The following is a 57528-nucleotide window of genomic DNA, read 5'->3' on the forward strand; positions in this document are numbered from 1 at the left end:
CCAGGACGACGACCCCGACGGCCGCGTGGGCGTAGCGCTTCCCGCCGCGGCGGGGGGTGCGGGGGGTCCGGGCTTCGGAGAATGCGTCGTCCGGATACGCGTCGGCGCGCCCCGGGGCCCCGGGGCGCGCGTCGCCGGGATCCAGGGCACCGGGCCGGACCTGCCGCAGCACCGTCGTACGGTCCAGGTCGCCGGGCCGGACCTGCCGCAGGGCCGTCGTGCGGTCGTGCGCCGGGTCCGGCTCCATCATGCGCAGCCCCCTCGTCACGTCGTCCTCGGGCCGCCGCGCCGAGGGGGACGTCTCCCGGGTGTGCACCGTGACCTGCCGGCCCGCGGGATGCTTCACCTGGACGGTGACTTCGCGGATCTGCTCCCCCGTGCGACGGAAGAAGTGCTGGAAGACGGAGCCCCCGCAGGTCGCCACGACGCTCATCACACCCGCACCGGCGATGGTCCCGTACACACCGAGCTGCGAGGCCATCACCGCCGCCGCGACCGCTGCCACCGCACTGCCCGCGACCTGTGGAAGGCTCAGCTCTATGCGCCTTTCCTTACCTTCCGCATTGCTATGCGGCTTCTGCACCATGATCAGCCCCTGCTCGACAACTGCCCCACCTTGCACCCTGAAGGGACATGTGAGCGAATCAGATAGTTCCGATTCTGGAGATTTTGTGAAGCAGCACACCCAAGGAGGGCATACCGCAGACAACTGGGTAACCCAACTCCCGTGCCCGGCGTGAATTCCGGCGGCGCGCCGGTCCACCCCGGTGGCCCGAATGGAGTACTGTGGCGAGCCCTGGGGCCGGACTCCCGCACGGGTTTCCGGGACCTACGGGAGGGGGCCTGAGACGGCACTCGAACCGGCGGCGCTGCGGCATCGCACGGGCGCTTGCTGCATGGAGCGATCATCCGGTCGCGCCGCGTCGCACACAGGTGACCGTGTCATCGCGGCGTGCAGGGCCAAGGCCCGACACGCCGGGTGATTTGGCAAGGTTGTGGCAGGCTGAACCCGGGCAGGTCACACTCGACTAGCGGAAGCAGCGACGCACGTGACGTCGGCAGGCACCACCCGGGAGGTTCCCATGCCCGAACTGCGTGTCGTGGCCGTCTCAAACGACGGCACACGACTGGTGCTCAAGGCTGCGGACAGCACGGAGTACACGCTTCCGATCGATGAGCGGCTGCGTGCCGCCGTGCGCAACGACCGCGCCCGGCTCGGCCAGATCGAGATCGAGGTGGAGAGCCATCTCCGCCCGCGCGACATCCAGGCACGCATACGTGCCGGCGCCTCCGCCGAGGAGGTCGCCCAGTTCGCCGGCATCCCGGTGGACCGGGTGCGCCGCTTCGAGGGCCCTGTACTCGCGGAGCGTGCGTTCATGGCCGAACGCGCCCGGAAGACGGCTGTGCGCCGTCCCGGCGAGAACACCGGCCCCCAGCTGGGCGAGGCGGTGCAGGAGCGGCTGCTGCTGCGCGGCGCCGACAGGGAAACGGTCCAGTGGGACTCCTGGCGCCGGGACGACGGCACCTGGGAGGTTCTCCTGGTCTACCGCGTCGCCGGTGAACCGCACTCCGCGAGCTGGACGTACGACCCACCACGACGGCAGGTCCAAGCCGTGGACGAAGAAGCGCGCTCGCTGATCGGCGAGAGCGACGACCTCGCCGCTTCGGAGCCGAGCTTCCCGTTCGTGCCGCGGATCGCACGGCTGCCGCGCGACCGGCCGCTGGACCGCGCGCTGGACCGCCAGATCGAGCGTCCGGCGCCCCCCGCGCCGGATCCGGAGGAGCGCATCAGCGGTGTGTCCGCCGGCGAGCGCGACTCCTTGACCAGCCTCCTGGAGGCGGTGCCGAGCTTCCGCGGCGACATGATCGTCCCGGAGCGGCCCTCGCAGCCCGAACCGCCCGCACTCGAGCCCGCGCCGCACCAGGAGCCCGAAGCGGACGAGCCCCCGGCTGCGGCAGCGTCCGCCGGAGCGGGGGCCGCCTACGCCGATGTGCTGATGCCCCGCGCGGTGGCAGGCCACCGTGACCGGCTGACCGGGACGACGGACCGCCAGGCGGAGGCCGACGGCGTACGTCCAGGACGCCGGGCGGCGGTCCCGAGCTGGGACGAGATCGTCTTCGGCACACGCCGGAAGAAGCAGGACTGAGGAACGGGCCGGGTGCCCGTGGCACGAGGAGGGCCCGTACGCAGCCGCGTACGGGCCCTCGCTCGGTCCGGGACGCCGCCCTTTCGCGTCAGCGGGGGTCCGGCCCCGTGGCGACGGGGCGGGACTCGTCCGAGGACCACTCCGACCAGGACCCCGCGTACAAGGCGGCCCGGTGTCCTGCGAGCTCCAGCGCCAGCACCTCATGGGCAGCCGAGACGCCGGAGCCGCAGTAGACGCCGATCTCGGTGTCGCCGTCGGCGCCCAGGGCGGAGAACCGGGAAGCGAGCGTGCCGGCGGGCAGGAAGCGGCCGTCCTCGCCGGCGTTCTGCGTGGTAGGAGCGGATACCGCGCCAGGAATGTGGCCGCCGACGCGGTCGATCGGTTCCACGTCCCCCCGGTAGCGTTCCGCGGCCCGCGCGTCGAGCAGCAGACCGGACCGGGCCAGTTCCGCGGCCGCGTCCGCGTCCAGGAGGCCGAGAGCGCCCGGCTCGGGCCGGAAGTCGCCCTCGGCGGGCTCCGGAACGGCGGTGGTGAGCTCCCCCGTCCACGCGGCGAGACCTCCGTCCAGTACGCGGACATCGGAGTGCCCGGTCCAGCGCAGCAGCCACCATGCGCGGGCCGCCGCCCAGCCCTGGCCGCCGTCGTAGACCACCACAGGCGTCTCGCGACCGACACCGGACCGCCGCATGACGGCCGCGAAGGCTTCCGGGTCCGGCAGGGGATGACGGCCGGCGCTGCCTGCCGGACCCGCGAGCTCGGAGTCGAGATCGACGAACACCGCGCCCGGGAGGTGCCCGGCCTCGTAGTCGGCGCGGCCGTTCGGCCCGCCGAGCTGCCAGCGGATGTCGAGGAGCACCGGTGGGCGCGGCCCTGCCGATTCGCTCAGGTATTCGGATGCGGTGATGATGGGCTTCATGGGTGCCATCTTCGCGCAGGGGTCGCACCCGGTGCCGTCGCACCTAATTGGACGTACTGCAGCAAATCGGGCTCCGGAGTAAGCGGAAGCCGGAAAACGCGGCGGGCCGGGGTGCCTTGGAGCCCCAGTGGTGCGAGCATCTGCACGGAGCGTACGCGCCCGTATCCGTACCGCTGGACGCCGTGCCGGCTCCATCCCCCGTCCGGCCACCCCGATGGTACGAGGAGAGAGAAGAAGATGACCGAGGCTGCCGCCCGGCGCATGCCCGGAGCACCGTGCTGGGTGAGTCTGATCGTGCACGGCCTGACCGCGACCAAGGAGTTCTACAGCCGGCTGTTCGGCTGGGAGTTCCGCCTCGGTCCCGAACAGCTGGGGCCGTACGTCCGGGCGTCGCTGTGCGGCAAGGAGGTGGCGGGCATCGGACAACTGCCCCCCGGCCGACACCTCCCGATCGCCTGGACGACCTATTTCGCTACGGAGGACGCGGACGTGACGGCGGAGTCGATCCGCTCCTGCGGCGGGACGGTCGCCGTCGGCCCCCTCGACGCGGGACACGCGGGCCGCCTCCTGATCGCGTCCGACCCGAGCGGCGCGGTCTTCGGCGTCTGGCAGGCAGCCGAGCACCTCGGCACCGCCTTGGTGGGCACACCGGGCACCCCGGTGTGGAACGAGCTGGTGACCCGGGAGACCGCATCGGTCGCCAAGTTCTACCAGGCCGTGTTCGGGTTCGGGACCGAGGCGGTCGTCTCGGCCGACTTCGACTACCAGACACTGCATGTCCAGGACCGTCCGGTGGCCGCGCTGCACGGTGTGGGTCACGCCCTGCCACGCGACCGGGGCCCCCACTGGATGACCTACTTCCAGGTCGCCGACACCGATGAGGCGGCGGCACGCGTGGTGGAGCTCGGCGGACAGGTCCTGCGGGCGCCACGAGAGGCCTCCAGCGGCAGGCTGGCCACGGTGGCGGACCCGGAGGGCGCGGTGTTCACAATCGTCCGGCCGCCGGGCAGCTGACCCTCTCCGGGGGCCCCGCCCGCCCCGAGCACCTCGTAACCGACACCCTCCGTACGGTGCTTGACGTCGCCGCGCGCCGGCGGCGCCCGTGGCTACTCGTACCAAGACCACAGGCACGAGCCCAACCGCCTGCCGACGCACTTTCAGCCGCCTCTGAGCCATGCCGCAGGCCGAATCGATCCCGCCTGTCGAGTCGTCGCCGCGTGGGAGCAACCGGATCGGTCCGGCCAACCCTGGCAACACCGCATAGACCTGGGTGGCTTCTCCTCAGCCATGCCCGGCGGCGGCCGGCAGCGCGGCCCGGCACCGTTCCCCGCCGACCTGCGTCCGTACAGGCGGGAGCGGAGACGACGGCGACGGCCTGTACGAATGCGCCGTCCACGGCTACGGTCCCCACGACCACCTGACCGCAAAGAAGATGACCACGAACCGGAGTGCCGCACCGTGCTGCTGGTGGCCGATGGACGCCCTGCCCGATCCCATCGCCGAGTACACGCGCGTCGCCTTTGGAGGCCATGTCCAACGGCGCCTGCTACGTCTCCGTCGGCGGGTCCTGACGAGGTCCGCACCCGAACGACCGGCTTGGGCTGCACACTCAGCACCTCCACTGCCGGCCCTCGCCGGAACCACTACCGAGAAGGGCGTGTCTGCACACATGTTCACCACGCGGGACGAAGAGGAGCACGGCTGCCCCGAAGGGCGCCGCACGCCGCCGGACAGGCACGACGAGGAGAAAGCCGCGCCCCGGCGCCAGCATCACTTCCACCTCGTGGGCCGCTGCTACGGGCAGGTGGAGTCGGGACGCAAGACGATCGAAGTTGGCGTCGCCACCCCCGAGAAGGCGGCCGTCGAGGTGGAGGACACCATCGTCTTCCACGACCGGGACAGCGACCGGGAACTCGACTTCATCGTGAAGCGGATCACCCCGTACGCCTCGTTCGAGGACCTGCTCGGCGCGGAGGATCCTGCCCGCATCGACCCGGACGGACCGCGCGAGGAACTTCTGGTCGACCTTCGCACCATCTACCCGCCGGCCAAGGAGGCGCTCGGCCTCCTCGCCTTCGAATTCGACCACCGCCCCGCAAGGCCCGGCAGCCCCATGCCAATGACACCCGCGCAGTACGCGCAGACCGTTCCCCACCACACGGTTTACGGCTGCCTGTACGTCCGCGACGAGCACGACCGGCCCGTGCAGCTGCGCTCGGTCTACGGGTCGCGGCTCTGGCAGCTCCCGGGCGGCAATCTCGACGCGCAAGGAGAGGACCCGCTCCAGACCGCCCGGCGTGAAGCGGTCGAGGAAACCGGTCTTGAACTCGGCCTGGACACACCGAGGCTGCTCCTGACGCACTTCCTGCACGCCGGGCCCCGCATGCCGCTGAACAAGGTAGGTCTCATCTTCGACGGAGGCCGGCTGACCGCGGACCAGCTTCGCCGGATCCGCCTCGATCCCGCCGAGCACGACATGTGGGCTGTCTACGGCCTCACCGACTGGCGGGAGTTGATGGGGCCACGGGCCTACGCACGTCTCGATGCCATCGAACGAGCCCGGTGCGGCAAGGGGCCCGCCTACCTCCACACGCACACCTGAGCCTGGTGGGGGACGGCACAGCGTTTCCGGACCGTGAGCGCGAAGAACCCGCCGCACCTGGAGGAGCTGGTCCAGTTCCTGAAGGCCCGGCGTAGCGAACCCAGCCCGACCGCACTCGGTCTGCCCCCAGGGGACTATGGAACGCGGCGGGTGAGCGGCCTGCGCCGGGAAGAAGTCGCCGCGCACACCGCGATCAGCCATGACTACTACAGCCGCATCGAGCAGGGACGTCTCGCACCCTCCCCTCCGGACTCGACGCCCTCGCACACACGCTGCGCCTCACACCGGTTCAGCGCACCTACGTCGAAGGGCTCGCCCGACAAGCCGACCGGCGCACGTCACCCAGGATCCGGCCGGCGCCGGCGCGACCGCAGATCCAGCGCCTCCTGGACCAGCTGACGCTCACTCCTGCGTTCCTGGTGGGCAAGTACCTCGACTTCATCGCCTGGAACCCCCTCGCCGCCGCGCTCCTCATCGACATCGACAAGATGGCCCCGCACGAGCGCAACTACGTCCGCATGTCGTTCGCCGACCCGCGCATGAAGGACTTCTACGACGACTGGGAGAGCATGGCCCGTACCGGCGTCGCACTTCTGCGCGTGCAGGCCGTCGACAACACCAAGGACCCACGGCTCGCGAACCTGGTCGGCGAACTTTCGGTCGGGTATCCCCTCTTCCGGCAATGGTGGGCCGGCCGCCATGTTGCGAGTCAGAACTTCGGCAGCAAGACCATCCACCACCCGGAGCTCGGCGAGCTCACCCTCGACTGGGACAGCTTCTACTGGAGCGGAGACCTCGACCAGCACCTCACTGTCTGGTCGCCAGCCCCCGGCTCCCCGGGCGAAGAGAAACTCCGGATCCTCAGCTCGTGGATCCAACAATCCGGCACCGCAGAAAGTGTTGACCGCAGATCGTGACAAACCCCAGGGGCACCCCGCGCTACGGGCGGGGTCTTTGTCAGCGGCTTCCGGTGATCCGGTCAGGGGCGGACAGGCTCACCGACGCGGACCGCCGGGCACTGTCGCCGCTGTTTGGGCGCAGGGACGCGAGCGCCTCACGGTCAGCCGGGGCGATGTGAGCGCGACGCAGCGCTCTGGGGAACATGCTCGCGGCGGCCGTGGCCGGTCCTATGGCCAGTACCGCCGCCAGGACACGCAGGGAGAGGAGAAGTTCCGTCATGCTCAGTGGCCCACGGCCGCCGGGACGGTACGGCGTCGTCCGGTGACCTTCGAGGCCGGAAGACGTCCGGCCTTGGACGTGCCGGTCAGGGTGTCGCCGTCGACCGTGACCGCGAAGGCCAGGTTCAGGCGCAGGGGCTTGGTGACGGCCTGCTTCCAGGTGAGTCGGTCACCATCGAGGATGACGTCGCTGAGCGGGACGTTCTCTCCTGCCCCATGGGCTGCCCCGGTCAGGACACCTGCCTGCCGCGCAAGTTCGACCACGGCTTCGATCCTGCCGATCGGGGTGGAGACGGACAGGTCCCAGACGCCTTCTGCGGCCATGGTGCTGTTCTTCCTTACGCGTGCGGTGCGGTTGACGTGCGCGGAGGTTGACGTGCAAGGCGGCATATGCCGTCAGAGACAGACGGGCACGGGGCCTTCGTGGCGCCAGACGGTGCCCCGGCGCTCATAGGCGAATAGTTCTTCGACAGCGTGGGCGACCCGGGGGCCTGCCATGCGCTCCAGCAGGTACAGGCCCAGGTCGAGGCCGGAGGTGACGCCGGCCCCGGTGACGAGGTCACCGTCGTCGACGACGCGGGCGCTCACCGCGTGGACGCCGGTGGCGTCGAGCATGTCCAGGCCCATGTGGTGGGTGGTGGCGTAGCGGCCCTCCAGCAGGCCGGCCATGGCCAGGACGAGCGAGCCGCCGCACACCGCGCTGAGCGTCACCTCGGGGTTGTCCCTCGCTGCCTTCAGCAGTGAGGGCAGCCCAGTCGTCAGGGCGCGGCCCAGCAGCACGGGGATGAATTCGTCCTGCTGCCATTCCCCGGCCCCCGCGTCATGGTCGGGGACCTCGCCGGGCTCGCCCACGCGGCCCGAGGCGCCGGGGACCAGGACCAGGCCCGCGCGTGCGGGGTCCAAGGCGGCTGTGGCACGCAGTACCAGGCCCCCGGTGCCGCTGACCACCTCACGCGGTCCTTCCGCGGAGACCAGTTCCACACTCACCGCGCCGCCGGAGGCGGTGCCGCCGGCGTACAGCACTTCGTAGGGGGCGATGACATCGAGCGGATCGAAGCCGTCGAACAGGATGATCTGGGCATGCATGGGGAAGTTCCTTCGTGGGCGGTCGGCATCCGGCCCATGCCGGAGTCGCTCCCGACGCTAACCGGCCGCCGGCCCCTCTCCCCAGTGGCATGAGTGACACCTTCCAACGGAATACCGCCAAGGCCGTAAGCAAGGCTCTGAGCTGACCACATCGCAAAGTTCACGAAGCTGAGACCGGGGTATGACCACTGACGGTCAGGTACCTTCTGGCCATGCACACCCTTGTCGTCCTCGCCTTGGACCAGGTGATCCCGTTCGATCTGTCCACCCCGATCGAGGTCTTCTCCCGCACCCGCCTCCCGGACGGACGCCCCGGCTACCAGATCCGCGTCTGCGCCGGACAGCCGGAGATCGATGCCGGCACCTTCACCGTGCGCGTGCCCTGGGGACTGGAGGCTCTCAGGGCCGCGGACACGATCATCGTTCCCGGTACCGCCGACCCCGCGGCCCCGCTCACTCCCGCCGTCCGCGACGCGCTGCGCGCAGCCGCCGCGAACGGCACGCGCATAGCCTCCATTTGCTCGGGCACCTTCCCCTTGGCCGCAACCGGGCTGCTCGACGGCCTGCGTGCCACCACCCACTGGTCCGCGGCCGATCTCCTGGCCGCCACCTACCCGGACATCGAGGTGGATCCCGACGTCCTGTACGTCGACAACGGCCAGATCCTCACCTCCGCCGGCGCCGCCGCGGGCCTGGACCTGTGCCTGCACATGATCCGCCGGGACTACGGCTCAGCCGTCGCAGCCGACGCCGCCCGCTTGTCCGTCATGCCCCTGGAACGCGAAGGCGGACAAGCACAGTTCATCGTCCACCATCACGCGCCCGCGCCTCGAGGATCAACACTGGAGCCGCTGCTGGCCTGGCTGCAGGACAACCTGGGTTCCGATCTCACCCTCGCCGACATCGCCGCCCACGCCGGAACAAGCACCCGGACGCTGATACGGCGCTTCCGCGAACAGACCGGCACCACCCCGCTCCAGTGGCTCCACCGCGCACGCATCCGTCAGGCCCAGCATCTCCTGGAGACCACCCGCCATCCCGTCGAACGCATCGGCGCCCAGGTCGGGTTCGGCTCGCCCACCGCCTTCCGTGACCGCTTCAGGAAGACTACCGGCACCAGCCCGCACGCCTACCGCCGCGCCTTCAGCTGACACGGCCCATCGCGACGCTCTCACACACGGACCCTCCCCGGACCGGCACGGGAAAAGCCAGGGGCCCGACTCGGAAGAGTCAGAGCCCCTCTGATCTTCATGTCTGCCAGATCGGCGACGTGACGGTATGCCATCCGCTGGACGTGGGACCGGAACTCCACTACGTCGCGCAACTCCACACCCGCCATGGCGTCAAGCAGACGACACCGGCAGAACATCCGGGGACAGCGCGCCCACGCGAGCGGACGCAGCAGTCATACGACGCCGGTGGTGACGGCGGCAGAGAACCTCGTAGCCGATCTCGCCCATCGGCCGGTTCACGTCACCGACCACGACCTGAGCCCCCTCGACGACCATCTCACCGTCTATGGTCCGCGCGTTGTGCGTGGCGCGGGCTCCACACCAGCAGAGAGCCTCGACCTGAAGCTGCTCGATCCGGTCCGCCAACTCGATCAGTCGCTGCGAACCAGGAAACAGCCTCGTGCGAAAGTCCGTCGTGATGCCGAAAGCGAAGACGTCCATCTCCAAGTCGTCCACGACGCGAGCCAGCTGATCAATCTGGGCCGGAGCCAGGAACTGCGCCTCGTCCACGATCACGTAGTCGACCCTGCCGCCCTTGGTCAGCTGAGCAACCAGGTACGCGTACAGGTCCATCCCCTCGTTCGCCTCGACAGCCTCTGTCACCAGACCCAGCCGTGAGGACAACTTGCCCTCACCCGCCCGGTCGTCCCGGGTGAAGATCACACCCTGAAGCCCCCGTGCCGACCGATTGTGCCCGATCTGAAGCGCCAAAGTACTCTTCCCGCAATCCATGGTGCCGGAGAAGAACACGAGCTCGGGCATGAGAAGTCGAGCGCCTTTCGGGGTGCGGTGCAGTCGGGAGACGGAGGGCTACGAGCGTACTTCGAGGAGCGGAACCAGCTGTTCCACCGGGGTCAGCGATCCATGCATCCCCACCATCGCGGACTCGTGGGGCTCCTTGACCGATGCGGTGATCACCACGTCGTCGTGAGCGGCCGCCACCACGTCGCCGATTCTGCCGTACACCCGCTCGTCGATCCGCGGGCCGAACCAGCCCGCCGCGATGGCCTCGTCCCGGCTCGCCACCCAGAACTGCTCGCCGAGCACCTCGCGCCAGACGGTCAGCACGTCCGCCTGGGCCCCGGGGACCGCGTACACGTGGCGGGCACGGCCCTCGCCGCCCAGCAGGGCGACTCCGGCGCTCAGCTCCCAGTCCTCGTCGAAGTCGATCCGGGACCGCTCGTCGAACGGGATGTCGATCATGCCGTGGTCGGCAGTGATGTACAGCGCCGAACGGGGCGGCAGCTGCTCGGCGAGGCGCCGGGCGAGCCCGTCGACGTACATCAGCTGGCCACGCCAGGCGTCGGAGTCGACACCGTAGCGGTGCCCCTGACCGTCGACCTCGCTGTAGTACGTGTAGACGAGCGACCTGTCACCGGTGGCGAGCCGCTCGGCGGCGAGGTCCATCCGGTCCTCGCCGGTGAGCCGGCCGAGGAAGGAGCCGCCGCTGAGCGCCACCTTGGTCAGAGGTGTCTGCTCGAAGGCGGGGGCGGAGACCTGGGCCGTGCGTATGCCGGCGGCGTCGGCGAGCGTGAAGACGGTGGGGTACGGCTGCCAGGCCTTGAGAGCGGTCCACGGCTTCCAGCGGAGCTGATTCATCAGTGCGCCCGTCTCCGGGTTGCGCACCGTGTAGCCGGGGAGGCCGTGCTCGCCCGGGGCGAGGCCCGTGCCGACCGAGGCGAGCGAGGTCGCGGTGGTGGACGGGAAACCCGACGTGATCGGCCTGCCGGTGCCGCCGCGGGAGGTGGGCAGCAGCGAGTGCAGGAAGGGTGCCTCGTCCGGGTGTGCCTTGATCTGCTCCCAGCCGAGACCGTCGATCAGAAAGACGCAGTTCCGGTCTGCGGGGGTGAGCTCCGCAATGGTCGCCTCGAAGCCGGGTACCCCCTGACCCGCGACGAGCGTCGGCAGCAGATCGGCGAGCGAGCCGGTGCCGTATTCGGGTACGGGCGCTGAATCGGGAGCGAGCAGAACGGGGTCCTGCCAGGCGGGCTGGACCATCAGCGGGCGGTCGCCGCGGTCGCGGCCGTGGCCTCGGAGAGCGACTGTGCGAAGGCAAGGGTCTGGCGCACCGCGTCGGGGCCGTCCCCGGCCTCGCTGACGCGCAGGCTCAGGTCGTCGGCGGTGGAGCTGCCGGTATAGCCGTGGTCGGCCTCGCAGTTGGGGTCGCCACAGGCCGCGGGCTCGAGGTCGATGCGGGAGACGGCACCCCAGCCGATGGTCAGGACGACCTCGCGGGGCAGCGTGCCGGGCACGTACTTCTCGGGGTTCGCGACCACGCGGCTGACCACGACGGACGAGATCCGGTCGAGCTTGACCGACTCCGTGGACGTCGTGGCGTACGGCGTCGGGGAGCTCGTGTCGGCGGCCTGCTCGTCGGTGTGGCTGACGATGAAGCGCGTGTCCGTCAGGACGAGGACCGTGACATGGCGGCGGACCTCGTTGGAGTCGAAGGTGGTCTCCTGGTGCACCAGGTACGAAGCGACCGGCTCCCCGCCGACGGCGGCCTCCACCGCCTCGGCCACGAGGGCCGGGTAGTAGCCGCTGCGCTCGATCGCCGCGCGCAGCCCCTGGGTCGTCGTACCGGTCTTTGCCATACGCACCATCCTACGGGGGGCCGGTGGCTGCCGGGGACGTCGTGCGCGGGTCCGTGGGGTGTTCAGTAGCTGGGGAGCCGGCGGGGACCGAGATCACTGCGGGCCGGCGGCGGGGCCAGCCGGACGCTCGCCCCGAGCACCGTCAGTCCCCGCGTGGCCACGACCACGGGTTCCAGGGCGACCGAGACCACTTCGGGATGGTCGTCGACCAGCCGGGACACCCTCAGGAGGAGCTCCTCGAGCGCAGCGGTGTCCGCCGGCGCGGAGCCGCGCCAGCCGAACAACACCGGAGCCGCCCTGATGGAGCGGATCAGCTCGGCGGCGTCGCGGTCGGTGGCGGGCACGAGACGGTGGCCCGTGTCGCCCAGCAGCTCGGAGGGTGCGCCGGCCAGTCCGAAGGAGAGAACGGCACCGGCGGCCGCGTCGATGGACGCCCTGACGACGGTGTCGACGCCCCTGGGGGCCATGGCCTGGACGACGGGCCGGAGTTCGGCGGGCGTGCCGAGCAGATCGGTCAGCTCGTCGTACGAACGGCGCAGGGCGTTCTCGTTGGCGAGATCGAGCCGGACGCCGCCGAGGTCGGCGCGATGCCGGAGGTGGGGGGCGGTGGTCTTGAGGGCCACCGGGTAGCCGAGCTTCGCGGCGGCGGCGACGGCGGCATCCGGATCGGGGGCGGAGAGCGACGGCCGTACGGAGACGCCGTAGCGGGCGAGCAGTTCGCGGGCCTCGTCGTGGGTGAGCGGGCGGCCGCGTGGGTCGGGGCTCGGGCCGAGCAGCGTCCTGATCAGCCCGGCGGTCCCGTGCTCGTCGATGGTGTCGTCCAGGAATTCGGGCACTTTGCCGGGGACGGCCACCTGGCGCCGCCACTGGGCGTACTTCACCGCTTCGGCGAGCGCGCGGACGGCTCGCTCCGCTGCGGGATAGGCGGGGATCCGCCCGGCGGAGGGCGCGGTGCGACCGGTTGCGGCCGTCACCTCACCGGGCGTGACCGCGCCGGACGGGGACGCGACGGGCGGGGACGCGACGGGCGGGGACGCGACGGGCGGGGACGCGACGGGCGGCCGGGACGCCGGCTCCGCGGCAGCCGCATGGGCGGCAGGCCGGGAGGCAGGCGGGGCGGCCGTACTCGTGGCGGCGGCGAGGGCCTGCGCCAGGCCGCCCATCTCCACGTGCACCACCGCCACCGGCTTGGCGGGGCCGGTGGCCGCCGCCTCGCGCAGCGCGGCCGCCAGGACCTCGCCGTCGCCGGTCTCCGCCTCGCCGTTCTCCCCCACCCAGGGGATCGCGGTCACGATCACCGCGTCGCACGTCCGGTCGGCGAGCGCCTCGGCCAGTGCGTACCGGAAGTCCTGCGGGCTCGCCTCCGTGGTGAGGTCGCGGGGCGGGCGGGGGCGCAGTCCTTCCGCCAGGCAGGCGTCGTAGGTGAGGAGGCCGAGCGACTCCGAGTTGCCCAGGATCGCCACCCGGGGGCCGTCCGGCAGGGGCTGACCGGCGAGGAGCAGACCGACGTCGACCATCTCCGTCACGGTGTCGACGCGGATCACGCCCGCCTGGCGCATCAGCGCGGAGACCGTCGCGTCGGGGATCCGGCTGACCGGTACGGCGTGGCCCGGTGGATTGCTTCCGCTGTGCCGTGCGCCCTTCACCACGACCACCGGCTTCACGGCGGCCGTCCGGCGGGCGAGCCGGGTGAACTTGCGCGGGTTGCCCAGTGATTCGAGGTACAGCAGGGCGACATCGGTGTCCTGGTCCTCGAACCAGTACTGCAGGAAGTCGTTGCCGGAGACATCGGCCCGGTTGCCTGCGGAGATGAAGGCCGAGAGGCCGGCGCCCCTGCGGTGGAGACCGGACAGGAGGGCGATCCCGATGGCGCCGGACTGGGTGAAGAGTCCGATGCGCCCGGCCTGGGGCGACTCCGGGGCGAGAGAGGCGTTGAGGCGGACGGTGTCGGAGGTGTTGATGATGCCGAAGGCGTTCGGGCCGATGATCCGCATGCCGTACGAGCGTGCCTGCCGGACCAGTTCCCGCTGCCGCTCCCGCCCTTCGGCGCCGCGCTCGGCGTATCCGGCGGAGAGGACGACGAGGCCCTGGACCCCGTGTTCGCCGCAGTCGGCGACAGCCCCGGGCACCCGGTCCGCGGGGACGGCGACGACCGCGAGATCGACCTGTTCGCCGATCTCACCCACGGAGCGGTGCGCGGGCACCCCGTCGACCGTGCCCGGTCCGGCCGCGAACGACGTGTTCACCGCGTACGTGCGTCCGGTGAAGCCCGAGCCGACGAGATTGCGCAACACCGTCCGGCCCACGCCGCCGGGCTCACGGCCGACGCCGATGACCGCGACGGACCCGGGGGCGAGCAGGCGCTGGACGGAACGCGCTTCGGCCCGCTGCTCACGGGCGCGCTGGACGGCGAGGGACTCGGCCGTGGGTTCCAGGTCGAGGGTGAGGTGGACCGAGCCGTCCTCGAAGCTCCGCTGCTGGGTGAACCCGGCGTCCCGGAACACCTTGATCATCTTGTTGTTGGCCGGCAGCACCTCGGCCGCGAAACGGCGGATGCCCCGTTCCCTGGCCACCGCCGCGATGTGTTCGAGAAGGGCCGACGCCACACCTCGGCCCTGGTGGGCGTCCTGGACGAGGAAGGCGACCTCGGCCTCGTCCGCTGGGGCCGACGCGGGCCTGCCCTGCTCGTTGATCCGGTCGAAGCGGACGGTGGCGATGAACTCGCCGCCGATCGTGACGGCCAGTCCCACCCGGTCGACGTAGTCATGATGGGTGAAGCGGTGCACGTCCCGGGCGGAGAGACGCGGATACGGGGCGAAGAAGCGGTAGTACTTCGATTCGTCGGACACCTGCTCGTAGAAGCTGACCAGCCGCTCGGCATCATCCGTGGTGATGGGCCGGATGCGCGCGGTGCCACCGTCGCGGAGCACCACGTCCGCCTCCCAGTGGCCTGGGTACGCGTGAGGCGGACTCTGCTCCGGAGTGAGCTCCATGGGCAAAGCGTACGGCCCGTCGCACCGGTCGCGTCGGGATGGTGGCGACGGCACGCCGAGGAGGCCGGCTGGGCTTGGGCGGCCCGGTTACTGTGCCTGGCACAGCAATGCGCACTGCATGAGAGACTGGTCTAGACAACCCATTGTTACGTGAAGGGCAGAACCATGGCTGAGCGCCGCGTCAACGTCGGTTGGGCCGAGGGCCTGCACGCCCGCCCCGCTTCCATCTTCGTCCGTGCCGCCACGGCCTCCGGCGTCCCCGTGACGATCGCCAAGGCGGACGGCAACCCGGTGAACGCCGCTTCCATGCTCGCGGTGCTCAGCCTGGGCGCCCAGGGTGGCGAGGAGATCGTGCTCACGTCCGAGGCGGACAACGCGGAAGCCGCCCTGGACCGCCTGGCGAAGCTGGTCACCGAAGGGCTCGAGGAGCTTCCGGAGACCGTCTGACTCCAGCCGTTTCCAACCGGCGCATTCCTGCGGGAAAGCCGCGGCCCCCACCGGGAGCCGCGGCTTTTCGCATTTCCTTGACCGGGTTCGTGGAGAGCTCCGAAAACCCGAGTCAGGACAGCAAAAAGAAAGCCCTCCGATAATTACCCTCTTTGTATACGGTGCGCTTGTTAATGGCGGGCTCCCGCGATGTTTACGGGGTGTTGCGAAGTCCTCACCCGGGCCGTGCCCGCCGGGCGCCCCGGCAGGTCCGTGCGGCGCAGCCGGTGGGCAGCGGTGGCCCGCTCGGCGTGCTGGGCGGCGAGAGCCCTGGCCCGCTCCACGTCCCGGCGCGCCACGGCGTCGACGAGAGCGCCGTGCTCCGCCCAGGAGTCCGCGGGGCGGGCCGGCTGCTCGACGACGTACATCCAGGCGATCTTGTGCCGGAGCTGGGTGAGCAGAGCGATCAGCGCGGGGCTGCCCGAGGCCTGCGCCAACGTCTCGTGGAACCAGCCGCCCAGGGAGCGCAGATCCTCGCCCTCGCCCCTGCGCACCCGCTCCTGCCCCAGCCTGACCAGGCCGCGGAGCACCTTGAGGTGCGCCTCGGTGCGGCGCTGAGCCGCGCGGGCGGCTCCGAGGGGCTCCAGGAGCATCCGGATCTCCAGGAGGTCGGCGGCCTCCTGCTCCGTGGGTTCGGCGACGCAGGCACCGGCGTGCCGGCGGGTGACGACGAACCCCTCGGATTCCAGGGTGCGCAGCGCCTCGCGTACGGGGACGCGGGAGACGCCGTAGCGACGTGCGAGCACCTCTTCGGTGAGGCGGCTGCCGCGCTCGAAGACACCGGAGACGATGTCGTCACGGATTGCCGTGCATACCGAATGCGCGGGAATGCGCATGTCCGAACCTCCGCCTTAATCCCCGCGAAACGCGGCCGATCGACGCCTGTTCTGTGACTCTATTGCAAACGGCTGGAATTTCCGATGGCGGGGTGTAATCCATGGATATCTTTTGGCCAGGGGAGCACGTGCGCGGGGCTTCTGCGGGCCTCTCACCCGGACATGGCGAGGGCCCCGGCGGATGCCGGGGCCCTCGTCCGAGCGATGTGGTGCGGCGCGGGTCAGACCTGGACGCCGTGGGCGCGGAGGTACGCGACGGGATCCATGTCCGAGCCGTACTCGGCGGTGGCCCGGGCCTCGAAGTGCAGGTGCGGCCCGGTGGAGTTGCCGGTCGAGCCGGAGACGCCTATCCGCTCGCCCGAGCCGACGCTCTGGCCGACGGACACACCGATCGAGGAGAGGTGGCCGTATTGGGTGTACGTACCGTCCTTCATCCGGAGCACGATGTTGTTGCCGTACGCGCCGCCCCAGCCCGCCTCCACGACCGTGCCGGCGCCGACTGCGACGACAGAGGTGCCGGACGCCGCCTGGAAGTCGACGCCGGAGTGGCTGCCGGAGGACCAGAGCGCTCCTCCGGACTGGTAGCCGGTGGTCACGTGCGAGCCTGCGACCGGGAGGTGGAAGGAGTTCAGCCGGGCACGCTCGGCGGCGCGTGCGGCGCGCGCCTCGGCCTCGCGTGCCTCCTTGGCACGGGCTTCGGCCTTGCGCTTCGCCTCAGCCTCCGCCTTCGCCTCGGCCTCCGCCTTGGCCTCGGCCTTCGCTTCAGCCTCGGCGGCGACGTCGGCCTGGTGCTGCTGCGCCTTCGCCTGGGCGTCGATCTGCGCGGCGAGGGTGGTATCGAGGACGACCGCCTGGGTCAGGCCGGTGGCGGTGACGGCCTCGGAGTCCGCGGCGAGGGCCGGGGAGGCCGGGGTGCCGATGACGCCGGCGGTGGCCAGGGCCGCGATACCGGCGGCCTCGGCGCTCTTGCGCGTCAGGCGGCTCGGGGCACGGTGCTTCCCGGTGGCACGGATGAACGCCATGGAGGGGCTGGATCCTTTCCTTCCTTCTCGCCTACCGGGTTAGCTGACGGGTTCGGAGCAGGAAGGTCTCCTACGGGCCCCTGAGCCTGCGACGAGGACAGGGATCCGATTCACCCCAGGGACTTCATGGGTCCCCGGCTCCCCAGGCTCGCGCCTGACGGGGACTCGGCGATGACTGTCCGGCGCCGCGGACGCGGCAGTCGTCTGGCGGACAGCCGGGCCGACGCTAGAGCGGGCCGCTTTCCCGCACCAAACGGAAAGGGTCCTTTGTCGCACATCCCACAGGATGAATGACGGCTTTTTCTACGAAACGGACATATGACGGACCCCAGCGGGAGTGCGCTCGCCGGGGTCCGTCATGTCCTGTTCTGTCAGCCGGTGACGACCGACACCTCGCCGATGCCGAGCGCCTTCACGGGCTCCGCGATCTGCGCGGCGTCCCCGACCAGGACAGTGACCAGCCGGTCGACCGGGAACGCGTTGACCACGGCGGCGGTCGCCTCGACCGTGCCGGTCCCTGCCAGGCGCGCGTACAGCTCGGCCTGGTAGTCATCCGGCAGGTGCTGCTCCACCTGGTCGGCCAGGGTGCCCGCGACGGAGGCAGCCGTCTCGTACTTCAGCGGGGCCACGCCCACGAGGTTCTGCACGGCGGTCTCACGCTCGGCGTCGGTGAGCCCCTCGGCCGCCAGGGTGCGCAGGACCTTCCACAGGTCGTCGAGGGCGGGGCCGGTGGACTCCGTGTCGACGGAGCCGCTGATGGCGAGCATCGCGGCACCGGTCGCCCCGGAGGCGGAACCGGGCGCCGTCGAGCGCAGCACCTGTCCGAAGGCCCGCACGCCGTAGGTGTAGCCCTTCTCCTCGCGCAGCACCCGGTCCAGCCGCGAGGTGAGGGTGCCTCCCAGACAGTACGTGCCGAGAACCTGGGCGGGCCACACGCTGTCGTGCCGGTCCGCTCCGATCCGGCCGATCAACAGCTGGGTCTGCACGGCTCCGGGGCGGTCCACGATGACCACACGGCCGGTGTCGTCCGCAGTGATCGGGGGTACCGGCCGGGCCTGGCCCGCATTGCCCGACCAGCCCCCGACGGTTTCGGAGAGCAGCGCGTCCAGGTCCACCTCGGTGAGGTCACCGACGACGACCGCCGTCGCGGTGGACGGGCGCACATGGGCGTCGTAGAAGGCACGCACGGCGGCGGCGTCGATACGCCGGACCGTCTCCTCGGTGCCCTGGCGCGGACGCGACATCCGTGCCGTGGCGGGGAAGAGCTCCTTGGAGAGCTGTTTGGCGGCCCGTCGGGCCGGGTTCGCCTGCTCGTGCGGGATCTCGTCGAGGCGGTTGCCCACCAGACGCTCGACCTCGCTCTCCGCGAAGGCCGGGGCCCGCAGGGCCTCGGCGACCAGGCCGAGGGCCTTGGGCAGCCGCGAGACCGGCACCTCCAGGGAGACCCGCACACCCGGGTGGTCCGCGTGGGCGTCCAGCGTGGCGCCGCACCGCTCCAGCTCGGCGGCAAACTCCTCCGCCGAGTGCTTGTCCGTGCCCTCGGACAGCGCGCGCGCCATGATCGTGGCCACACCGTCCAGACCCTCGGGCTCGGCGTCCAGCGGGGCGTCCAGGAAGATCTCCACCGCGACGACCTGCTGGCCGGGGCGGTGGCAGCGCAGCACGGTCAGCCCGTTGGGCAGGGTGCCACGCTCGGGTGCGGGAAAGGCCCAGGGCCTGGCCTCGCCGGCGGTCGGCTGCGGGTGGTACTCCATCGCTACTCCAGTCACGGCGGCGTCGGTCACTTGTCGGCCCCCTCGTGCGCGTCGGTGCCGTCCGTCTCGTCGGCCGGTTCGAGCGGCTCGTAGACCAGGACCGCACGGTTGTCGGGGCGCAGATGCGCCTGGGCGGCGGCCTTGACCTCGTCGGCCGTCACGTCGAGCACCCGGCCCACCGCGGTCAGGGCGAGCTGCGGGTCACCGAACAGGACGGCGTACCGGCACAGTTCGTCGGCGCGGCCGGAGACCGTGCCGAGCCGGTCCAGCCACTCACGCTCCAACTGCGCCTGCGCACGTTCCATTTCCTCCGGCGTGGGGCCCTCCTCCGCGAAGCGGGCCAGTTCCTCGTCGACGGCCTCCTCGATCAGGGGCACCTCGACGCCCCCGGACGTCTTGACGTCCAGCCAGCCCAGCGAGGGCGCGCCGGCCAGCCTGAGCAGCCCGAATCCCGCGGCCACCGCCGTACGGTCGCGGCGGACCAGGCGGTTGTGCAGACGGGACGACTCGCCGCCGCCGAGCACGGTCAGTGCGAGGTCCGCGGCGTCGCACTCACGTGTGCCGTCGTGCGGCAGCCGGTAGGCGGCCATCAGCGCACGCGCGGGAACCTTCTCCTGGACCACTTCACGCAGCTGTTCGCCGATGACGGCGGGCAGCGAACCGTCCCGCGGGGGCTGCTTGCCGTCGTGGGAGGGGATGGAGCCGAAGTACTTCTCGACCCAGGCGAGCGTCTGCTCCGGGTCGATGTCACCGACCACCGAGAGCACCGCGTTGTTCGGCGCGTAGTACGTACGGAAGAACGCCTGCGCGTCCTCAAGGGTCGCCGCGTCCAGGTCGGCCATCGAGCCGATCGGCGTGTGGTGGTACGGGTGGCCCTCCGGGTAGGCGAGGGCGGTGAGCTTTTCGAAAGCGGTGCCGTACGGGACGTTGTCGTAGCGCTGGCGGCGCTCGTTCTTGACGACGTCGCGCTGGTTCTCCATGGACTCCTCGTCGAGCGCGGCGAGCAGCGAGCCCATCCGGTCGGCCTCGAGCCACAGGGCCAGCTCCAGCTGGTGCGTGGGCATCGTCTCGAAGTAGTTGGTGCGCTCGAAGCTGGTCGTGCCGTTCAGGGAGCCACCGGCCCCTTGCACCAGCTCGAAGTGCCCGTTCCCCTTGACCTGGCCCGAGCCCTGGAACATCAGGTGCTCGAAAAGGTGAGCCAGGCCCGTGCGTCCCTTGACCTCGTGCCGGGAGCCGACGTCGTACCAGAGGCAGACCGCGGCGACGGGGGTCAGATGGTCCTCGGAGAGCACCACGCGCAGGCCGTTGGCCAGACGGTGCTCGGTCGCCGTCAAGCCGCCGGAACCGGCCTGGGCTGTGGCCGTGTGACCCATGGGCATGTACGTCCCTTCGATCGGTACAGGATTTCCTGCCGGACCTGCCACTCTAGGCAAGCGCACCGGCACCTGGCGAAGTTCCCGTCGGGTGAATGTTGTCGTAGATGCTGCCGTAAACAGGGGCTCTGCGGGGGCCCTGGGGGCCGCTTCGGACGGGTCGAGGTCGGCGTTGTCGGTACGGCGGTCCACAATGGTCGGCGTCAGAACCTGAGGTTGCCCGACAGAATCTGTGAAGGAGTCGCAGCCGCGATGGCCCGCCGCAGCACGAAAACCCCGCCGCCGGACGACTTCGAGGAGAAGATCCTCGACATCGACGTCGTCGACGAAATGCAGGGCTCCTTCCTCGAGTACGCGTACTCGGTGATCTACTCCAGGGCTCTGCCCGATGCCCGCGACGGCATGAAGCCCGTGCACCGCCGCATCGTGTCCCAGATGAACGAGATGGGGCTGCGTCCCGACCGCGGCTATGTGAAGTGCGCCCGTGTCGTGGGCGAAGTGATGGGCAAACTGCACCCGCACGGTGACGCGTCGATCTATGACGCACTGGTGCGCATGGCACAGCCGTTCTCGATGCGCCTGCCCCTCGTCGACGGGCACGGCAACTTCGGCTCACTGGGCAACGACGACCCGCCGGCCGCCATGCGGTACACCGAGTGCCGGATGGCCGACGCCACGACCCTGATGACGGAGTCGATCGACGAGGACACCGTCGACTACCAGTCCAACTACGACGGCCAGGAGCGGGAGCCGGTCGTCCTCCCGGCGGCGTACCCGAACCTCCTGGTCAACGGCGCTTCCGGGATCGCGGTCGGCATGGCGACCAACATGCCCCCGCACAACCTCGGTGAGGTCATCGCCGCCGCCCGCCACCTCATCCGGCACCCGGGCGCCGATCTCGAGACGCTGATGCGCTTCGTCCCGGGGCCCGACCTGCCCACCGGCGGCAGGATCGTCGGCCTCGGCGGCATCAAGGACGCGTACGCCGCCGGGCGCGGCACGTTCAAGATCCGCGCCACGGTCGCCATAGAGAACGTCACGGCCCGCCGTAAGGGTCTCGTCGTCACCGAACTGCCCTTCGCCGTCGGCCCGGAGAAGGTGATCGCCAAGATCAAGGACCTCGTCGGCTCGAAGAAGCTCCAGGGCATCGCGGACGTCAAGGACCTCACCGACCGGGCACACGGTCTGCGTCTGGTGATCGAGGTCAAGAACGGCTTCGTGCCGGAGGCCGTGCTGGAGCAGCTCTACAAGCTGACGCCGATGGAGGAGTCCTTCGGCATCAACAACGTGGCACTGGTCGACGGACAGCCGCTCACCCTGGGGCTCAAGGAGCTTCTGGAGGTCTATCTCGACCACCGCTTCGACGTGGTGCGCCGCCGCAGCGAGTTCCGCAGGACCAAGCGCCGTAACCGGCTGCATCTGGTCGAGGGCCTCCTTGTCGCGCTGCTCGACATCGACGAGGTCATCCGTCTCATCCGGGACAGCGACAACTCGGCGCAGGCCAAGGAGCGCCTGATGGAGCGCTTCTCGCTGAGCGAGATCCAGACCCAGTACATCCTGGACACCCCGCTGCGCAGGCTCACGCGCTTCGACCGGATCGAGCTGGAGACCGAGCGCGACAAGCTCACCGAGGAGATCGCGCAGCTGACCGCGATCCTGGAGTCGGACGCCGAGCTGCGCAAGCTGGTCTCGTCCGAACTGGCCGCGGTGGCGAAGAAGTTCGGCACCGAGCGGCGCACGGTGCTGCTGGAGTCGGCGGGTTCGCAGGTCGCCTCGGTGCCGCTGGAGGTCGCCGACGACCCCTGCCAGGTGCTCCTCTCCTCGACCGGCCTCCTGGCCCGCACGGCCAACGCGCAACCGGTCGCCCAGGCCGAGGACGCCAGGCGCACGAAGCACGACGCGATCGTCTCTGCCGTCGCCGCCACGGCACGCGGGGACGTGGGTGCGGTGACGTCCACCGGACGGCTGCTCCGGCTCTCGGTGATCGACCTGCCGCAGCTGCCTGACACCCATGCGGCTCCGAACCTGTCGGGCGGGGCCCAGATCTCGGAGTTCCTGACGCTGGAGCCGGACGAGGACCTGGTCTGCCTCACCACCCTGGACGAGGAGGCGCCGGGCCTGGCCATCGGCACCCTGCAGGGTGTGGTGAAGCGTGTGGTGCCCGACTACCCGGCCAACAAGGACGAGTTGGAGGTCATCTCACTGCGGGACGGTGACCGGATCGTCGGCGCCACCCAACTGCGTACGGGCGAGGAGGACCTGGTCTTCATCACGTCCGACGCCCAGTTGCTGCGCTATCCGGCCGCGTCGGTGCGTCCGCAGGGACGCGCGGCGGGCGGCATGTCGGGCGTCAAGCTCGCGGCGGGCGCCACCGTCCTCTCGTTCAACGCGGTGGATCCTTCGGCGGACGCCGCGGTGTTCACGGTCGCCGGGTCGCACGGCACGCTGGACGACTCCGAGCGGACCTGGAAGCTCACCCCGTTCGATCAGTATCCGCGCAAGGGCAGGGCCACCGGCGGGGTGCGCTGCCAGCGCTTCCTCAAGGGAGAGGACGTCCTGGTGTTCGCCTGGGCGGGCGAGACCCCGGCACGGGCGGCACAGAAGAACGGCGCACCGGCCGAGTTGCCGGACCCTGATCCGCGCCGCGACGGTTCGGGCACACCGCTGGTGAGTCCGGTCGCGGTGATCGCAGGGCCGCTGTAGGACACCGGCCGGACGGCGCGAGGGCGGGGATCAGACCTCGGCGTCGTCCGGCTGCCGCACGTACCGCAGGACGCCCCACATGCTGCGTTCCAGCTCCTCGGTGGCGTCCTGCCAGGCGTCCTGGCAGCTTTCCAGTTCCTCGTGCAGGGCCTCGGCGTCGATACCGGAGCCGATGAGCACCAGCTGGGTTTGCCGCGCTTCGTCGCGGGCCCAGCGCTGCGGCACGAAGCGCAGGAAGCTGCCGACGGCGTGCAGTGCGTACCGGTTGCCGGGGTCACCCGCGCCGAAGTCCGCGAACCCCTTGATCCGGTAAAGGCCCACCGGCCTGGAGTCGAGGAACGCCATGAAGCGGCGGGGGCTGAGCGGGACGTCGGCGGTGAACGAGACGCTCTCGTACGCCGCGTGCAGATGGTCCCCGTGCGTGCGGTCGGCTTCGGGGAGCAGGTCCTCGAACGTCAGCTGGCGGAAGGTGTCGTCCTCGTCCGGCCGGAGCACGGGGTCGAACAGCAGCTCCGGGTCGATCCTCCCGTACGCGGCGCGGATGACCGCCGCCCTGCCGCCCGCGGTGTCGACCGCCTCCAGGACGGCCCGCAGGCCCGCGTCCGCGACACGGTCGGTCTTGTTCAGAACGATCAGGTCGGCGACCGCGAGGTGCCGGTCGATCTCCGGGTGGCGCTCCCGCGTGGCGGGGAATTCGGCGGCATCGACGACCTCGACCAGCCCCCCGTACCGGATGTACGGATTGTCGCTGGACAGCAGCATCCGTACGAGTTCCTGGGGCTCGGCGAGACCGCTCGCCTCGATGACGATCACGTCGAGCCGGACGGCGGGTCCGGTCAGCGTCTCCAGATAGGTGTCGAGCTCGCTCGCGTCGACGGCACAGCACAGACAGCCGTTGCCCAGCGAGACCGTGGAACCGACCTGTCCCGCGACGGTCATGGCGTCGATCTCGATGGACCCGAAGTCATTGACGATGACGCCGATCCGGTTGCCCGCCCTGTTGCGGAGCAGGTGGTTGAGCAGTGTCGTCTTGCCGGATCCGAGAAACCCCGCCAGGACGACGACCGGGATCTGCGGGGCGTGGGGCGGTGTCAACGGGGCCTTCCTCGGGTCGGTCGGAGTGCCGGTACGGGCTGCGGAGGCGACATCCCCCGCACAGCGGACCTGCCGGCAAATGATCTTCGAGCCCTCCGCCTGTTCCAGGATATTGGCGCTCCGTCCGGCCATGCGCGCGGCGCCGGACGTGGGGTTGTGAGCTGCTGTTGTTCCGGTGTGCGGTTCGGTGATGGGCCGGTGTCGGGGGGAGCGGGAGATTTTGATGTCCTCCACGATCTCAGAGGCCTGCTCGGCAGCGGCTCGGCAGCGAGCCGGCTGGCGGCCATTTCGGAAAGCGGGGTTCGCCCTCTACCGTTCGTAGGATGAGCACCCCACGGGGACCGCGTCGGTTCGGCTGGCCGAAGCGGGTCTTCTCCCAGGTCCTGCTGATGCAGCTGGCCATCATCACCGGCGTCACGGTCCTCGTCACGGGCCTCTTCCTGGCACCGCTCAGTGCCCAGCTCGACGACCAGGCGATGCGCCGTGCCCTGGCGATCGCGCAGAGCACGGCGGCACAGCCGCAGATCGCCGCCTCACTGCTCGCCACCGAGCCGCGCCCGGACGGTGCCGTCCAGACCGCGGCGGAGCGGATCAGGCGGTCGACCGGAGCCGAGTACGTCGTGATCATGGACAGGCAGGGGGTCCGCTGGTCACACACGGACACCTCCCGCATCGGTGACGTCGTCTCCACCGACCCCAGCACGGCCCTCGCCGGCAGGTCCGTGATGGAGATCGACAGCGGCACGCTCGGGCGTTCGGCCCGTGGCAAGGTGCCGCTGCTCGACGGATCGGACCGGGTCGTCGGTGCCGTCTCGGTCGGCATCGCGTACGACAGCGTCCGTGCCCGGCTGCTCGCCGCGATCCCGGGACTGCTCGCGTACGCGGGCGGTGCTCTGGCCGTGGGAGCTCTGGCCGCCTATCTGATCTCCCGCCGTCTTCAGCGACAGACCCATGACCTGGCGTTCTCCGACATCTCGGCGCTGCTCACCGAGCGCGAGGCCATGCTGCACAGCATCCGTGAGGGGGTCGTCGCACTCGACCGCACCGGGCGCATCAGGCTCCTGAACGACGAGGCACAGCGGCTGCTCGGCCTCGGGCCCGGTGCTGCGGGCAAGCAGCTCGACGAGGCACTGGGCGAGGGCCGGACCACCGACGTACTGGCCGGGCGAGTGGTCGGTGACGACCTGGTGACCGTCCGCGGCAGCCGCGTGCTGCTCGCCAACCGGGTGCCTACCGACGACGGCGGGGCCGTAGCCACCCTCCGCGACCGTACGGAGCTGGAGTATCTCGGCCGCGAACTCGACTCCACCCGTGGCCTGATCGACGCGCTGCGCGCCCAGGACCACGAGCACGCGAACCGGCTGCACACCCTCCTGGGGCTGCTCGAGCTGGAGATGCACGAAGAAGCGGTGGAATTCGTCACGGAAGTCGTCGGCGTCCACCGGGCGACGGCCGAGCAGGTCACCGAGAAGGTCCACGACCCCCTGCTGGCCTCGCTCCTCGTCGGCAAGGCAACCGTGGCCGCGGAGCGCGGCGTCGCTCTGCGCATGGCTGCGCAGACGCTGCTGCCCGACCGGCTGGTGGACCCACGAGGACTCGTCACGGTGCTCGGGAATCTGGTCGACAACGCGCTGGACGCGGCCGCGGGGACGAGGGACGGACGGATCGAGGTCGGGCTGCGGGCCGAGGGCCGTACGGTGGTACTGCGGGTACACGACAGCGGGCCCGGTGTGCCTGCCGCCGACCACGAATCCATCTTCACGGAGGGCTGGTCGACCAAGGAACTCCCAGCCCACGGCAAGCGCGGACTGGGACTGCCTCTGGTACGACGGCTCGCCGAGCGACAGGGCGGAAGCGTGTCCGTATCGGGCTCCCCCGAGGGCGGGGCGGTGTTCACCGTCGTCCTCCCGGAGGCTCTGGGTGAACCGGCACAGCTCCGCGCCCCCGCTCCGGACAGCCTCTCGGCCCGCGTACGACCCTCGACGTCAGGAGACTCCCCGTGATCGAGGTTCTCGTCGTCGACGACGACATACGGGTCGCCCGAATCAACGCGGCCTATGTCTCCAAGGTGCCCGGATTCCAGGTGGCCGCCATGGCCCATTCGGCAGCCGAGGCTCTCGCCAGGATCGACGAGATGCCCATCGATCTGATCCTGCTCGACCACTATCTCCCGGACCGCAACGGTCTGGCCGTGGTGCGGGAACTGCGCGCACTCGGCCACCACACCGATGTGATCATGGTGACTGCCGCCCGCGACGTCGCGACCGTGCAGGCGGCGATGCGCCACGGAGCCCTCCAGTACCTGGTGAAGCCGTTCGCGTACGCCGGACTGCGCACCAAGCTGGAGGCATACGCGGTGCTGCGCCACACCTTCGAGGGCGGCGGCGAGGCCGAGCAGACGGAGGTGGACCGGTTGTTCGGGGCCTTGTGGGCCACGGGCGGGTCCGACCTGCCCAAGGGGCATTCGACGACCACCGCGGAACTGGTCCGTCAGGCTCTCCGTGCGGCCGACGGGCCGCTCTCCGCGCAGGAGGTCGCGGAGAACGCGGGAATGAGCCGGCAGACGGCCCAGCGCTATCTGAAGCTGCTGGAACGCACGGGCCGGGTGCGGCTGTCCCTCAGGTACGGAGAGACCGGCCGCCCGGAACACCGGTACACCTGGGCCACCGGTTCCTGAAGCCGCCGCCCCTCTGCCCCGGTCACGCAGCCCCCGCCCCGGTGAGCGACCGGACCTCCGTCTCCGCGTGCTCGGCCGGATCGGGAGGCTCGGACGAGGTGGCCGTGCCGATCACCAGAGCGTCGAAGAGCTCCGTCGTGGCAGCGTCGGAGGCGTGGAGATCCGATGTCCTCGATGCTACGGAGGCGCGGTGATCACGGAATCGGTTCAGGGGCCGACCGGAGGTGGAGAAGACGTCTCCACCCCCAGGGAAGGCGTCAGACGTCGATGCGCGAGCGGTCCAGTGTGGCGGCGGAGCTGGTGATGAATTCCTTGCGGGGCGCGACCTCGTTGCCCATCAGCAGATCGAAGACCTGCTCGGAGGATTCCAGGTCGCCGATGTTGATCCGGCGCAGGGTGCGGTACCGCGGGTCCATCGTGGTCTCCGCCAGCTGGTCCGCGTCCATCTCCCCGAGGCCCTTGTACCGCTGGATCGAGTCCTTGAACCGGACGTTCTTCCGCTGCAGCTCCAGCAGGGTCTGCCGGAGCTCGTTGTCGGAGTAGGTGTAGATGTACTTGTCCTGGCCCTTCTTGGGCTGGACGAGCTCGATCCGGTGCAGCGGGGGCACGGCCGCGAAGACCCGCCCGGCCTCGACCATCGGCCGCATGTAGCGCTGGAAGAGCGTGAGCAGCAGGGTGCGGATGTGCGAACCGTCGACGTCGGCGTCCGTCATCATGATGACCTTGCCGTAGCGTGCCGCGTCGATGTCGAAGGTGCGCCCGGAGCCTGCTCCTATGACCTGGATGATGGCCCCGCACTCGGCGTTCTTGAGCATGTCCGAGACGGACGACTTCTGGACGTTGAGGATCTTTCCGCGAATCGGCAGCAGAGCCTGGAACTCACTGTTGCGGGCCAGCTTGGCCGTACCGAGGGCCGAGTCGCCCTCCACGATGAAGAGCTCGCTGCGCTCCACGTCGTCACTCCGGCAGTCGGCGAGCTTCGCGGGCAGCGAGGAGGACTCGAGCGCGGTCTTGCGGCGCTGCGCGTCCTTGTGCTGGCGGGCCGCGATACGGGTGCGGGCCGCGGCCACCGCCTTGTCCAGCACCGCCCTGGCCTGCGCCTTGGCGTCGCGCTTCGTGGACGTCAGGAATGCCTTGAGCTCCTTGGCGACCACGTTGGCCACGATCCGGTTGGCCGCCGAGGTGCCCAGCACCTCCTTGGTCTGGCCTTCGAACTGCGGCTCCGCGAGCCGTACGGTGACGACCGCGGTCAGGCCTTCCAGAGCGTCGTCCTTGACGATGTCGTCCTCGGCGACGCGCAGCAGCTTGGCGGAACGCAGGACCTCGTTCACGGTCTTCGTGAGGGAGCGCTCGAAGCCGCTGACGTGGGTGCCGCCCTTGGGGGTGGCGATGATGTTGACGAACGACTTGAGGTTGGTGTCGTAGCCGGTGCCCCAGCGCAGGGCGATGTCGACACCCAGCTCACGGGTGACCTCGGTGGCCGTCATGTGCCCGCGGTCGTCCAGGACCGGCACGGTTTCCTTGAACGTTCCCGTGCCGCTCAGTCGCTGCACATCACAGACGGCCTTGTCCTGCGCCAGATACTCGCAGAACTCGCTGATACCGCCGTCGAAGCGGAAGGTCTCTTCCGTCTTGCCCTCACCGTCGATGCCCCGCTCGTCGCGTACGACGATGGTGAGGCCGGGCACGAGGAACGCGGTCTGGCGAGCACGCTGGTACAGCGTCTCCAGGCCGAGCTTCGCGTCCTTGAGGAAGATCTGGCGGTCCGCCCAGTACCGCACCCGGGTACCCGTACGCGTCTTGGGGACGCGCTTCCCCTTGCGCAGGCCGTTGGCGGGGTCGAAGGGGCTGTCCGGCCCCTGCTCGGCGAACATGCCCGGGACACCGCGCCGGAAGCTGATGGAATGGGTCGCGCCGTTGCGGTCGACCTCGACGTCCAGCCGGGCGGACAGCGCGTTCACGACCGAGGCACCGACGCCGTGCAGGCCGCCCGACGCCGCGTACGACCCGCCGCCGAACTTTCCGCCGGCGTGCAGCTTGGTCATGACGACCTCGATGCCGGAGAGCCCGGTCTTGGGCTCCACATCGACAGGGATGCCCCGGCCGTTGTCACGGACCTCGACGGAGGCGTCGTCGTGGAGGACGACCTCGATGGTGTCGCAGTGACCCCCCAGAGCCTCGTCGACCGAGTTGTCGATGATCTCCCAGAGGCAGTGCATGAGTCCACGGCTGTCCGTGGACCCGATGTACATCCCGGGGCGCTTACGGACTGCTTCGAGCCCTTCGAGGACGAGAAGGTGCCGCGCGGTGTAGTTGGAGCTGTCCCTGTCTGCGCCGCCTGCTCCGGTCAGCAGCGCAGTGGACGGCACGGAATCGGCGGTCACGCGGTTCGCTCCTCGCTGAATTTCATTGGGGCCCAGTAAGTGACGGGCTCGGCCTCGGTAGCCGCTGAGAGCCTACCGAGGCCTGGTGGAGCGGTTGTAACGCCACCCAGGGGGAATCCTTATGCTAGTCCAGCTTCGCATAGGCGTTCGATCACCCCTCGGAGTGACGTGCACATCACGTTCCCTTTGAGGCATGAACCATTTAGGCTCCGGGCACGTCCTCATGAACAACCGGCAAGCCAGCCGGCGGACCGGCCCACACAAGCAACGCGAAACCGTAGCGCTACGCAATACGGCACATTCGCCGCCAACCGGCAACAGACAGCCATCCTGAGAAGAAGTTTCGAAGAAATGCCACGAGCGGGAACGTTTTCGGCCTGGTTGGATGTTGACCCTGGTACGACAGCTCGTCGAGCTAGAGAAGAGGCGACGTGACTACTGTTCTGACCCCCGCGAGCCCGCTGACCGCAGCAGACCGCTGTGACCGTTGCGGCGCCCAGGCATACCTGCGCGTCGTCCTCATCAGCGGCGGTGAACTGCTCTTCTGTGCCCACCACGGGCGCAAGTTCGAGCCGGAACTCAAGAAGATCGCCGCGGAAATACAGGATGAGACAGATCGGCTCACTGCCGTGCAGGCCAGTGCCGCCGACGAGGAACAACACTGACACCTCGCATCCACGACGAGCCATGGGCCCGGTCCAGGACCGGCCGACGGGCGGCCTCCCTCACGGGGAGAGCCGCCCGTTCTCATGCCGTCGGACGCGAGTGCCGGACCCCGCGGTCAGCTCAGGCCGACCATCCACCGGAGGGCCGCGGATATGCGGGTGTACACCCCGGGGCTGCCCGGGCTCCCGCAGCCGCTGCCCCAGGAGACGAGCCCGATGAGGCGCCCACGGGCCACCAGCGGGCCGCCGCTGTCCCCCTGGCACGCATCCCGCCCACCCTCGGTGGCACCGGCGCAGAGCATCGACGAGGCCTCGTACGCGCCCTGTGTGCCGCCGGGGTACGCCCGGGAACAGTCGCTGTCCGGCAGCACCCGCACCGAGGCCGCGCGCAGCCCTGACGCGTAGGCGCCGTATCCGGTCGTGTCCCCCCAGCCGTACACCGTCGCCGCGGTGCCCGGCTCGTACGCCGCGCTACCGGCCCCGGCCATCGGAATGACGCTGTTCTCCGGCAGCGCCCGGGCCAGCGTGAGGACCGCGAGGTCGGCGGCGTTCGTGTGCGGGTCGTAACCAGGATTGACCCACGTCGAACGCACCGGGATCTCCTGACCACCCGGTCCGCCCAGCTCGTCGCGCCCGGCGATGATCCGCAGATCCCGGACCTCCGCTACCGCAGCTCCCAGGACGTCCTCCCTGAGGCAGTGTGCGGCCGTCAGCACCCTCGTGGGTGCTATCGCCACCCCGCCGCAGAACTGGCCCGCGCGGGTTCCTCCGAACCGGTCACGGCTCGAAAGGGCCACGGCCCACGGGCTGTCCGCGACGGCCACCGGCCTCCCGCCGACAATGATGCTGTCCGCCGCGGCGGGAGCCGGGAAACCGAGGGGCATGACGGCCGCAGCGACCGGCAGCGCGAAGGCGGCGGGAAGGACACGGGAGAGAACACGAGGCATGGGATCTCCTGACGCCGAGGTGGACAGTGCCCACTCAGCGTTATCCGCACCGCTGCCGGCCGCATGCGGACATGGGCCGGGGCCCGGAACCCTCTGCAGGTTCCGGGCCCCGGCCCATGTCCGTCCGCGATCTAGTCGAGGTAGTCGCGCAGCACCTGCGAGCGCGACGGGTGACGCAGCTTCGACATGGTCTTGGACTCGATCTGCCGGATGCGCTCGCGCGTCACACCGTAGACCTTGCCGATCTCGTCCAGAGTCTTCGGCTGACCGTCGGTGAGGCCGAAGCGCATCGAGACCACGCCCGCCTCACGCTCGGAGAGTGTGTCGAGCACGGAGTGCAGCTGCTCCTGGAGCAGCGTGAAGCTGACCGCGTCGGCCGGGACGACCGCCTCGGAGTCCTCGATCAGGTCTCCGAACTCGCTGTCCCCGTCCTCACCCAGCGGGGTGTGGAGAGAAATCGGCTCACGGCCGTACTTCTGGACCTCGATGACCTTCTCGGGGGTCATGTCGAGCTCCTTGGCCAGCTCCTCCGGGGTGGGCTCACGGCCCAGGTCCTGGAGCATCTGGCGCTGCACCCGCGCGAGCTTGTTGATGACCTCGACCATGTGCACCGGGATACGGATGGTGCGGGCCTGGTCGGCCATGGCGCGGGTGATCGCCTGGCGGATCCACCACGTGGCGTACGTGGAGAACTTGTAGCCCTTGGTGTAGTCGAACTTCTCGACCGCGCGGATCAGGCCGAGGTTGCCCTCCTGGATGAGGTCCAGGAAGAGCATGCCGCGACCGGTGTAGCGCTTGGCCAGCGAGACCACGAGACGGAGGTTGGCCTCCAGCAGGTGGTTCTTGGCCCGGCGGCCGTCCTCGGCGATGATCTCCAGCTCGCGCTTGAGCTTCGGTGCGAGCTTGTCGGAGTTCGCGAGCTTGTCCTCGGCGAAGAGGCCGGCCTCGATGCGCTTGGCGAGCTCCACCTCCTGCTCGGCGTTGAGGAGGGGGACCTTGCCGATCTGCTTCAGGTAGTCCTTGACCGGGTCGGCCGTGGCGCCGGCGACGGCGACCTGCTGCGCAGGCGCGTCGTCCTCGTCCTCGTCGGAGAGGACGAAGCCCTTGTTCTCGCCCTCGCCCTCCTCTTCCTCACCCTTGCCGGCCTTTACTTCCTCGACCGCTTCGTCGCCGTCGAGCAGTTCGTCGTCCTGCTTGCCGGCCTTCTTCGCCGCGGTCTTCTTGACCGCGGTCTTCTTGGCAACCGTCTTCTTGGCAACCGTCTTCTTGGCTGCCGTCTTCTTCGCGGGAGCGGCAACGGCAGCGTCGTCGGCCACCGCGTCCGCGCTCCGGGCCGCCGGGGCGGCAGATGCCGCGACGGTCCGTGTCACGGCCGTCTTGGCCGCGACGGTCTTGGTGGCGGTGCGCTTGACCGGGCTCTTCGCTGCGACGCTCTTGCGGGCGCGTTTAGGCGACTCCGCGGCACTGACCATCAGCGTCACACCCTCTTCCTCGAGGATCTGGTTGAGGCTGCGCAGAACATTCTTCCACTGGGTTGGCGGAATCTGGTCAGCCTCGAAGGCCCGACGCACGTCATCGCCGGCGATCTGCCCATCAGCCTTTCCCCGCTCGATGAGCGCCATCACAGACTCGGACTCGGCGATCTCCGGCGGGAGCGTACGGGATGTGCTGGCCGACACGAACAACCTCTCGGAACGATGGAAACGGCTTCCGGCCCGGCCCTGGAGAGGGCTGGAACCGACGACCGTCGACTGGGGATGTCGCCGACGGCGCGGGCTTGGCCTCAGAACTGCACAGCGCACTGCGTGGCTGCTGTATTCCTTCCGCGGCGGTCACCTCTTAAGTCATCGCACTGTTTCGAGGAGTGTTACGCCCAATTCGCGTGGCCCCAGTCACACCTCATTAGCGACAAACCGAACCAGAGATCACACATCCGCGCAAACATGCCGCCGAACCGCGAGGACCCGGCGGCATAGGGTCCGCATACCCCGGCCGGGCGGCGTCAGTGCTCGCGAGGCGCGGGAACCACCCGTTCCGCGTCTGTGTGACCGACCAGCAACTGCCGCATGGCAGCCTCGGCACCGGCGGAGTCACCCGACGCGAGAGCCTCCACGATCCGTGCGTGGTGCCCGAGAGACGCCTCGGCGGGCCGGTCACAGCCGGTAACGGGGCCGCCGGAAACATGCAGGGCGGCAGACACGATCCCGAAGAGATGTCCGAGCATACGGTTGCCCGCGGCCTGGATCAGCAGGGCGTGGAATTCCGCGTCGGCCCGGGAGAACGTAATGGTGTCCCCCTGACCGATCGCGTGCCCCATGATCTCGATCATGTCGCCGAGGCGCTGCTGGATGTCCTCGCGCCCGTGTCCGGCGGCAAGCCGTGCGGCCAGCGGTTCGATCGTCCATCGAAGGTCGTCCAGTTCGCGGCGCTGGTCATCACGCTGCGGGCCGACGGCGCGCCATTCGATGATGTCGGGGTCCAGCAGATTCCAGTCGCTCACCGGCCTGACCCGCGTACCCACGTTGGGCCGGGCACTGACCAGACCCTTGGCCTCGAGAACGCGCAGGGACTCCCGCACGACGGTCCGGGAAACCTCGAAGCGCTGGCCGATCTCCTCGGGGACGAGCGGCCGGTCGGCACCGAGGTCGCCGGAAACGATCATCTGGCCGAGCTGCTGGACCAGTTGGCCGTGAAGCCCACGGCCGCGACTGGCATTGCCGCGTCGGCTCGCCCGCCCCAGTTCGGATTCGGCACCGCCCCAGGACCGGAGGGCGGCGCGTTCGCCGGCCGGCGCCTCCGCATAGGGATAGCGGTCGAGTTCGCCCGAGCCGGCGAGGCCGGAGTCGGCGGAGCGGGCGGCGGTCATCATGGTGTGCGCAAGGGTACTCACGCATCCTTTGTCGGCGCGGCTCACCCAGCTCTTGAGGTCTTTGCTGAAAAGCACACGAAAGGGTGATCGGCACCCGCCTCTCAATTGACGCCTTATCAGTGGAAATCGCACCTTTTCAGGAGGTTTACTCGTAGGGAATTACCAGGCCTGCGCGACGCGGTCACCAACGAGCCCGCCCACGAAGGCTGGTGAACACATACGCACAGATCAAGGCAGACAACGACAAGGAAAGCGCCAGCCCCACGGGTTGAGCCACGACCCGTACGGCGGCCACGACCCACCGGTCCGTCTCGTACGGCCACTGCAGCCAGCCGAGTTCACGCAGCCGGCCCGCCAGCCCGGTGATCGGTCGGGCCGACGGCCCGGCGAGCAGCTTCTGCATCAGCGGTACGACGAGCACCGGAACGGCCAGCACGGCAGCCACTCCGGCTCCGGCCAGCCTGAACACACCGGCCCCCAGCAGCCCCGCCCAGGCACATCCGACCGACAGGCCCGCCCAACTGGCGGCCAACTGTGCGGCGTTCGCCGGGGCGGTCACCAAGTCACCGCCGTACACGAGGCGCAGGGCCTCGGCGTCCGCAAGTACGGAGAGCAGGGCGAGCAGCAGAGCAACGCCCGCCGAGACCACCAGCTTGGCCAGCAGGAGACCGAGACGGCGCGGCACCGTCCCGCGCCCCGCCGCGAGCGCCGGGTAGCGGAATTCGTCGCCGAAGGAGACGGCGCCCAGCAGCCCGGCGGCGAACGCGGCAGGCGGAAGCGGCAGCAGGTCAGGCCAGGCAACCAGCAGCTCCGGCAGGGAAGTCCCCCCGGAGCGAGCCAGCAATACGGAGAGACCCGCCGAGACGATCAGAACGGCCGCCACGATCAGAGCGGTTGTCCTGACGCCGAAGAGGCGGCGCAGCTCGTACCTCACGGGCCGGAGCGGTCCACGGGCCGGACGCACGGGGATCGGAGGCGGCAGCTTCGAGATCGCCACGGCCGTAGCGAGGCGCGGCAGGACGCGCCTCACCGGGCCGCCACCCGGACCAGCGCCCGAACCTCGGGCCGGAGCTGCCGCCGGGCCCGCGTCCCCGGTCTCGTCGGCGAGTTGATGGACGGGGACACCGTGCCGGTAGGCCGTGTCCCCGACTTCCGCGCAACTGCTGCCGTACACAGACAGCCGGCTGCCTTCCTCGGCGACCACTTCGACGAAGCGCTGGGCGGCGCGGGCTTCACGGCTCACCACGGCGGCCAGCCTGGCTGCGTGCGGGGTCCGCACGACGACCCGGGGCCGCAGGCGGGTACGGGAGAAGTCGGCGACCTCCTGGTCGGCGACGAGACGACCCCCGCTGATCGTGACCACCCGGTCGGCCGCGCGGGCGGCTTCCTTGGGATCGCCTGTCGTGTGCAGGACCGTACCGCCCTCGGCCGCGTGCGCGCGGAGCAGGCCGTGGAGCCAGCTCCTGTCACGCGGCGACAGCCCCTCGGTGGGCTCGTCGAGAACGAGCGTATGGGGGTCACCGAGCAGTGCCGAGGCGAGACCGAGCCGCCGGTCCATGCCTGCCGAGAGGGTTCCGATGCGCTGGCCCCCCAACCCCGCGAGACCGACGACCTCGAGCAGTTCGTCGGCTCGGGACGCGGGAACTCCCGCTGCGGCACAGAGCATGCGGAGCTGACCGCGCGCAGTGCGCGCGGGATGCCCCGGTACGTCTCCGAGCAGCACCCCGACCTCGCGGGCGGGGTGGCCGATGCGGTGCAGCGGGCGGCCCTTGAAGTAGGTGACACCCCTCCCCGCTTCGAGCTCGAGCATCAGGCGGAGGGCCGTGGTCTTGCCGGAGCCGGGTGCTCCGAGCAGCGCGGTGACACTGCCGGCCGGGGCTTCGAAGGTCAGGTCGTCCACGACGGGCGGACCGTCGCGGCGGGGGGTGCTGGTGAGTCCGATGGCCTGGAGCATCGCTTCTCTCGCTGAGGGTGAGACCGCTCGGCGGCAGGATGGAGTACCCCAGCAAGATAACGCGGCATTTCAGACTTTTGGTGCACTGATGCTTCGGTGGGCGTTCCGCAGGCCCGCCCGGAGTGAGCCCGCGGGGCCGCATCCGGTCAGACTTCCGGCCTCAGCATCGGAGGATTGAGCACGGTCGCCGTGCCGGCCCGGAACAATTGCGCGGGGCGACCTCCCTGTCGCGTGGTCGTCCCTCCGGAGGGGACCAGGAAACCGGGCGTGCCCGTGACCTTGCGGTGAAAATTCCGGGGGTCCAGGACCACGCCCCACACCGCCTCATAAACCCTCCGTAGCTCACCGACCGTGAACTCGGGCGGACAGAACGCCGTGGCCAGGGAGGAGTACTCGATCTTGGAGCGAGCCCGCTCCACCCCGTCGTCGAGAATCCTCGCGTGATCGAAGGCCAGTGATGCGGACTGCTCGCCGTCGCGACCGAAGCCGCCTCCCGGCCCGAGCAGATCCTCGACCGACGCCCAGCGGGCGCTGTTCGCGTCACCGCCCGCACGCGGGGCCGGGAGGTCAGGCGCCAGTGCGAGGTGCGCGACGCTGACGACTCTCATCCGGGGGTCCCGCCCCGGGTCACCGTAGGTGGCCAGCTGTTCGAGATGGGCGCCGTTACCGACGGCGGGGGCAGCCGGGTCGTGTGCACATAGCCCGGTCTCCTCGACGAGTTCACGCGCTGCCGCCGCGCCGAGATCCTCATCGGCTCTGACGAATCCGCCCGGCAGTGCCCACCGCCCCTGGAACGGCGATTCGCCACGGCGTACCACCAGCGCACAGAGCGCGTGTCGTCGCACCGTGAGGACAACCAGGTCGACGGTGACAGCGAAGGGCGGGAAGGTCGACGGGTCGTAGGGCGGCATGCCGAAATCATAGTCGTCTTCCTGACGATAAACACTCTCTTCGCGAGACCGGCTCCACGCTCGTGGTCAGGACGTCCGTCATTCGCGGTTCCTGGCCCCTCGGTGGCCCAGCCTCCGGGTGTCACGGGCCCCGCCCCGGCTCACTGCCGAGCGTGGGCGGGAAGCAGCACCTGGCGTCGCCCGGTGCGTCGCCCTCCGTTTCCGCCTCGCGGCCGGAGTGCGCGCGGGCCGCGGCTCGGCCCGTCGCTCCGTACGCCGTCCACGGTGCTCCTGCGGCGCGCCGTGTTCCTGCGGAGCACTGTCACTGCCGTCGCCGTCGCGCAGGACGCGCTCCCCGCGGAGACAGCTACGCAGCGTTTCCGGGTCCAGTCCCTGGTTGCACGCCTCATGCAGCAGTTGAGCGAACGTGTATGCGGGGTCGGCCCGCAGAGCGAGCCCCAGCGCCACCCTGGCACCCGCCTCGTCACCGGTGGACCACGAGACCCAGCCGGCCAGCGTGAGCGGCGCCGCGGCGTGTTCCACGTACGGACCGACACAACGCCGAGCGAGAGCACACCACAACCTCAGCGCCGTTTCGGCCTCGCGGCCCTCCATCCACTCGGCGGCGCGGTCCCTGGTCTCACGGTCCTGAAGGCCGAGAATCACAGCCGCCGCCTCTTCGGCCGCGATCAGACCGTCGTCACGGCTGTCCTCACCGGCGGAGCCTGCGGCCGGTGCGTTCCCGAGGCGTGCCATGAGGTCACGCGCGAGCGCCAGAGTCTCTCGCGCCACCTCCCCGCGCCTGTCGACGTCGAGGATGCGGGACACCAGCACGGCACCCGCCGAATCCAGCGCCCGCTCCTGCGCCTGCGCCGCCGGAGATTCCGACGGCATGAGCCGCGCCTCCATCTCCCGCAGCGATCCACGCACCTGAACACCGGCGTACGCGGCCGCGGCCGCCATCACAGTCGTTCCCGGGAGCGCCAGCGGATTGCCCTCGGTCGGACAACAACGGTCGTCAGGGCAGCAATAGGACCAGTAACGGCCGTCGGAGATGCACAGTGCTTCGAGGACGGGGACGTCGAGCACCCCGCAGGCCGTACGCAAGCTCTGCGCGAGCGGCCTCAGCCGTTCCATGGTCTGCGGAGCACTCTCCCCCTCGGCGGGGTCCTGGCAGAGGAAGACGACGATCGCGTCAGGGCGGGATTCACGCCTTTCGCTTCCCTCGATCAGATATTGCGCCAACTGGTCGGCGACCGGCGCCCACTCTTCGGGCTCGGGCGGGATGCCCAGCCTGAGCCGGCCGCCGAAGCGGCCCCGACCGCCGTGCAGGGCCACCATGACCACGCTGTCGGACGGATGAAAACCCATCAGGTACGGAAGGGCATCGGCAAGGTCGGCGGGACCGCGCAGGGTGATCTGCTGCGCATCGGCCGGTCCGGTGGTTTCGTCGCGCTTGTTCATGGCACGACCGTCCCGCGGACCGCCGATTTCCGCGACCCCTGTGGATAACGTTATCCACAAGGATCGGCCACCGTTCGCACTTCGCCGTAGGCATCGGGTTGCATGGTGGCACGACCGACGCGGAAGATGCCGGCAGCTTCCTGATCGGGCCGGGGCGCTCCCGCGCACTGCCGGCCACCGTATTCAAGAGGGGCTTCGGTCAGCGGGGCTCGCTCACCCGGCCAGGGCGAGGACGAGCGGGAGCACCTGGTCGGCTCCGGCCTGGCGCAGGAGGCGTGCGCCTACGGCCAGGGTCCAACCGGAATCGGAGTAGTCGTCGACGAGCAGGACCGGGCCGGGGGTGGCCGCCAGGGCGGCGGCGAGTTCGTCGGGGACGGTGAAAGAGGCGGCCAGGGCGCGCAGTCGCTGGGCGGAGTTGCTGCGGTGCGCGGCATGCTCGTCGGCGTGAGGGGTGTAGGCCAGGCTGCCCAGCAGCGGGAGCCTGCCGACACGGGCCACGCCCTCGGCCAGCGAGCCGACCAGCAGGGGGCGGGTACGGGACGGCATGGCGACGATTCCCACAGGCCTCGCCGCAGCGTCAGGCGCGTCGCCGGCCCAGCCACCCGGCGAGCGAGCCCAGTCGGCCACCACCTGCACCACGGCAGCCAGCACGTCGTCCGGGACCCGCCCGTCCGCCGCCTGGGCCGACAGGATCGGGCGCAGACGGTTGCCCCAGCCGATGTCCGACAGTCTTCCCAGCGCACGGCCTGTGACTGCTTGCTGGCCTGCGGGGATGCGGCCCTTCAGGTCCAGCCCGATCGCGGCGAGGCCGGTCGGCCACATCTTGCGGGGCTCGACCTCGACTCCCGGGCGGTCCAGCTCGCCCGTCGCCGCCGCGAGGGACGCGGAAGAGACGACCGGATCGAGCCAGGGCCCGGCGCAGGAGTCGCAGCGACCGCACGGGACCGCCTTCTCGTCATCGAGCTGCCGCTGCAGGAACTCCATCCGGCAGCCCGTGGTCGCCACGTAGTCCCGCATGGCCTGCTGCTCCGTTTCGCGCTGCCGGGCCACCCACGCATACCGCTGCGCGTCGTACACCCATGGCTGACCCGTCGCGGCCCAGCCCCCCTTCACACGCTTGACCGCGCCGTCGACGTCCAAGACCTTCAGCATCGTCTCCAGACGCGAGCGCCGAAGATCCACCATCGGCTCCAGTGCCGGCAGCGACAACGGACGACCTGCCTCCTCCAGTACCGCCAACGTGCGCCGCACCTGTTCCTCGGGCGGGAAGCCCACCGAAGCGAAATACGCCCAGATCGCCTCGTCCTCCTTGCCCGGGAGCAGCAGCACATCCGCATGGTCCACACCACGCCCCGCACGGCCCACCTGCTGGTAATACGCGATCGGGGACGAGGGCGACCCCAGGTGCACCACGAACCCCAGGTCAGGTTTGTCGAAGCCCATGCCCAGCGCAGAGGTCGCCACCAGCGCCTTCACCCGGTTCGCCAGCAGATCCTCCTCTGCCTGCAGCCGGTCGGCGTTCTCCGTCTTCCCCGTATAGGAAGCCACCGGATACCCGCGATGCCGCAGGAACGCCGCGATCTCCTCGGCCGCCGCCACCGTCAGCGTGTAGATGATCCCCGAACCCGGCAGATCACCCAGCCGCTCCCCCAGCCACGCCAGCCGATGGGCCGCGTCGGGCAGCTCCAGCACACCCAGCCGCAAGCTCTCCCGGTCCAGCGGCCCACGCAACACCAGTGCGTCCCCGCCCCCGGTCCCCAGTTGCTCAGCCACATCCGCGGTCACCCGCGCGTTCGCGGTCGCCGTCGTCGCGAGCACAGGCACTCCCGTCGGCAACTCCGCGAGCATCGTGCGCAATCGGCGGTAGTCAGGCCGGAAGTCATGACCCCAGTCGGAGATACAGTGCGCTTCGTCGACCACCAGCAGACCGGTCGTGGCCGCGAGTCTCGGCAGCACCTGATCACGGAAATCCACAGAATTGAGACGCTCCGGGCTCACCAGGAGAACGTCGGTCTCACCGCGCTCCACCTCCCCGTAGATCGTCTCCCACTCCTCCGGGTTCGCAGAGTTGATCGTGCGCGCCTGGATACCGGCCCGCGCCGCCGACTCGACCTGGTTGCGCATCAGTGCGAGCAGCGGCGAAATGATCACCGTGGGACCGGAGCCACGCCGGCGCAACAGGGCAGTCGCCACGAAGTACACCGCCGACTTGCCCCAGCCGGTGCGCTGCACCACCAGAGCGCGCCGACGTTCCTCCACCAGCGCAGCCACGGCCTGCCACTGGTCTTCCCGCAGCCGCGCCGAACCCCCTGGGTCACCGACGAGCTCGGCGAGGATGGCGTCGGCTTCAGCGCGGAGCTCCAGGTTGTCCATGCCCCCATGCAACCCGATGGCACTGACAACCGGCGAATCCAACCCGGTGGGCGAAGGGCTCACGAGAGGGTGTGCCTGCCAGGCACTGATCGGGTCCGGCCGGTATCGGAGCACTCAGCCACGACCGTTCCCGGCCGCGCCCACGGCGGGGGCGGAAGCAATGTTTCCGCTGGTCCTGGCGGTCCAGGCGTGACGCATGGCTTCGATTGTCGCTGAACGGGCAGGGATATCCGTGTCATTCCGCCAGATACCAGTCAGCCGCGCCAATTGCTCGTTGCCGCCTGCCGGTACGACAGGAAGAATTGGAGTCGCTCCCCGCACGGTCTTTTCGCGGGCCCGGAAGGGCTGTGACGCGGCGCGCCCTCACTCGACCCTGCCCGCACCGTGGGCGTGTAGCGAAGGGAGGACCGTGACCTTCGGATTCGCCTCGTCCGCAGCCTCTTCACTGTCGGCGTCCGCCGGCTCCGTCAACCACGTTGCCAGGATCCTCGAACCGGCCGAGTGGGCCGCGGCAGGCATACCTCTGCTGCGCAGTCCGCGGGAGGTCGTCAGCGGCCTCCACGCGCGGCACCGGCCGACTCCGGCCACCGCGGTCGTCGCCGTCCTCGACCATGAGGAACGGCTCACCGCCAGTGCCTCGTTCGCCCGGCGGCCCGCCCTGGCGACGGACGGCTGGGAGTTCCGCAATGCCCTGCTGGCGCATCTGCGCCGGGTGATCCCGCACGACCTGCGCCGCCGCACCCCGGTGCGAACCGCCGTGCTGCTCTACTGCCGTGAGGGCGACGAGCGTTGGACCGAGGAGGACGGGGCGTGGATGTGGGGTCTGAGGGACGCCTGCACACTGCACGGCCTTCGCTGCGGGGCCTACATCACCCTGACGCATGGCGGCTGGCAGGTCCTCGGCGAGGGCCGGGGCGGCCGCAGACCGACGCTGCTGTCCAGACCGTCGGCCCTGGCGGACACCTCCTCCGGCCAGGACTCTGTTCCGCTGAGCACCGGGGGCGGGGCGGTCGAGGCACTGCGGCGGGGTGTCGCCCGGTGATACAGGACGTGGGTCCCGGACGTCTTCACAGACATCCGGGACCCACGGACGTACAGCTCAGGCTCCCGCGCCCAGTGCGCTGCTGATCGTCTGCGGGTCTCCGCAGACGATCAGCAGCGCGTCGGCGCGCTCGCGCGCGTCGGACAGCGCACGAGCAGCCACGTCGTCGAGGTCACCGTTCACCGCGACCACGACCACGGAACGGGGGGCGTAGCGACCGGCGTTCGCCGTGCCGGCGAAGAAGACGTCGTCGCCTGCGTCGTGCTGGGCCCAGTAGGCGGTCTCTCCGAAGGAGAGCTCGTGGGCGGCCCAGGGGTGCTGTTCTCCTGTGGTGAGCACCAGGATGTCGCCGGGCGCCCTTCCGGAGTCGAGCAGCAGGTCGACGGCCCCGTCGGCCGCCTCGACCGCGCCGTCGACCGGAACCGGAATCAGCTGGAACTGTGCTGCGGGGCGCTCTTCCGGCAGCTTACGCCCGGCAGGAGCCGGAGCAGCGGGAGATGCGGGGCGCGGGCGCTGCGCCGGGGGCGCGGGCCGCGCGGGGCCGCGTCCGGGGCTTCCGGGACGCGGGGTGGCCGCGGAACGCGGGCCAGGTACGGGACGGGGGGTCGGCGCGGTGCGGCCGGCGGCCGGAGTAACGCGGGGACCCTGGGCGCTCTCGGGAATCTGAGGCTCCTCGGGGGTGAGAGGCATGGATGGTTGTCTGTCACAGCCGACGCGAACACGTCGGCGGATGGGTACGTCTGTGCGATCAGAAGTCGAAGCCGAGTTGGCCCCCGCTTTCCAGTGCCGCCGCTCCGGCGGAAAATCGGACCTTCTTCAGGTGCTGCCACCTGGGCAGGGCGTCGAGGTAGGCCCAGCTGAGGCGATGGTGCGGCGTAGGCCCCCGTTCCTCCAGCGCGGCCCGGTGCACCGGTGACGGATAACCGGCATTCGCGCCGAAGGCGAAGTCTGCGTACTGCCCCGTGTCCGCACCCAGTTCGGCCATCATCCTGTCCCGGTAGACCTTCGCGATCACCGACGCCGCGGCGACGGCGATGCAGGACTGGTCGCCCTTGATCACGGTACGGACGTTCCAGGGCGGTCCGAGGTAGTCGTGCTTGCCGTCGAGGATGACGGCGTCCGGCCGCACGGGCAGAACCTCGAGCGCCCTGACGGCGGCAAGACGGAGTGCCGCCGTCATGCCGAGATCGTCGATCTCCACGGGTGACGCATGCCCCAGCCCGTAGGCCGTGACCCACTTCTCGAGCGTCGGGGCGAGTTCCGCCCGGCGCTTGGGGCTGATCAGCTTGGAGTCGGTGAGGCCCTCAGGGGGTCTGCGGAGACCGGTGACGGCCGCGCACACGGTGACCGGGCCGGCCCACGCTCCGCGTCCGACCTCGTCGACACCGGCGACGGTCCTGGCACCGGACGTAGCGCGCAGTGAGCGCTCGACGGTGTGCGTGGGTGGTTCGTACGGCATGGCGCCTGACAGGTTACGCCGATGGCCACGGCAAGAACACCCCGGGGCACCGTCCAGCGGTCCGCACGTGTCCCGCCAAGTCCGGAACACCCCTGTCGGCGCCCCGGGAAGCGCCGGTGTCCCGTCGGCCACACGAGCCTCTGGCGCCTCTCCCGGGGCGGGCGCGTACCCCGAACGTCCCTGGCACGACCGCACGTTCGGTGCACCCCGGGTATCCAGGGCGGGCGCCCACCTGAGCGGAACCGGCGGCCGGGCTCCCAGGGATCCGGAGATCACCGGCCCCGCCCCCGGGACGCCGGCTCACCCCCGCGACGGCCGGCTCAATACGGGTCGTAGGAGCCCTCCTCCTCGTAGCCGTCCCGCTCGTCGGGTTCCTGGCCGAGGCGGTAGCACTCGACGCCGTGGTTCCGTACGGGGCGCTTCTCCAGGATGTCCCGGGCCCTGGCTTCACTCCAGCTGGAGGCGTACCACGGAGCTGCTGGGAGAGCGACGTCGCGCTCGAAGTTCTGCAGCGCACAGGACCTCAGCGGTTCCGGCAGGGTGTCCAGGGCAGGTACGGCGTCCGCGGAGAGGCCCTTGAGGTAACCGATGTCGATCGCCTTGTCGCTGCCGTACCGCTTCACGTTCTGTTCGGCGATCAACCCGTCGGGCGAGAGCAGCCCGAAGGCGAGCACACCCGCTGCCGCACTCACCGCGATCGCGCGCGGCAGCAGCCTGGCGCCGAAGACGCCGGCCGCGAGGATCAGGACCAGCACCACTCCCAGCCACAGCTCCACGGCGGCGACGGAGATCCGCAGCCGGGTCAGCCCGAAGGCTTCCACGTAGAGGTCCATACGGCGCAAGGCGGAGGCCACGACGACGAGCGTGAGTACGCACAGGGAACCGAGAACGCTTCGGACCAGGGTCCGGTCGCGCGGCCCGCCCCGCGGTGCCCAGCGCAAGGCGAGCGCGATGACGAGCAGGATCAGCACGGTGGCCCAGAGAAGCTGCCAGAAACCCTGTCGCGCGTACTCGGAGAGCTTCAGGTCCGTCTCCTCCAGCACCTTGTCGTACCCGCCGAGAAGAACGACGAGCTGAAGTGCGATGAAGGCGGCGAAGAGCAGGTTGAGCACGATCAGCGGAAGTACCCACTCCGCCCTGTTCCTGGCTTTGCCCGGCCGGACGGTGATGCCGTCCCAGCGCACCGGCGCCGCAGCGCTGTACGCGGCGGCGAGGGCTCCGACGAGTCCGAGCGCGAAGAGGAAGACCCGCCAGGGGCTGTCACCGACCGAAACGTCGGGGGTGAGGCTGCCCAGCAGGTCGGCGAAGGCGGCGTCCGCGGAGGCGAAGAGCGCACCGAACACGATGAGCAGCACCACTGCCACCACAGTGCTGCGCACCACGGTGCGCACTCGGCCGCGGGAGTTGTCCGCGCGGGCACGCACCCCGAGCCATCCCCAGCGCACACCGGCGGCGACCGAGGGAAACAGCCCCAGCGATCCGAGCAGCACGCCAGGCCAGCTGCGGCTTCCGTGCAGGGCGAGAGAGCCCAGGGCGAGGGCCGACACCACGGCGAGGAAAACCGGCCACCCTGCTTCCCTGAGCGCCGGAATCGCCAGGAGCGCCAGGCCGCCAACCGCCCAGACCGCGGTCCAGGGCCGTAGCCTGCGCCCTGCCGTGCGCGCGGCGAAACAGGCCCCCAGGGCGGCGGGCAGGGTCACGATCAGCAGGTTGAGCCCCAGGCCGTCGCCGAGCAGCAGGGCGCTGAGCAGGGCCGTGGCGAAGACCGACCAGAGGGTCGCCGGTCCGATCGCGGGCGGGGGCGGAGGCCGCAGCCGGGCCAGCACACCGGGGGGCGGCTGCTGGCCCCGGCGCTGCCATACGTCCGCCCGGGGCGGCGCCTGGAGATTCGCGGGCACCTTCGGCCCGTCCGGGCCGGCATTCTGCCGCGGGACCGGCGGAGTGGAAGCCCGTGCCGGCTTCCGCGCCGCCTCAGCCCGGCCGGGACCTTCGGGCGCTACCTCACTCCCCGGCCCGGACGCGGTGGCGGACGTCGATTCCACCGCGCCTCCGGACACCGGTGGCTCCGGTGGCGTCTCGGGCCGGCTGGACGCATCGGACGGCTGATCGGACATGGGACCCCTCCCCGCCCGGGGTCCGCTCGCACGGCCACATCGCGGCGCGACGGCCCCGGATTCTCTAGGCACACGCCCACCAAGATCGATGCGGGCGGCGTGGCCGAAAGAGTAAGTCCCGCCCGGGCTGTTCGAACGGCTGGGGCCGGCGCTGTGGCAGGACCGTGACAGTAAAACGCCGATACTTGGATAAGGCCCGCCCGAGCCACCCGGCGGACCGTCAGTGGCGGGACGGAGCGAGAGGGACCCAGTCGGGCAACTTTTCGGTCCGGGCCAGCCAGCCCGCCGGAGGGGTGCCGGCCGGCTCTGCGGCCACGATTCCGCCGACGATGGCGCAGGTGGTGTCCACGTCGCCGCCGGCCTGTGCCGTCACCCAGAAGGCCTGTTCGAAGTCGCCGAGGCTCCGCGCCGCCGACCAGAGGGCGAACGGCACCGTGTCGTGCGCACTCGTACGACGGCCGTTACCGAGCACCGCCGCGACCGTTCCCGCGTCCCGGTAGTCGAGCATGTCGCGCGCCCTGCGCAGCCCGGCACCGACCGCGCTGCGGGGCACGAGGGCGATCACGCCGTCGAGCAGGTCCTCCGGCGTCGGCGGCCCTCCCGGAGCGGCGACGAGGGCAGCGGCTGCCGCGACAGCCATGGCCCCCACGACGCCTTCGCGGTGCTGGTGAGTGGTGTACGAAGAGATCTCGGCCTGGTGGGTGGCCTGTTCCGGGTCATGTGCGTACCAGGCGCCCAACGGCGCGATACGCATCGCCGAACCGTTGCCCCAGGAGCCCTGGCCCTGAAAGAGGGCGGACGCCAGCTCCCGCCAGTCGCCGCCTTCCCGCACCAGCCTGAGCAGCCGGTTCACCGCGGGCCCGTAGCCGCGGTCGAAATCGTGGTACCGGGCGAAGGAGTGGGCGAGCGCGTCCTGGTCGATACGCTCGTGCGCGGCCAGCACGGCGAGTACGGAGCAGGCCATCTCGGTGTCGTCGGTCCACTGCCAGCCGTCCGGCGGCAGGTCCCGGTTCTTGAGCAGGGGGTAATTGGCCGGGACGAAGAACTGGGAGCCGAGGGCATCTCCCACGGACAGTCCACGCAAGCTGGCCAGAGCGCGTTCGAAGCGGTCGGAAGCGGAGTCAGCGGTCATCGCCCTGCCACTCTATCCGGTGGTGCCGTACGGCTCAGGGGTTCGCCACTGGACGAAGGGCCGGTCGAGCGTATAGCGGCCGTCCTCACCGAGCAGCAGCGTTCTGGCTTCGCCGTTACCCGGATTGGACAGCGACTCGAATTCCGCCACCGACCAGTGGAACCAGCGCATGCAGAAGAGCCTCATGGTCAGCCCATGAGTGACCAGCAGGACGTTCGGCGGATGGTCGGAGGCCTCGAAGCTGCGGTGCAGGCTCTCCAGGAACGCGTCGACCCGGTCGTACACATCGGCCCCGGACTCTCCCTGCGCGAAGCGGTAGAAGAAGTGCCCGTATGCGTCCCGGTACGCCTTCTGCAGCCTGACATCGTCGCGGTCCTGCCAATTGCCCCAGTCCTGCTCGCGCAGCCGCGGCTCTTCCCTGACGCGCACGTGCCCGGATTCGAGGCCGAACGCCCTGAATGTCTCGTGAGTGCGTCGGTAAGGGGAGACGTAGACGCTGACACGCTCGTCACCGAACGTCTCACGCAGGCGTGAGCCCGTCGCCCGCGCCTGTCTCAGGCCCTTCGCAGTGAGCCTCAGCGCATGATCGGGCACACGTTCGTAGACGGTGTCGTCGGCGTTGCCCTCCGACTCACCGTGCCGGACGAGAACGATGCGTTGCGGTCGTGCCATGCACCGACCCTAGAGGTCGTCCTGCGCGATCGAGCAATTGTGCGGGCTCCGTCGGGCGCATGTGACCAAGGAAACGACTGTACGGGGTGGGTCAGACCGTCCACGACGGGTCGAGCTGCACCACGTCTCCCGTGAGCGAGGCGACGTCCCTCTCGATCTCCGCCCGCGCGGAGAGCCGGGCGACGCCCTCCGGCCGGTATTTGCCGCGTTCGGCGCTGGACTGCCACATGGACAGCACCAGGAACTCATGACCTGGGGCTTCTCCGAAAAGTCCGCGCAGCATCCCGGGGGAACCCGCCATGGCCGGATTCCACACCCGTTGCTGCATGAGCGCGAAATGGTCGACGCGATCCTCGTGCACCCGGCTGTGCGCCACCCTGACCACGTCCGCGTCGGTGAAATGCGGCACGAAACCGGTCTTCACATCGAAGCGGTACTCGAAGAGCTTGACCTGCATGTCCTTGTACATGCCGGACTGCGCGGCGGCCGGCCGGTCGTGCCCGCGGGCCATGAAGGAGTCGTAGAAGACCCGGTTCTCCCAGAACGCGAAGACGTGGGCGACTTCGGGCCGGCCTCGGCTCCACCCGCCGCTCTGACCCCGGAAACCCGGCTCGTCGAGCAGCCCCGCCCACTTCCGCTGCCCCCGCTCGAAACCTCGACGGTCCAACACGGTGCAGCGAATCCACTTGACCAGCACTGCGCCATCGTACGGCGCCCGGCGTGTCGCGGGTCACGCACCGGACGCGCCTGGGCAGTCCGGCACGGACAGCGCACGTCTCCGGCCACACGATGGCCGGAAAGCGACGTCCGTTTCCAACGCGGTTGGATCCACGGACAGTTACGGACATGATCTGAGGATGGAAGAGGTCCGTCGGTCCAGCAGCAAGGAGGCACGTCCGATGAGCACTCCCGACAAGGACATCGAGAAGGTCGAAGTAAGGGTCAAGTGGGACCCCAGCGCCACCGGTGAGCCCGCCAACGACCTCGACATCATCGCGGCCACGTACGGGGCGGACGCGCCCTACGGCAGCCCCGCCTATCTCGTGCACTTCGACAGCAGGTCACCGGACGGCACGATCACGCTGAACCGGGACAGCCGCACAGGGCAGGGTTTCGGCTTCGACGAGGTCCTGACGCTGGAACTGCACCGGTTGTCGGACGCGTACGCCCGGGTCGTGGTCGGCGTTGCCATCCAGCAGCGCGACGGCCACAAGACCTTCGGTCAGATCGAGCACACGGCCGTGCAGGTCCGTGAGGGTTACACAAATCTGGCGGAGGACGACTTCTCGGCGGTGGCGGCCGCCACCGCCGCGGTCGTCGCGGAATTCGTCCGGGACTCCTCGGGTCGCTGGGGTTTCCACGGAGCCGTCCGCGGATTCGACGGTAACCCCGCATCGTTCACCTCGGAGATGGGGAGCCGCTCGAGCTGACGACGGCGGGCGGGCCGGTACCCGGTGCGCGGCAGCCCTCGGTCCCGGCACCCATGCACGCGGCTCCCCATCTCCGAGGTGCCGGCAACGGCGTCGCACTGCTCCAACCGCACGCAGAAGGGGACCGGCCGTCGGCCGGTCCCCTTCGTGAGCTGCTGGTCAGCTACCCGTGCGCACTACACCGGATGCCGGTCCGACGGGATGCCGCCCGGTTTTCAGCTGCACCCGCTGGTCGAGCCGCAGCCCTCGCAGATGTAGCAGGACCCGGCGCGCTGCATCTTCGTACCGCACGAGAAACACAGCGGCGCGTCCGCGCTGATGCCGAGCTGCATCTCGACCAGCTCGGCCGAGGTGTGCGCGGCCCTGGGGGCCGGCTTCTCCGCGACGCTCTCCTCGGGCGACGCGACGGCCTTCAGCGGCTCCACGAGCACCGGAGCGGACTGGGCCAGGCTCCCCGCGTCGAGGTCGTCGTCCCCGAAGGCCGGCTCGTACGATCCGGTGTCGAGGTGACGCTGACGCTCCTCGGCCGAGTGGATGCCGAGCGCGGAGCGCGTCTCGAACGGCAGGAAGTCGAGAGCCAGGCGGCGGAAGATGTAGTCCACGATCGACTGCGCCATCCGCACGTCCGGGTCGTCCGTCATACCGGCCGGCTCGAAGCGCATGTTGGTGAACTTGGAGACGTAGGTCTCCAGCGGCACGCCGTACTGCAGACCGACCGAGACCGCGATCGAGAAGGCGTCCATCATGCCCGCGAGAGTCGAGCCCTGCTTGGACATCTTCAGGAACACCTCACCGAGACCGTCGTCCGGGTAGGAGTTGGCGGTCATGTAACCCTCGGCGCCGCCCACCGTGAAGGAGGTGGTGATGCCGGGACGGCCCTTGGGCAGACGCTTGCGGACCGGGCGGTACTCGACGACCTTCTCGACCGCCGTACGAATGGTGTCCTCGGCCTTGGCGGTGACCGCCTCCTTCTCCTTCTCCTTGGTCTTCGCGGAGAGGGGCTGGCCGACCTTGCAGTTGTCGCGGTAGATCGCGAGCGCCTTGACGCCCATCTTCCACGCCTCGAAGTAGACCTCCTCGACGTCCTCGACGGTGGCGGTCTCCGGGAGGTTCACCGTCTTGGACAGCGCACCGGAGATCCACGGCTGGATGGCCGCCATCATCCGGACGTGGCCCATGGCCGAGATCGAGCGCTCACCCATGGCGCAGTCGAAGACCTCGTAGTGCTCGGCCTTCAGACCGGGGGCGTCGATCACATTGCCGTGGTCGGCGATGTGGGCGACGACCGCCTCGATCTGCTCCGGCTGGTAACCGAGACGGCGCAGGGCCTGCGGAACCGTGCCGTTGACGATCTGCATCGAGCCGCCGCCGACGAGCTTCTTGAACTTGACCAGGGCGAGGTCGGGCTCGAGACCGGTGGTGTCGCAGGACATCGCGAGACCGATGGTGCCGGTCGGCGCGATGACCGAGGCCTGAGCGTTGCGGAAGCCGTTCTTGGCGCCGAGACGGATCACGTCCTGCCAGGCCTCCGTGGCGGCGGCCCAGATCGGCGCGTCCAGGTCGTCGACGTGGACGGCCACGGCATTGGCGTCCGAGTGCTGCTTCATGACGCGCTGGTGGGGCTCGGCGTTGCGGGCATAGCCGTCGTACGGTCCGACGACCGCGGCCAGCTCGGCGGAGCGCCGGTAGGACGTGCCGGTCATCAGCGAGGTGATGGCGCCGGCGAGCGCGCGGCCGCCGTCGCTGTCGTAGGCGTGCCCGGTCGCCATCAGCAGGGCGCCCAGGTTGGCGTAGCCGATGCCCAGCTGGCGGTAGGCGCGGGTGTTCTCGCCGATCTTCTGGGTCGGGAAGTCCGCGAAACAGATCGAGATGTCCATCGCGGTGATGACCAGCTCGACGACCTTGGCGAAGCGCTCGGCCTGGAAGGACTGGTGGCCCTCGCCGTCGTCCTTGAGGAACTTCATCAGGTTCAGCGAGGCGAGGTTGCACGAGGTGTTGTCCAGGTGCATGTACTCGCTGCAGGGGTTCGAGCCGTTGATCCGGCCGGACTCCGGGCAGGTGTGCCACTGGTTGATGGTGTCGTCGTACTGGATGCCCGGGTCGGCGCAGGCCCAGGCCGCCTCGGCCATCTTACGGAAGAGGGACTTGGCCTCGACCTCCTCGATGACGTCACCGGTCATACGGGCGCGCAGACCGAACTTCCCGCCGGACTCGACGGCCTTCATGAACTCGTCGTTCACGCGGACCGAGTTGTTGGCGTTCTGGTACTGGACGGACGTGATGTCGTCGCCGCCCAGGTCCATGTCGAAGCCCGCGTCACGCAGGGCGCGGATCTTCTCCTCCTCCTTCACCTTGGTCTCGATGAAGTTCTCGATGTCGGGGTGATCGACGTCGAGGATGACCATCTTGGCCGCGCGGCGGGTGGCGCCACCCGACTTGATCGTTCCTGCGGAGGCGTCGGCGCCGCGCATGAAGGAGACCGGGCCGGAGGCGTTACCGCCGGAGGAGAGCAGTTCCTTGGAGGAGCGGATGCGGGAGAGGTTCAGACCGGCACCGGAGCCGCCCTTGAAGATCATGCCCTCTTCCTTGTACCAGTCGAGGATCGACTCCATGGAGTCGTCGACGGCCAGGATGAAGCAAGCAGAGACCTGCTGCGGCTGGGGCGTTCCGACGTTGAACCAGACCGGCGAGTTGAAGCTGAAGATCTGGTGCAGGAGGGCGTACGCCAGCTCGTGCTCGAAGACCTCGGCGTCGGCGGGAGAGGCGAAGTAGTTGTAGTCCTCGCCGGCCTTCCGGTACGTCTTCACGATCCGGTCGATCAGCTGTCGCAGACCGGTCTCGCGCTGCGGCGTGCCGACAGCACCCCGGAAGTACTTGCTGGTGACGATGTTGACCGCGTTCACCGACCAGAAGTCGGGGAACTCGACGCCACGCTGCTCGAAGTTGATCGAGCCGTCGCGCCAGTTGGTCATGACGACGTCACGACGCTCCCACGCGACCTCGTCGTACGGATGCACGCCGGGAGTCGTGTGGATGCGCTCGATGCGCAGGCCCTGCTTGGTCGCAGTCGACTTGGCTCCCTTGGTGCGGGAACCTCGTGCCGGGCCGCTCGCCGTCTCTGTCATGCCGCCTCCCATATGTGGGCAAAAACGCCCTGAAGTGCCCAGTTCTTCCCAGGGCACAGTGTGTGTCTGATGCTCCGGACGCCGCGCACAGCGCTCCGGAACAGGCTTGGTGCCGCTACCGCCGGCTCCGCCACCCTGCCGGGCGGCCGGTGATCAATCAGCGGCGGCTGCGGCAGGGGCGGGGACCTCAAGGGTCTCGCCGCCCCCGCGTTGTTCTGCACGGGGCCGCTGCTCGCGGAGCTCCGCGATCGCGGTCTCGAAGTCCTCGAGCGAGTCGAACGCCCGGTACACCGATGCGAAACGCAGGTACGCGACGAGGTCGAGTTCCCGCAGTGGCCCGAGTATGGCCAGACCCACATCGTGTGTCGTCAGTTCGGCGCTGCCCGTGGCCCGCACGGCCTCCTCGACCCGCTGGCCGAGCTTCGCCAGCGCGTCCTCGGTGACAGGCCTGCCCTGGCACGCCTTGCGGACACCCGAGATGACCTTGGTGCGACTGAAGGGTTCGGTCACGCCACTGCGCTTGACCACCATCAGCGAGCAGGTCTCCACCGTCGTGAAGCGACGGGAGCAGTCGGGGCACTGTCGGCGCCGTCGGATCGACGTCCCGTCGTCCGTCGTACGACTGTCCACGACCCGGCTGTCGGGGTGCCTGCAGAAGGGGCAGTGCATGTCTCCGAACCCTCCTTCACAGCACGACTGAATAGCCCTCCGTGCCCTGTTCAGGGCCCCTGAGGACAGTCCCAAGCATAGGCGATGAACTCGACCCCGACGGACCGGGGACCACTACTTGTGGGAAGTGAAAGCAGTACAACCACTACATCTAGGGTTTCGCCCCACCCTCTACCCCCCGCGCGCGTCGCGCTTCCCGAGGGCCGGGGGGCAGCCTACGGCCCGGCACGAGGGTACGGGAAACGCGCGCCAGCCGAGGCCACCGCGCAACCCGCGACAGATCGGGCGGAGGACCCCGAGGGCCCCCTCGGGGTGCGCGCGGGACACACCCCCGCGCGCGGGAACGGACCGGCGGAACGCTAGCGTGACACCCGAAACCCACCGGTCGACCCCGGCCCACCGCATCAGCACATACACCTCCCGGTAAGCCCACGACAGCCCTTTATTTGTTTTTCACTCGAACGTGTGTTTGGCGCAACCTTTCGAAAGCTACTACCGTTGCCTAACCAGGGAGACCATTCGAGAGGGGCCGACGTGACCACCACCGCAGACAGCGCCACCATCACTGCCCAGGACCACCGCTCCCAGGGCCGACTTGAGCCGGTGCATGCCATGAATGACTCAGTCATGAACGCGGAGGGGCCGGAGCCCACGCGACCCGCGCGCTCCTTGCCCGGTCGCCCTCCGGGAATCCGGGCGGACAGCTCGGGACTCACGGACCGGCAGCGGCGCGTGATCGAGGTGATCCGGGATTCCGTGCAGCGGCGGGGCTATCCCCCCTCGATGCGTGAGATCGGCCAGGCTGTGGGTCTGTCCAGTACCTCATCCGTCGCCCACCAGTTGATGGCTCTGGAGCGCAAGGGCTTCCTGCGTCGCGACCCCCACCGGCCGCGCGCATACGAGGTGCGGGGCTCGGACCAGTCCACCACACAGGCGACCGACACCACCGGTAAGCCCGCTGCCTCGTACGTACCGCTGGTCGGCCGGATCGCCGCCGGCGGGCCGATTCTCGCCGAGGAGTCCGTCGAGGACGTCTTCCCGCTCCCCCGACAGCTCGTCGGCGACGGAGAGCTGTTCGTGCTGAAGGTCGTCGGTGACTCGATGATCGAGGCAGCGATCATGGACGGGGACTGGGTCACCGTGCGGCGCCAGCCCGTCGCGGAGAACGGCGACATCGTGGCAGCCATGCTGGACGGCGAGGCCACGGTCAAGCGGTTCAAGCGCGAGGACGGCCATGTATGGCTGCTCCCGCACAACTCCGCCTATCAGCCGATCCCCGGCGACGAGGCGACGATCCTGGGCAAGGTCGTGGCGGTGCTGCGGCGGATTTGAGCACCGCCGGTCAGGACTGGGCCCCGGGATCCCTGCGCCGATCCCGGGGCCCTGACGCGTGACCCCACCTCTGATGCGTCGCCCCGCCGTGGAGCCGGCCGAGTCTTACGGCGGACCGCCCCGGGGATGGTCCCAGATGCCCCCTTCACTGCGCGGCCTTGGCCGCCACATCGATGGCCGCGAGCGAGCGCCGTGCCTGATTGCGGTCCGTGGTGTACCAGAAGTCGGGCAGCGAGGCGCGTAGATAGCTCCCGTACCGGGCGTTGGCCAGCCGGGGGTCGAGCACCGCGACCACCCCCTTGTCGCCCGTGGCCCGGACCAGGCGGCCGGCACCCTGGGCCATCAGCAGCGCCGCATGGGTCGCCGCCACTGCCATGAACCCGTTGCCCCCGGCCTCCTCGACCGCCTTCTGACGTGCGCTCATCAGCGGATCGTCCGGCCGGGGAAACGGAATCCGGTCCATGATCACGAGCTGACAGGCCGGACCGGGGACATCGACGCCCTGCCAGAGGGACAGCGTTCCGAACAGACAGGTCTCGGGGTCCGCCGCGAAATTCTTGATCAGCTCCCCCAGCGTCTCCTCGCCCTGCAACAGGATCGGCTTGTCCTGTCGGCCGCGCAGCTCCTCGGCTGCCGCCTGGGCCGCCCGCATGGAGGAGAACAGGCCCAGGGTGCGGCCCCCCGCCGCCTCCACCAGCTCGGCGAGCTCATCGAGCATGTCGGTACGGGAACCCTCCCGGCCGGGCAGGGCCAGGTGCCGGGCCACGTAGAGGATGCCCTGCCTCGGGTAGTCGAACGGCGAGCCGACGTCGAGGCCTCTCCACTGCGGGATTTCCTCGCCCGCCGTGCCCTCGGGAGCGAGCCCCAGTGATGCCCCCACCCCGTTGAAATCACCACCCAGCTTGAGCGTGGCCGAGGTCAGCACCACCGACCGGTCGGCGAACAGCTTCTCGCGCAGCATGTCGGACACGGACAGCGGCGCGACCCGGACCGACGCCCCGAAGCGGTCGTGGCGCTCGTACCAGACGACGTCGTCCTCCGAGTCCTGGGTGATGCGCTCCGCGACACTGTGAATGGACTCGACGGACGCCATGGCCTGCTTGCGCACCGCGTCCTCGTCCTGGACGGACTTGTCGCGGGTACCGCCGAGGGCGGAGATCACCGTACGCGCGGCATCACGCAAGGCCATCAGTGCGTAGCCGAGGTCTTCCGGCACCTCTTCGAGGCGCCCCGGGAGCGCCAGCTCCATGACCCGCTCGAATCCCTCGGAGGCGGTCAGCAGGGCGTCCGCCGCCTTCTCGTTGACCAGCTTCGCCGCACGGCGTACCGCTCGGTTCACCTGGCCGGGGGTGAGCTCGCCGGTGGCCACGCCGGTGACCCGGGAGACCAGCTCATGGGCCTCGTCAACGATGAGCACCTCGTGCTTGGGGAGCACCGGGGCGCCCTCGATCGCGTCGATCGCGAGCAGGGCATGGTTGGTGACGACGACATCGGCGAGCTTGGCCCGCTCACGGGCGGCCTCGGCGAAGCATTCGGCGCCGTACGCGCATTTGGTCGCGCCGAGGCACTCACGTGAGGATACGGAGATCTGGGCCCAGGCGCGGTCCGAGACGCCCGGTGTCAGATCGTCCCGGTCTCCGGTCTCCGTCTCGTCCGACCAGTCGCGCAGGCGCAGCAGATCCTGGCCCAGCTTGCTCGAGGGCGCCGCCGCTTCGAACTGGTCGAAGAGCCCCTCCTCCTCGTCCTGCGGCGCCCCCTCGTGGAGCCGGTGCAGACAGAGGTAGTTCGACCTGCCCTTGAGCATCGCGAACTGCGGCCGGCGGCGCAGCAGCGGGTGCAGCGCGTCGACCGTACGCGGAAGGTCCCGCTCCACCAGCTGGCGCTGGAGGGCCAGCGTCGCCGTGGCCACCACGACCCGCTCGCCGTGGGCCAGCGCCGGCACCAGGTAGCCGAGGGACTTACCTGTCCCGGTGCCGGCCTGGACGAGCAGATGGGCGTTGTCGTCGACGGCCTCGGCGACGGCCTCGGCCATGGAGACCTGACCGGGCCGTTCCGTACCGCCGACAGCGGTGACGGCGGCGTGGAGGAGCTCGGGGAGAGATGGCTTCGTCATAGCGCGTCCACCCTACGGCGCCCCGCCGACAACATCGATCGGTCCCGGCCTCACGCGGAGGGGTGGAGCGGGTTCGGGACGGTGCCGTGGACGGCGGCGTGCGGGCGCTTCGGCCGGTCGCGGTAACCGTCCAGATGCAGACGGTTGCGGTTGAGACACAGGCGCTCGATCGTCGGCGTCAGCATGTCGAAGATCTCGAACCGCTCTTTGAGGTCCGGGAAGCGGGCGTGGTGCCTCAGGATCTCGGCACGGACGAGTGACCAGAATTCGCCCTCCGGTACATCCAGTTGATCCTCGCAGAGGGGGGACAGATAACGGAAGACACCCACGAAGAGCCCCGAGTGGATGAACTGGGTGAGGAAGGAGGGGTCCTCCGTGAGCAGGATGTCGCGGACGGCCGGGGGCATCGTGTCGTGCTCGGGCAGCCGCCGGGCGCTGACATTCACGTCGTCGACGAAGTCCTTGATCGCTAGACGTACCGGCACGTCGTTCTCGTCGAAGACGACGATGGCGTTCTCACCGTGCGGGGAGAACACCGTGCCGTAGCGGTAGAGGAAGTGCAGCAGCGGCGGCAGCAGCGCGGCGAAGAGCCGGGCCAGCCAGACGGCCGGGGCCAGTCCCGAGCGGGCGACGAGCTCGGCGGTGAAGGAACGGCCGTCGGGGTCCGTCAGCAGCAGCGAGGCCAGCGTGCGGGCCCGTTCGCCGGGTGCGAGCCGTGGTTGGAGTGGCTCCCGCCAGATCGCTCCGAGGATCTCCTTGAACTGGTACGGCGACTCCGGGAGGTGGTCGTAGAGCGGATGCTCGACGGCCACCGACGCGACCTCGCCGAGCAGGATGACGCCGCAGGTGTCCCGGAGGAACGGATCGCCATCGCACAGTCCCTGGACCCACGCGGTGACGGCGGGGGCGGCGAGCGTGCGTTCGGTCGGGAGACCCCGCCAGACGAGGGTGTTGAGGATCGACAGGGGCAGCTTGACCGTGTGCCGGTCGGGCCGCCCCACGTTGGTGAAGGTACGGATGGACTGCTGCGGCAGCCGGAGGTCGTCGTCCGTGTGCAGGAGCACGATGTCGCCGTCCGCGATCGCGGGTGCGAAGAGCGGGACGATCCATTCGTCCCACTGCCAGGGATGCACGGGAAGGAACAGATAGCCGGCGGGATCAAGACCTCGTCCGCGCAGGATCGCCGTGAAGGATTCCCGGATGCGCGGGTCCAGTTCCTGGTCGTAGAGGTCGTCGGGGGCGGCGAGACGGCCCACTCCCCGGTAGCCGGCTATGCCGGTGCTGACAGCGATCCAGGGCAGTACGGTGGCCGACCGGGCTTCGGGGGTGAAGCGTGCGGCATCGGCGGCCGAGAACCCGAGCCGGCCCTTGTTCGCCACGAGCCACGGGTGTCCGGTCTGGTGGCCTTCGAGCTCGGCGTAGGGCAGTTCGGCGAGCTGCCCCGCCCGGAGCGCGGTGTGTTCGAGGTGGGCGTCGGCGGAGAGTGTGGCGGTCAGCTCACGGATGAGGTGGCCGAGCGTGGCGCCGTCGAGGTCGAGGAGACGGCGTCCGCGAGTGAGGAAGCGGAACGGGTCACGGAAAGGGGCGCCGCCGTCGGCGCTCCTGTCCCCGCCGCCGTCGGCGGTCACCTCGCGGACCGTCGCGGGGTCGACGCGCCAGCTGCCGTAGACACCACGCCGGGCGTGGAAGCTCAGCGTCGCGCCGTCATCGAGCGGCACGGTGTAGTGGCCCGTCCGCCCGGCGCCGTCATCCGCCCGGGGTACGGGCTCGATGACTTCCTCGTAGGCGAACTCACCGAGCATCTTGGCGAGAAGCCTCGCCGACACCCGGTCCCAGACGGTCCGGTCGAATTCCGGAGCGTCGAGCGGCTCAGGGGGCTCCACATGATGATGGCTCGCAGGATATGTCGGCACGGGGACTCCTCCGGATGGGACCGATGGGGTTCGAGCGGGCGGGGCGGTGCGGCGAGTTGTTCACAGGCGTTCACGGTGGGCTCGGTCGCGGACCATCAGGGCTGCTCGCTTGCCGGGAAGGTCCACTTCCGCGCAGAAGCGGAACCCGGCGCTCAGGAAGGCGGACACGGACGGGGTGTTGCGCAGGTCCGGCTCCGCGACCACCCGTCCGCAGAGCGGGCGGTGGTCGAGCAGGAGGTCGGCGACGGCCCTGAGCAACACGCTGCCGACTCCCCGCCCACGGTTGC

The 57528-nt window shown here is 69.9% G+C and carries 46 protein-coding genes, 1 pseudogene and 1 riboswitch (1 of these 48 only partly in view); of the genes and pseudogenes, 14 read left to right on the top strand and 33 right to left on the bottom strand.

Going from position 1 to position 57528, the window contains the following annotated elements; genetic code table 11:
- Nucleotides 1-586: pseudogene (locus ACWD04_RS24555) on the bottom strand (hypothetical protein); the annotation flags it as partial.
- 496 nt (nucleotides 587-1082) lie between these two features.
- Between ACWD04_RS24555 and sepH the strand changes: the two are divergent.
- Nucleotides 1083-2147, top strand: a complete 1065-nt coding sequence (sepH, locus tag ACWD04_RS24560) for a septation protein SepH (protein WP_451135305.1) — start codon at nucleotides 1083-1085, stop codon at nucleotides 2145-2147.
- 88 nt (nucleotides 2148-2235) lie between these two features.
- Here sepH and ACWD04_RS24565 read toward each other — a convergent pair whose 3' ends face one another.
- Nucleotides 2236-3063 (bottom strand): sulfurtransferase, encoded by an 828-nt coding sequence (locus ACWD04_RS24565; RefSeq protein ID WP_451135307.1) that lies wholly within the window; start codon nucleotides 3061-3063, stop codon nucleotides 2236-2238.
- 237 nt (nucleotides 3064-3300) lie between these two features.
- Between ACWD04_RS24565 and ACWD04_RS24570 the strand changes: the two genes are divergently transcribed.
- The 4 genes from ACWD04_RS24570 (at nucleotide 3301) to ACWD04_RS24585 (ending at nucleotide 6582) form a co-directional block, all read left to right on the top strand.
- Nucleotides 3301-4077 (top strand): VOC family protein, encoded by a 777-nt coding sequence (locus ACWD04_RS24570; protein WP_451135309.1) that lies wholly within the window; start codon nucleotides 3301-3303, stop codon nucleotides 4075-4077.
- 643 nt (nucleotides 4078-4720) lie between these two features.
- A complete protein-coding gene (locus tag ACWD04_RS24575) occupies nucleotides 4721-5665 on the top strand; it encodes an NUDIX domain-containing protein (protein WP_451135311.1) in 945 nt (314 codons plus the stop codon).
- 33 nt (nucleotides 5666-5698) lie between these two features.
- On the top strand, nucleotides 5699-6064 hold the full coding sequence (locus ACWD04_RS24580) for a helix-turn-helix domain-containing protein (RefSeq protein ID WP_451135313.1): 366 nt from the start codon (nucleotides 5699-5701) through the stop codon (nucleotides 6062-6064).
- A 20-nt stretch (nucleotides 6065-6084) separates the two neighbouring features.
- Nucleotides 6085-6582, top strand: a complete 498-nt coding sequence (locus ACWD04_RS24585) for an MmyB family transcriptional regulator (protein ID WP_451135315.1) — start codon at nucleotides 6085-6087, stop codon at nucleotides 6580-6582.
- Nucleotides 6583-6622: 40 nt separating this feature from the next.
- Here ACWD04_RS24585 and ACWD04_RS24590 read toward each other — a convergent pair whose 3' ends face one another.
- The 3 genes from ACWD04_RS24590 to ACWD04_RS24600 form a co-directional block, all read right to left on the bottom strand.
- Nucleotides 6623-6844, bottom strand: coding sequence for a hypothetical protein (locus ACWD04_RS24590; RefSeq protein ID WP_451135317.1), 222 nt, complete (start codon nucleotides 6842-6844; stop codon nucleotides 6623-6625).
- Nucleotides 6845-6846: 2 nt separating this feature from the next.
- On the bottom strand, nucleotides 6847-7167 hold the full coding sequence (locus ACWD04_RS24595; protein WP_451135319.1) for a hypothetical protein: 321 nt from the start codon (nucleotides 7165-7167) through the stop codon (nucleotides 6847-6849).
- 72 nt (nucleotides 7168-7239) lie between these two features.
- The gene (locus ACWD04_RS24600) at nucleotides 7240-7929 is read right to left on the bottom strand and encodes a DJ-1/PfpI family protein (RefSeq protein ID WP_451135321.1); all 690 of its coding nucleotides are present in this window, start codon (nucleotides 7927-7929) and stop codon (nucleotides 7240-7242) included.
- A gap of 212 nt (nucleotides 7930-8141) precedes the next feature.
- On the opposite strand from ACWD04_RS24600, the gene ACWD04_RS24605 reads away from it, so the two are divergent.
- Nucleotides 8142-9080 (top strand): GlxA family transcriptional regulator, encoded by a 939-nt coding sequence (locus ACWD04_RS24605; RefSeq protein ID WP_451135323.1) that lies wholly within the window; start codon nucleotides 8142-8144, stop codon nucleotides 9078-9080.
- A gap of 192 nt (nucleotides 9081-9272) precedes the next feature.
- Here ACWD04_RS24605 and ACWD04_RS24610 read toward each other — a convergent pair whose 3' ends face one another.
- The 4 genes from ACWD04_RS24610 to ACWD04_RS24625 form a co-directional block, all read right to left on the bottom strand.
- A complete protein-coding gene (locus tag ACWD04_RS24610; RefSeq protein WP_451135325.1) occupies nucleotides 9273-9923 on the bottom strand; it encodes a thymidine kinase in 651 nt (216 codons plus the stop codon).
- A gap of 48 nt (nucleotides 9924-9971) precedes the next feature.
- Nucleotides 9972-11159, bottom strand: a complete 1188-nt coding sequence (locus ACWD04_RS24615; RefSeq protein ID WP_451135327.1) for an alkaline phosphatase family protein — start codon at nucleotides 11157-11159, stop codon at nucleotides 9972-9974.
- A complete protein-coding gene (locus tag ACWD04_RS24620; protein ID WP_451135329.1) occupies nucleotides 11159-11755 on the bottom strand; it encodes a DUF5998 family protein in 597 nt (198 codons plus the stop codon). Before ACWD04_RS24620 ends, ACWD04_RS24615 begins: the two co-directional genes overlap by 1 nt.
- 62 nt (nucleotides 11756-11817) lie before the next feature.
- Entirely contained in the window at nucleotides 11818-14748 is a 2931-nt protein-coding gene (locus ACWD04_RS24625) for a bifunctional acetate--CoA ligase family protein/GNAT family N-acetyltransferase (protein ID WP_451135331.1), read from the bottom strand.
- Nucleotides 14749-14913: 165 nt separating this feature from the next.
- Between ACWD04_RS24625 and ACWD04_RS24630 the strand changes: the two genes are divergently transcribed.
- Nucleotides 14914-15195 (top strand): HPr family phosphocarrier protein, encoded by a 282-nt coding sequence (locus tag ACWD04_RS24630; RefSeq protein WP_451135333.1) that lies wholly within the window; start codon nucleotides 14914-14916, stop codon nucleotides 15193-15195.
- Nucleotides 15196-15365: 170 nt separating this feature from the next.
- Here ACWD04_RS24630 and ACWD04_RS24635 read toward each other — a convergent pair whose 3' ends face one another.
- The 4 genes from ACWD04_RS24635 to ACWD04_RS24650 all read right to left on the bottom strand — a co-directional run bounded on the left by ACWD04_RS24635 (nucleotide 15366) and on the right by ACWD04_RS24650 (nucleotide 20225).
- On the bottom strand, nucleotides 15366-16070 hold the full coding sequence (locus ACWD04_RS24635; protein ID WP_451135335.1) for a GntR family transcriptional regulator: 705 nt from the start codon (nucleotides 16068-16070) through the stop codon (nucleotides 15366-15368).
- A 221-nt stretch (nucleotides 16071-16291) separates the two neighbouring features.
- The gene (locus tag ACWD04_RS24640; protein ID WP_451135337.1) at nucleotides 16292-17092 is read right to left on the bottom strand and encodes a M23 family metallopeptidase; all 801 of its coding nucleotides are present in this window, start codon (nucleotides 17090-17092) and stop codon (nucleotides 16292-16294) included.
- 13 nt (nucleotides 17093-17105) lie between these two features.
- Nucleotides 17106-17273: riboswitch (cyclic di-AMP (ydaO/yuaA leader) on the bottom strand.
- A 190-nt stretch (nucleotides 17274-17463) separates the two neighbouring features.
- Complete coding sequence (locus ACWD04_RS24645) at nucleotides 17464-18846, bottom strand: M16 family metallopeptidase (RefSeq protein ID WP_451135469.1); 1383 nt, start codon at nucleotides 18844-18846, stop codon at nucleotides 17464-17466.
- 26 nt (nucleotides 18847-18872) lie between these two features.
- Nucleotides 18873-20225 carry a M16 family metallopeptidase gene (locus ACWD04_RS24650; RefSeq protein ID WP_451135339.1) on the bottom strand — a complete coding sequence of 451 codons (1353 nt, stop codon included), beginning with the start codon at nucleotides 20223-20225 and terminating at the stop codon, nucleotides 18873-18875.
- A gap of 246 nt (nucleotides 20226-20471) precedes the next feature.
- Between ACWD04_RS24650 and ACWD04_RS24655 the strand changes: the two genes are divergently transcribed.
- A complete protein-coding gene (locus ACWD04_RS24655; RefSeq protein ID WP_451135341.1) occupies nucleotides 20472-22922 on the top strand; it encodes a DNA gyrase/topoisomerase IV subunit A in 2451 nt (816 codons plus the stop codon).
- 30 nt (nucleotides 22923-22952) lie between these two features.
- On the opposite strand, the gene ACWD04_RS24660 is transcribed toward ACWD04_RS24655, so the two are convergent.
- Nucleotides 22953-24017, bottom strand: coding sequence for a CobW family GTP-binding protein (locus tag ACWD04_RS24660; RefSeq protein WP_451135343.1), 1065 nt, complete (start codon nucleotides 24015-24017; stop codon nucleotides 22953-22955).
- A 323-nt stretch (nucleotides 24018-24340) separates the two neighbouring features.
- Between ACWD04_RS24660 and ACWD04_RS24665 the strand changes: the two genes are divergently transcribed.
- A complete protein-coding gene (locus ACWD04_RS24665) occupies nucleotides 24341-26020 on the top strand; it encodes an ATP-binding protein (protein WP_451135345.1) in 1680 nt (559 codons plus the stop codon).
- The gene (locus tag ACWD04_RS24670) at nucleotides 26017-26694 is read left to right on the top strand and encodes a DUF7342 family protein (protein WP_451135347.1); all 678 of its coding nucleotides are present in this window, start codon (nucleotides 26017-26019) and stop codon (nucleotides 26692-26694) included. Before ACWD04_RS24665 ends, ACWD04_RS24670 begins: the two co-directional genes overlap by 4 nt.
- A 257-nt stretch (nucleotides 26695-26951) precedes the next feature.
- Here ACWD04_RS24670 and ACWD04_RS24675 read toward each other — a convergent pair whose 3' ends face one another.
- Nucleotides 26952-29078, bottom strand: a complete 2127-nt coding sequence (locus tag ACWD04_RS24675) for a DNA gyrase/topoisomerase IV subunit B (protein ID WP_451135349.1) — start codon at nucleotides 29076-29078, stop codon at nucleotides 26952-26954.
- Between the two features lie 431 nt (nucleotides 29079-29509).
- On the opposite strand from ACWD04_RS24675, the gene ACWD04_RS24680 reads away from it, so the two are divergent.
- The gene (locus ACWD04_RS24680; protein WP_014153643.1) at nucleotides 29510-29743 is read left to right on the top strand and encodes a DUF7455 domain-containing protein; all 234 of its coding nucleotides are present in this window, start codon (nucleotides 29510-29512) and stop codon (nucleotides 29741-29743) included.
- Nucleotides 29744-29859: 116 nt separating this feature from the next.
- On the opposite strand, the gene ACWD04_RS24685 is transcribed toward ACWD04_RS24680, so the two are convergent.
- From ACWD04_RS24685 to ACWD04_RS24715, 7 genes are all read right to left on the bottom strand, one after another.
- Nucleotides 29860-30690 carry a S1 family peptidase gene (locus tag ACWD04_RS24685; protein WP_451135352.1) on the bottom strand — a complete coding sequence of 277 codons (831 nt, stop codon included), beginning with the start codon at nucleotides 30688-30690 and terminating at the stop codon, nucleotides 29860-29862.
- 131 nt (nucleotides 30691-30821) lie between these two features.
- Nucleotides 30822-32369, bottom strand: a complete 1548-nt coding sequence (locus tag ACWD04_RS24690; RefSeq protein ID WP_451135354.1) for an RNA polymerase sigma factor — start codon at nucleotides 32367-32369, stop codon at nucleotides 30822-30824.
- 323 nt (nucleotides 32370-32692) lie between these two features.
- Complete coding sequence (locus ACWD04_RS24695) at nucleotides 32693-33559, bottom strand: FadR/GntR family transcriptional regulator (protein ID WP_451135471.1); 867 nt, start codon at nucleotides 33557-33559, stop codon at nucleotides 32693-32695.
- A 181-nt stretch (nucleotides 33560-33740) separates the two neighbouring features.
- Nucleotides 33741-35513 carry an ABC transporter ATP-binding protein gene (locus ACWD04_RS24700; protein WP_451135356.1) on the bottom strand — a complete coding sequence of 591 codons (1773 nt, stop codon included), beginning with the start codon at nucleotides 35511-35513 and terminating at the stop codon, nucleotides 33741-33743.
- Between the two features lie 146 nt (nucleotides 35514-35659).
- Complete coding sequence (locus ACWD04_RS24705; RefSeq protein ID WP_451135358.1) at nucleotides 35660-36424, bottom strand: NUDIX hydrolase; 765 nt, start codon at nucleotides 36422-36424, stop codon at nucleotides 35660-35662.
- 78 nt (nucleotides 36425-36502) lie between these two features.
- On the bottom strand, nucleotides 36503-37867 hold the full coding sequence (locus ACWD04_RS24710) for a DUF4192 domain-containing protein (protein WP_451135360.1): 1365 nt from the start codon (nucleotides 37865-37867) through the stop codon (nucleotides 36503-36505).
- A gap of 213 nt (nucleotides 37868-38080) precedes the next feature.
- Nucleotides 38081-40240, bottom strand: coding sequence for a RecQ family ATP-dependent DNA helicase (locus ACWD04_RS24715; protein ID WP_451135362.1), 2160 nt, complete (start codon nucleotides 40238-40240; stop codon nucleotides 38081-38083).
- A gap of 409 nt (nucleotides 40241-40649) precedes the next feature.
- Here ACWD04_RS24715 and ACWD04_RS24720 point away from each other — a divergent pair, with 409 nt between their 5' ends.
- A complete protein-coding gene (locus ACWD04_RS24720; RefSeq protein ID WP_451135364.1) occupies nucleotides 40650-41282 on the top strand; it encodes a hypothetical protein in 633 nt (210 codons plus the stop codon).
- A gap of 57 nt (nucleotides 41283-41339) precedes the next feature.
- Here the strand turns inward: ACWD04_RS24720 and ACWD04_RS24725 are convergent, their stop codons facing one another.
- From ACWD04_RS24725 to ACWD04_RS24750, 6 genes are all read right to left on the bottom strand, one after another.
- Nucleotides 41340-41972 carry a hypothetical protein gene (locus ACWD04_RS24725; protein WP_451135366.1) on the bottom strand — a complete coding sequence of 211 codons (633 nt, stop codon included), beginning with the start codon at nucleotides 41970-41972 and terminating at the stop codon, nucleotides 41340-41342.
- A gap of 58 nt (nucleotides 41973-42030) precedes the next feature.
- Nucleotides 42031-42741 (bottom strand): ribonuclease HII, encoded by a 711-nt coding sequence (locus ACWD04_RS24730; protein ID WP_451135368.1) that lies wholly within the window; start codon nucleotides 42739-42741, stop codon nucleotides 42031-42033.
- A gap of 320 nt (nucleotides 42742-43061) precedes the next feature.
- Nucleotides 43062-44855 (bottom strand): DUF4153 domain-containing protein, encoded by a 1794-nt coding sequence (locus ACWD04_RS24735; protein ID WP_451135370.1) that lies wholly within the window; start codon nucleotides 44853-44855, stop codon nucleotides 43062-43064.
- 220 nt (nucleotides 44856-45075) lie between these two features.
- On the bottom strand, nucleotides 45076-45987 hold the full coding sequence (locus ACWD04_RS24740) for an ADP-ribosylglycohydrolase family protein (protein ID WP_451135372.1): 912 nt from the start codon (nucleotides 45985-45987) through the stop codon (nucleotides 45076-45078).
- 12 nt (nucleotides 45988-45999) lie between these two features.
- Nucleotides 46000-46659, bottom strand: coding sequence for a histidine phosphatase family protein (locus tag ACWD04_RS24745; RefSeq protein WP_451135374.1), 660 nt, complete (start codon nucleotides 46657-46659; stop codon nucleotides 46000-46002).
- A gap of 91 nt (nucleotides 46660-46750) precedes the next feature.
- Nucleotides 46751-47356, bottom strand: a complete 606-nt coding sequence (locus ACWD04_RS24750; RefSeq protein WP_451135376.1) for a YdbC family protein — start codon at nucleotides 47354-47356, stop codon at nucleotides 46751-46753.
- A 202-nt stretch (nucleotides 47357-47558) separates the two neighbouring features.
- Here ACWD04_RS24750 and ACWD04_RS24755 point away from each other — a divergent pair, with 202 nt between their 5' ends.
- Nucleotides 47559-48089, top strand: a complete 531-nt coding sequence (locus tag ACWD04_RS24755; RefSeq protein ID WP_451135378.1) for a TerD family protein — start codon at nucleotides 47559-47561, stop codon at nucleotides 48087-48089.
- Nucleotides 48090-48304: 215 nt separating this feature from the next.
- Here the strand turns inward: ACWD04_RS24755 and ACWD04_RS24760 are convergent, their stop codons facing one another.
- Together ACWD04_RS24760 and nrdR are read right to left on the bottom strand one after the other, a co-directional pair.
- A complete protein-coding gene (locus tag ACWD04_RS24760) occupies nucleotides 48305-51214 on the bottom strand; it encodes a vitamin B12-dependent ribonucleotide reductase (protein ID WP_451135380.1) in 2910 nt (969 codons plus the stop codon).
- A gap of 153 nt (nucleotides 51215-51367) precedes the next feature.
- Entirely contained in the window at nucleotides 51368-51883 is a 516-nt protein-coding gene (gene nrdR / locus ACWD04_RS24765) for a transcriptional regulator NrdR (protein ID WP_451135382.1), read from the bottom strand.
- Nucleotides 51884-52417: 534 nt separating this feature from the next.
- Between nrdR and lexA the strand changes: the two genes are divergently transcribed.
- Nucleotides 52418-53215 (top strand): transcriptional repressor LexA, encoded by a 798-nt coding sequence (gene lexA, locus ACWD04_RS24770; protein WP_451135384.1) that lies wholly within the window; start codon nucleotides 52418-52420, stop codon nucleotides 53213-53215.
- A gap of 145 nt (nucleotides 53216-53360) precedes the next feature.
- Here the strand turns inward: lexA and ACWD04_RS24775 are convergent, their stop codons facing one another.
- The 3 genes in view from ACWD04_RS24775 to ACWD04_RS24785 are tightly spaced (at most 60 nt apart) and all read right to left on the bottom strand, a layout consistent with a single transcriptional unit that may run on beyond the window.
- Nucleotides 53361-55328 carry an ATP-dependent DNA helicase gene (locus ACWD04_RS24775; protein ID WP_451135386.1) on the bottom strand — a complete coding sequence of 656 codons (1968 nt, stop codon included), beginning with the start codon at nucleotides 55326-55328 and terminating at the stop codon, nucleotides 53361-53363.
- Nucleotides 55329-55378: 50 nt separating this feature from the next.
- Nucleotides 55379-57241, bottom strand: a complete 1863-nt coding sequence (locus ACWD04_RS24780; protein ID WP_451135388.1) for an IucA/IucC family protein — start codon at nucleotides 57239-57241, stop codon at nucleotides 55379-55381.
- Between the two features lie 60 nt (nucleotides 57242-57301).
- On the bottom strand, nucleotides 57302-57528 hold the final stretch of the coding sequence (locus tag ACWD04_RS24785; protein ID WP_451135389.1) for a GNAT family N-acetyltransferase. 493 nt of this gene lie beyond the right edge of the window; the window shows 227 of its 720 coding nt (coding positions 494-720); the start codon falls outside the window, past its right edge — the gene reads right to left on this strand; it ends in the stop codon at nucleotides 57302-57304.

It is taken from the genome of Streptomyces sp. NPDC002911 (assembly GCF_053591835.1).

Excerpts from the sequence above, each read along its gene's own strand:
- ACWD04_RS24640 (WP_451135337.1), bottom strand. The coding sequence starts at position 17,092 with ATGGCGTTCATCCGTGCCACCGGGAAGCACCGTGCCCCGAGCCGCCTG.
- ACWD04_RS24710 (WP_451135360.1), bottom strand. The coding sequence starts at position 37,867 with ATGAACAAGCGCGACGAAACCACCGGACCGGCCGATGCGCAGCAGATC.
- ACWD04_RS24605 (WP_451135323.1), top strand. The coding sequence starts at position 8,142 with ATGCACACCCTTGTCGTCCTCGCCTTGGACCAGGTGATCCCGTTCGAT.
- ACWD04_RS24590 (WP_451135317.1), bottom strand. The coding sequence starts at position 6,844 with ATGACGGAACTTCTCCTCTCCCTGCGTGTCCTGGCGGCGGTACTGGCC.
- ACWD04_RS24655 (WP_451135341.1), top strand. The coding sequence starts at position 20,472 with ATGGCCCGCCGCAGCACGAAAACCCCGCCGCCGGACGACTTCGAGGAG.
- ACWD04_RS24760 (WP_451135380.1), bottom strand. The coding sequence starts at position 51,214 with ATGACAGAGACGGCGAGCGGCCCGGCACGAGGTTCCCGCACCAAGGGA.
- ACWD04_RS24570 (WP_451135309.1), top strand. The coding sequence starts at position 3,301 with ATGACCGAGGCTGCCGCCCGGCGCATGCCCGGAGCACCGTGCTGGGTG.
- ACWD04_RS24565 (WP_451135307.1), bottom strand. The coding sequence starts at position 3,063 with ATGAAGCCCATCATCACCGCATCCGAATACCTGAGCGAATCGGCAGGG.
- nrdR (WP_451135382.1), bottom strand. The coding sequence starts at position 51,883 with ATGCACTGCCCCTTCTGCAGGCACCCCGACAGCCGGGTCGTGGACAGT.
- ACWD04_RS24610 (WP_451135325.1), bottom strand. The coding sequence starts at position 9,923 with ATGCCCGAGCTCGTGTTCTTCTCCGGCACCATGGATTGCGGGAAGAGT.
- ACWD04_RS24615 (WP_451135327.1), bottom strand. The coding sequence starts at position 11,159 with ATGGTCCAGCCCGCCTGGCAGGACCCCGTTCTGCTCGCTCCCGATTCA.
- ACWD04_RS24705 (WP_451135358.1), bottom strand. The coding sequence starts at position 36,424 with ATGCCGCCCTACGACCCGTCGACCTTCCCGCCCTTCGCTGTCACCGTC.
- ACWD04_RS24745 (WP_451135374.1), bottom strand. The coding sequence starts at position 46,659 with ATGGCACGACCGCAACGCATCGTTCTCGTCCGGCACGGTGAGTCGGAG.
- ACWD04_RS24740 (WP_451135372.1), bottom strand. The coding sequence starts at position 45,987 with ATGACCGCTGACTCCGCTTCCGACCGCTTCGAACGCGCTCTGGCCAGC.
- ACWD04_RS24695 (WP_451135471.1), bottom strand. The coding sequence starts at position 33,559 with ATGATGACCGCCGCCCGCTCCGCCGACTCCGGCCTCGCCGGCTCGGGC.
- ACWD04_RS24625 (WP_451135331.1), bottom strand. The coding sequence starts at position 14,748 with ATGGAGCTCACTCCGGAGCAGAGTCCGCCTCACGCGTACCCAGGCCAC.
- ACWD04_RS24635 (WP_451135335.1), bottom strand. The coding sequence starts at position 16,070 with ATGCGCATTCCCGCGCATTCGGTATGCACGGCAATCCGTGACGACATC.
- ACWD04_RS24665 (WP_451135345.1), top strand. The coding sequence starts at position 24,341 with ATGAGCACCCCACGGGGACCGCGTCGGTTCGGCTGGCCGAAGCGGGTC.
- ACWD04_RS24735 (WP_451135370.1), bottom strand. The coding sequence starts at position 44,855 with ATGTCCGATCAGCCGTCCGATGCGTCCAGCCGGCCCGAGACGCCACCG.
- ACWD04_RS24775 (WP_451135386.1), bottom strand. The coding sequence starts at position 55,328 with ATGACGAAGCCATCTCTCCCCGAGCTCCTCCACGCCGCCGTCACCGCT.
- ACWD04_RS24730 (WP_451135368.1), bottom strand. The coding sequence starts at position 42,741 with ATGCCGTACGAACCACCCACGCACACCGTCGAGCGCTCACTGCGCGCT.
- ACWD04_RS24595 (WP_451135319.1), bottom strand. The coding sequence starts at position 7,167 with ATGGCCGCAGAAGGCGTCTGGGACCTGTCCGTCTCCACCCCGATCGGC.
- ACWD04_RS24645 (WP_451135469.1), bottom strand. The coding sequence starts at position 18,846 with ATGGAGTACCACCCGCAGCCGACCGCCGGCGAGGCCAGGCCCTGGGCC.
- ACWD04_RS24700 (WP_451135356.1), bottom strand. The coding sequence starts at position 35,513 with ATGCTCCAGGCCATCGGACTCACCAGCACCCCCCGCCGCGACGGTCCG.
- ACWD04_RS24630 (WP_451135333.1), top strand. The coding sequence starts at position 14,914 with ATGGCTGAGCGCCGCGTCAACGTCGGTTGGGCCGAGGGCCTGCACGCC.
- ACWD04_RS24725 (WP_451135366.1), bottom strand. The coding sequence starts at position 41,972 with ATGCCTCTCACCCCCGAGGAGCCTCAGATTCCCGAGAGCGCCCAGGGT.
- ACWD04_RS24600 (WP_451135321.1), bottom strand. The coding sequence starts at position 7,929 with ATGCATGCCCAGATCATCCTGTTCGACGGCTTCGATCCGCTCGATGTC.
- sepH (WP_451135305.1), top strand. The coding sequence starts at position 1,083 with ATGCCCGAACTGCGTGTCGTGGCCGTCTCAAACGACGGCACACGACTG.
- ACWD04_RS24620 (WP_451135329.1), bottom strand. The coding sequence starts at position 11,755 with ATGGCAAAGACCGGTACGACGACCCAGGGGCTGCGCGCGGCGATCGAG.
- ACWD04_RS24755 (WP_451135378.1), top strand. The coding sequence starts at position 47,559 with ATGAGCACTCCCGACAAGGACATCGAGAAGGTCGAAGTAAGGGTCAAG.
- ACWD04_RS24650 (WP_451135339.1), bottom strand. The coding sequence starts at position 20,225 with ATGCCCATGGGTCACACGGCCACAGCCCAGGCCGGTTCCGGCGGCTTG.
- ACWD04_RS24715 (WP_451135362.1), bottom strand. The coding sequence starts at position 40,240 with ATGGACAACCTGGAGCTCCGCGCTGAAGCCGACGCCATCCTCGCCGAG.
- ACWD04_RS24685 (WP_451135352.1), bottom strand. The coding sequence starts at position 30,690 with ATGCCTCGTGTTCTCTCCCGTGTCCTTCCCGCCGCCTTCGCGCTGCCG.